Origin of the sequence: Pseudogemmobacter humi, assembly GCF_900609055.1 — a bacterium.
GTDB classification, from domain to species: Bacteria; Pseudomonadota; Alphaproteobacteria; order Rhodobacterales; family Rhodobacteraceae; genus Pseudogemmobacter; species Pseudogemmobacter humi.
The window spans coordinates 1-55,125 of the sequence record NZ_UXAW01000048.1; the positions used below are offsets into that span (position 1 = coordinate 1).

Annotated in this window: 52 protein-coding genes, 2 tRNA genes and 1 riboswitch (1 of these 55 only partly in view); of the genes, 36 read left to right on the plus strand and 18 right to left on the minus strand. The window is 68.0% G+C overall.

All coding sequences use genetic code 11. The features are described from left to right. Window positions 1-169 precede the first annotated feature (169 nt). Both XINFAN_RS04725 and XINFAN_RS04730 read left to right on the plus strand, forming a co-directional pair. Complete coding sequence (locus XINFAN_RS04725; protein WP_124085337.1) at window positions 170-748, plus strand: hypothetical protein; 579 nt, start codon at window positions 170-172, stop codon at window positions 746-748. 32 nt (window positions 749-780) lie between these two features. After that, window positions 781-1,011 (plus strand): hypothetical protein, encoded by a 231-nt coding sequence (locus XINFAN_RS04730; RefSeq protein WP_124085338.1) that lies wholly within the window; start codon window positions 781-783, stop codon window positions 1,009-1,011. A gap of 184 nt (window positions 1,012-1,195) precedes the next feature. Here XINFAN_RS04730 and XINFAN_RS04735 read toward each other — a convergent pair. Together XINFAN_RS04735 and XINFAN_RS04740 are read right to left on the minus strand one after the other, a co-directional pair. Beyond that, window positions 1,196-1,272 (minus strand) — tRNA-Arg (locus XINFAN_RS04735). A 218-nt stretch (window positions 1,273-1,490) separates the two neighbouring features. Then, a complete protein-coding gene (locus XINFAN_RS04740) occupies window positions 1,491-1,856 on the minus strand; it encodes a VanZ family protein (protein ID WP_160144541.1) in 366 nt (121 codons plus the stop codon). Window positions 1,857-2,039: 183 nt separating this feature from the next. Here XINFAN_RS04740 and XINFAN_RS04745 point away from each other — a divergent pair, with 183 nt between their 5' ends. Beyond that, window positions 2,040-3,194 carry an efflux RND transporter periplasmic adaptor subunit gene (locus XINFAN_RS04745; protein ID WP_124085340.1) on the plus strand — a complete coding sequence of 385 codons (1,155 nt, stop codon included), beginning with the start codon at window positions 2,040-2,042 and terminating at the stop codon, window positions 3,192-3,194. Between the two features lie 3 nt (window positions 3,195-3,197). After that, the gene (locus XINFAN_RS04750; RefSeq protein WP_124085341.1) at window positions 3,198-6,326 is read left to right on the plus strand and encodes a multidrug efflux RND transporter permease subunit; all 3,129 of its coding nucleotides are present in this window, start codon (window positions 3,198-3,200) and stop codon (window positions 6,324-6,326) included. Window positions 6,327-6,389: 63 nt separating this feature from the next. On the opposite strand, the gene XINFAN_RS04755 is transcribed toward XINFAN_RS04750, so the two are convergent. The 5 genes from XINFAN_RS04755 to leuC all read right to left on the minus strand — a co-directional run bounded on the left by XINFAN_RS04755 (window position 6,390) and on the right by leuC (window position 11,207). Beyond that, window positions 6,390-7,445, minus strand: a complete 1,056-nt coding sequence (locus tag XINFAN_RS04755) for an endonuclease/exonuclease/phosphatase family protein (protein WP_435530852.1) — start codon at window positions 7,443-7,445, stop codon at window positions 6,390-6,392. An 8-nt stretch (window positions 7,446-7,453) separates the two neighbouring features. After that, entirely contained in the window at window positions 7,454-8,347 is an 894-nt protein-coding gene (locus XINFAN_RS22205; protein ID WP_233352125.1) for a hypothetical protein, read from the minus strand. A gap of 282 nt (window positions 8,348-8,629) precedes the next feature. Then, the gene (gene leuD / locus XINFAN_RS04765) at window positions 8,630-9,235 is read right to left on the minus strand and encodes a 3-isopropylmalate dehydratase small subunit (protein ID WP_124085342.1); all 606 of its coding nucleotides are present in this window, start codon (window positions 9,233-9,235) and stop codon (window positions 8,630-8,632) included. Between the two features lie 9 nt (window positions 9,236-9,244). Next, a complete protein-coding gene (locus XINFAN_RS04770; protein ID WP_124085343.1) occupies window positions 9,245-9,772 on the minus strand; it encodes an HdeD family acid-resistance protein in 528 nt (175 codons plus the stop codon). A 16-nt stretch (window positions 9,773-9,788) separates the two neighbouring features. Next, entirely contained in the window at window positions 9,789-11,207 is a 1,419-nt protein-coding gene (gene leuC, locus XINFAN_RS04775; RefSeq protein WP_124085344.1) for a 3-isopropylmalate dehydratase large subunit, read from the minus strand. Between the two features lie 478 nt (window positions 11,208-11,685). Between leuC and rsfS the strand changes: the two genes are divergently transcribed. Then, a complete protein-coding gene (gene rsfS / locus XINFAN_RS04780) occupies window positions 11,686-12,009 on the plus strand; it encodes a ribosome silencing factor (RefSeq protein WP_124085588.1) in 324 nt (107 codons plus the stop codon). Window position 12,010: 1 nt separating this feature from the next. Next, the gene (rlmH, locus tag XINFAN_RS04785; protein ID WP_124085345.1) at window positions 12,011-12,481 is read left to right on the plus strand and encodes a 23S rRNA (pseudouridine(1915)-N(3))-methyltransferase RlmH; all 471 of its coding nucleotides are present in this window, start codon (window positions 12,011-12,013) and stop codon (window positions 12,479-12,481) included. 42 nt (window positions 12,482-12,523) lie between these two features. Here rlmH and secB read toward each other — a convergent pair whose 3' ends face one another. Beyond that, window positions 12,524-13,045 carry a protein-export chaperone SecB gene (secB, locus tag XINFAN_RS04790; RefSeq protein WP_124085346.1) on the minus strand — a complete coding sequence of 174 codons (522 nt, stop codon included), beginning with the start codon at window positions 13,043-13,045 and terminating at the stop codon, window positions 12,524-12,526. A 112-nt stretch (window positions 13,046-13,157) separates the two neighbouring features. After that, window positions 13,158-13,628, minus strand: a complete 471-nt coding sequence (locus XINFAN_RS04795) for an FxsA family protein (protein WP_124085347.1) — start codon at window positions 13,626-13,628, stop codon at window positions 13,158-13,160. Between the two features lie 152 nt (window positions 13,629-13,780). Between XINFAN_RS04795 and XINFAN_RS04800 the strand changes: the two genes are divergently transcribed. The 3 genes from XINFAN_RS04800 to XINFAN_RS04810 are packed head-to-tail and all read left to right on the plus strand — an operon-like array spanning window position 13,781 to window position 16,136. Continuing rightward, window positions 13,781-14,440 carry a Tim44/TimA family putative adaptor protein gene (locus tag XINFAN_RS04800; RefSeq protein ID WP_124085348.1) on the plus strand — a complete coding sequence of 220 codons (660 nt, stop codon included), beginning with the start codon at window positions 13,781-13,783 and terminating at the stop codon, window positions 14,438-14,440. 1 nt (window position 14,441) lies between these two features. After that, entirely contained in the window at window positions 14,442-15,485 is a 1,044-nt protein-coding gene (mltA, locus tag XINFAN_RS04805; protein ID WP_124085349.1) for a murein transglycosylase A, read from the plus strand. Window positions 15,486-15,488: 3 nt separating this feature from the next. Next, window positions 15,489-16,136 carry a Smr/MutS family protein gene (locus XINFAN_RS04810; RefSeq protein WP_124085350.1) on the plus strand — a complete coding sequence of 216 codons (648 nt, stop codon included), beginning with the start codon at window positions 15,489-15,491 and terminating at the stop codon, window positions 16,134-16,136. A gap of 919 nt (window positions 16,137-17,055) precedes the next feature. Here XINFAN_RS04810 and XINFAN_RS04815 read toward each other — a convergent pair. Together XINFAN_RS04815 and regB are read right to left on the minus strand one after the other, a co-directional pair. Then, on the minus strand, window positions 17,056-18,645 hold the full coding sequence (locus XINFAN_RS04815; RefSeq protein ID WP_124085351.1) for a PAS-domain containing protein: 1,590 nt from the start codon (window positions 18,643-18,645) through the stop codon (window positions 17,056-17,058). Window positions 18,646-18,726: 81 nt separating this feature from the next. Beyond that, window positions 18,727-20,112 (minus strand): sensor histidine kinase RegB, encoded by a 1,386-nt coding sequence (gene regB, locus XINFAN_RS04820; protein WP_124085352.1) that lies wholly within the window; start codon window positions 20,110-20,112, stop codon window positions 18,727-18,729. Between the two features lie 92 nt (window positions 20,113-20,204). Here regB and XINFAN_RS04825 point away from each other — a divergent pair, with 92 nt between their 5' ends. The 3 genes from XINFAN_RS04825 (at window position 20,205) to XINFAN_RS04835 (ending at window position 21,839) form a co-directional block, all read left to right on the plus strand. Next, window positions 20,205-20,828: an SCO family protein gene (locus XINFAN_RS04825; RefSeq protein ID WP_124085353.1), complete on the plus strand. Its 624-nt coding sequence runs from the start codon at window positions 20,205-20,207 to the stop codon at window positions 20,826-20,828. A gap of 72 nt (window positions 20,829-20,900) precedes the next feature. Continuing rightward, on the plus strand, window positions 20,901-21,455 hold the full coding sequence (locus XINFAN_RS04830; RefSeq protein ID WP_124085354.1) for an ActR/PrrA/RegA family redox response regulator transcription factor: 555 nt from the start codon (window positions 20,901-20,903) through the stop codon (window positions 21,453-21,455). 66 nt (window positions 21,456-21,521) lie between these two features. Further along, entirely contained in the window at window positions 21,522-21,839 is a 318-nt protein-coding gene (locus XINFAN_RS04835) for an H-NS histone family protein (RefSeq protein ID WP_124085355.1), read from the plus strand. Between the two features lie 27 nt (window positions 21,840-21,866). On the opposite strand, the gene XINFAN_RS04840 is transcribed toward XINFAN_RS04835, so the two are convergent. After that, complete coding sequence (locus tag XINFAN_RS04840; protein WP_124085356.1) at window positions 21,867-22,745, minus strand: N-formylglutamate amidohydrolase; 879 nt, start codon at window positions 22,743-22,745, stop codon at window positions 21,867-21,869. A 209-nt stretch (window positions 22,746-22,954) separates the two neighbouring features. On the opposite strand from XINFAN_RS04840, the gene XINFAN_RS04845 reads away from it, so the two are divergent. From XINFAN_RS04845 to XINFAN_RS04875, 7 genes are all read left to right on the plus strand, one after another. Beyond that, window positions 22,955-23,029, plus strand: a tRNA-Val gene (locus tag XINFAN_RS04845). Window positions 23,030-23,108: 79 nt separating this feature from the next. Then, a complete protein-coding gene (gene ykgO / locus XINFAN_RS04850) occupies window positions 23,109-23,234 on the plus strand; it encodes a type B 50S ribosomal protein L36 (RefSeq protein ID WP_124085357.1) in 126 nt (41 codons plus the stop codon). A 244-nt stretch (window positions 23,235-23,478) separates the two neighbouring features. After that, entirely contained in the window at window positions 23,479-23,784 is a 306-nt protein-coding gene (locus XINFAN_RS04855) for a hypothetical protein (RefSeq protein ID WP_124085358.1), read from the plus strand. Continuing rightward, on the plus strand, window positions 23,781-24,398 hold the full coding sequence (locus XINFAN_RS04860) for a glutathione S-transferase family protein (protein ID WP_124085359.1): 618 nt from the start codon (window positions 23,781-23,783) through the stop codon (window positions 24,396-24,398). Before XINFAN_RS04855 ends, XINFAN_RS04860 begins: the two co-directional genes overlap by 4 nt. 192 nt (window positions 24,399-24,590) lie before the next feature. Continuing rightward, window positions 24,591-25,157, plus strand: a complete 567-nt coding sequence (gene petA / locus XINFAN_RS04865; RefSeq protein ID WP_124085360.1) for a ubiquinol-cytochrome c reductase iron-sulfur subunit — start codon at window positions 24,591-24,593, stop codon at window positions 25,155-25,157. 11 nt (window positions 25,158-25,168) lie between these two features. After that, the gene (petB, locus tag XINFAN_RS04870) at window positions 25,169-26,482 is read left to right on the plus strand and encodes a cytochrome b (RefSeq protein ID WP_124085361.1); all 1,314 of its coding nucleotides are present in this window, start codon (window positions 25,169-25,171) and stop codon (window positions 26,480-26,482) included. A gap of 19 nt (window positions 26,483-26,501) precedes the next feature. Continuing rightward, window positions 26,502-27,293, plus strand: a complete 792-nt coding sequence (locus XINFAN_RS04875; protein ID WP_124085362.1) for a cytochrome c1 — start codon at window positions 26,502-26,504, stop codon at window positions 27,291-27,293. A gap of 63 nt (window positions 27,294-27,356) precedes the next feature. Here XINFAN_RS04875 and XINFAN_RS04880 read toward each other — a convergent pair whose 3' ends face one another. From XINFAN_RS04880 to XINFAN_RS04895, 4 genes are all read right to left on the minus strand, one after another. Further along, window positions 27,357-28,058: a thiamine ABC transporter ATP-binding protein gene (locus tag XINFAN_RS04880; protein ID WP_124085363.1), complete on the minus strand. Its 702-nt coding sequence runs from the start codon at window positions 28,056-28,058 to the stop codon at window positions 27,357-27,359. Beyond that, entirely contained in the window at window positions 28,042-29,568 is a 1,527-nt protein-coding gene (locus XINFAN_RS04885; RefSeq protein ID WP_124085364.1) for a thiamine/thiamine pyrophosphate ABC transporter permease ThiP, read from the minus strand. Before XINFAN_RS04885 ends, XINFAN_RS04880 begins: the two co-directional genes overlap by 17 nt. Further along, window positions 29,544-30,518: a thiamine ABC transporter substrate binding subunit gene (gene thiB, locus XINFAN_RS04890; RefSeq protein ID WP_124085365.1), complete on the minus strand. Its 975-nt coding sequence runs from the start codon at window positions 30,516-30,518 to the stop codon at window positions 29,544-29,546. The genes XINFAN_RS04885 and thiB overlap by 25 nt, the downstream gene beginning before the upstream one ends. A gap of 41 nt (window positions 30,519-30,559) precedes the next feature. Then, a riboswitch (TPP riboswitch) is annotated at window positions 30,560-30,661 on the minus strand. 110 nt (window positions 30,662-30,771) lie between these two features. After that, window positions 30,772-31,794, minus strand: a complete 1,023-nt coding sequence (locus XINFAN_RS04895; protein ID WP_124085366.1) for a TerC family protein — start codon at window positions 31,792-31,794, stop codon at window positions 30,772-30,774. A gap of 262 nt (window positions 31,795-32,056) precedes the next feature. Here XINFAN_RS04895 and aroC point away from each other — a divergent pair, with 262 nt between their 5' ends. The 11 genes from aroC (at window position 32,057) to XINFAN_RS04950 (ending at window position 46,391) form a co-directional block, all read left to right on the plus strand. Further along, window positions 32,057-33,157: a chorismate synthase gene (aroC, locus tag XINFAN_RS04900; RefSeq protein ID WP_124085367.1), complete on the plus strand. Its 1,101-nt coding sequence runs from the start codon at window positions 32,057-32,059 to the stop codon at window positions 33,155-33,157. A gap of 38 nt (window positions 33,158-33,195) precedes the next feature. Next, the gene (tsaE, locus tag XINFAN_RS04905) at window positions 33,196-33,657 is read left to right on the plus strand and encodes a tRNA (adenosine(37)-N6)-threonylcarbamoyltransferase complex ATPase subunit type 1 TsaE (RefSeq protein WP_124085368.1); all 462 of its coding nucleotides are present in this window, start codon (window positions 33,196-33,198) and stop codon (window positions 33,655-33,657) included. Beyond that, a complete protein-coding gene (locus XINFAN_RS04910) occupies window positions 33,654-34,655 on the plus strand; it encodes an aminoglycoside phosphotransferase family protein (protein WP_124085369.1) in 1,002 nt (333 codons plus the stop codon). The genes tsaE and XINFAN_RS04910 overlap by 4 nt, the downstream gene beginning before the upstream one ends. Beyond that, window positions 34,640-35,317 carry a nucleotidyltransferase family protein gene (locus XINFAN_RS04915; RefSeq protein ID WP_124085370.1) on the plus strand — a complete coding sequence of 226 codons (678 nt, stop codon included), beginning with the start codon at window positions 34,640-34,642 and terminating at the stop codon, window positions 35,315-35,317. The genes XINFAN_RS04910 and XINFAN_RS04915 overlap by 16 nt, the downstream gene beginning before the upstream one ends. After that, window positions 35,314-38,235 (plus strand): double-strand break repair protein AddB, encoded by a 2,922-nt coding sequence (gene addB / locus XINFAN_RS04920; protein WP_124085371.1) that lies wholly within the window; start codon window positions 35,314-35,316, stop codon window positions 38,233-38,235. Before XINFAN_RS04915 ends, addB begins: the two co-directional genes overlap by 4 nt. Further along, window positions 38,232-41,537, plus strand: coding sequence for a double-strand break repair helicase AddA (addA, locus tag XINFAN_RS04925; protein ID WP_124085372.1), 3,306 nt, complete (start codon window positions 38,232-38,234; stop codon window positions 41,535-41,537). Before addB ends, addA begins: the two co-directional genes overlap by 4 nt. A 72-nt stretch (window positions 41,538-41,609) precedes the next feature. Next, window positions 41,610-41,936 carry a thioredoxin gene (gene trxA / locus XINFAN_RS04930; protein ID WP_124085373.1) on the plus strand — a complete coding sequence of 109 codons (327 nt, stop codon included), beginning with the start codon at window positions 41,610-41,612 and terminating at the stop codon, window positions 41,934-41,936. A gap of 78 nt (window positions 41,937-42,014) precedes the next feature. Continuing rightward, entirely contained in the window at window positions 42,015-42,572 is a 558-nt protein-coding gene (hslV, locus tag XINFAN_RS04935) for an ATP-dependent protease subunit HslV (RefSeq protein ID WP_124085589.1), read from the plus strand. Beyond that, on the plus strand, window positions 42,569-43,654 hold the full coding sequence (locus tag XINFAN_RS04940) for a hypothetical protein (RefSeq protein ID WP_124085374.1): 1,086 nt from the start codon (window positions 42,569-42,571) through the stop codon (window positions 43,652-43,654). Before hslV ends, XINFAN_RS04940 begins: the two co-directional genes overlap by 4 nt. Window positions 43,655-43,727: 73 nt before the next feature. Then, entirely contained in the window at window positions 43,728-45,029 is a 1,302-nt protein-coding gene (gene hslU, locus XINFAN_RS04945) for an ATP-dependent protease ATPase subunit HslU (protein WP_124085375.1), read from the plus strand. A 228-nt stretch (window positions 45,030-45,257) separates the two neighbouring features. After that, complete coding sequence (locus tag XINFAN_RS04950; protein WP_160144543.1) at window positions 45,258-46,391, plus strand: alpha/beta hydrolase; 1,134 nt, start codon at window positions 45,258-45,260, stop codon at window positions 46,389-46,391. On the opposite strand, the gene XINFAN_RS04955 is transcribed toward XINFAN_RS04950, so the two are convergent. Beyond that, window positions 46,388-47,407 carry a Hint domain-containing protein gene (locus tag XINFAN_RS04955; RefSeq protein WP_124085377.1) on the minus strand — a complete coding sequence of 340 codons (1,020 nt, stop codon included), beginning with the start codon at window positions 47,405-47,407 and terminating at the stop codon, window positions 46,388-46,390. The genes XINFAN_RS04950 and XINFAN_RS04955 overlap by 4 nt on opposite strands. A gap of 173 nt (window positions 47,408-47,580) precedes the next feature. On the opposite strand from XINFAN_RS04955, the gene dapE reads away from it, so the two are divergent. The 5 genes from dapE to holA are packed head-to-tail and all read left to right on the plus strand — an operon-like array spanning window position 47,581 to window position 53,268. Then, complete coding sequence (dapE, locus tag XINFAN_RS04960; protein WP_124085378.1) at window positions 47,581-48,735, plus strand: succinyl-diaminopimelate desuccinylase; 1,155 nt, start codon at window positions 47,581-47,583, stop codon at window positions 48,733-48,735. Further along, window positions 48,735-49,148 (plus strand): GNAT family N-acetyltransferase, encoded by a 414-nt coding sequence (locus XINFAN_RS04965; RefSeq protein WP_435530854.1) that lies wholly within the window; start codon window positions 48,735-48,737, stop codon window positions 49,146-49,148. Before dapE ends, XINFAN_RS04965 begins: the two co-directional genes overlap by 1 nt. Before the next feature lie 59 nt (window positions 49,149-49,207). After that, the gene (gene leuS / locus XINFAN_RS04970; RefSeq protein ID WP_124085380.1) at window positions 49,208-51,769 is read left to right on the plus strand and encodes a leucine--tRNA ligase; all 2,562 of its coding nucleotides are present in this window, start codon (window positions 49,208-49,210) and stop codon (window positions 51,767-51,769) included. Beyond that, window positions 51,756-52,253, plus strand: coding sequence for an LPS assembly lipoprotein LptE (lptE, locus tag XINFAN_RS04975; protein ID WP_124085381.1), 498 nt, complete (start codon window positions 51,756-51,758; stop codon window positions 52,251-52,253). Before leuS ends, lptE begins: the two co-directional genes overlap by 14 nt. A gap of 1 nt (window position 52,254) precedes the next feature. After that, entirely contained in the window at window positions 52,255-53,268 is a 1,014-nt protein-coding gene (holA, locus tag XINFAN_RS04980) for a DNA polymerase III subunit delta (protein WP_124085382.1), read from the plus strand. Window positions 53,269-53,339: 71 nt separating this feature from the next. Here holA and XINFAN_RS04985 read toward each other — a convergent pair whose 3' ends face one another. Then, entirely contained in the window at window positions 53,340-53,855 is a 516-nt protein-coding gene (locus XINFAN_RS04985; protein WP_124085383.1) for a DUF3576 domain-containing protein, read from the minus strand. Window positions 53,856-54,150: 295 nt separating this feature from the next. On the opposite strand from XINFAN_RS04985, the gene XINFAN_RS04990 reads away from it, so the two are divergent. Beyond that, window positions 54,151-55,125: the 5' portion of a porin gene (locus tag XINFAN_RS04990; protein WP_124085384.1), read on the plus strand. Its footprint extends 18 nt past the window's final position; the window shows 975 of its 993 coding nt (coding positions 1-975); it begins with the start codon at window positions 54,151-54,153; the stop codon falls past the right edge of the window.

Below are 55,125 nucleotides of genomic sequence, written 5' to 3' on the forward strand. Positions count from 1 at the left end.
CTGGGCGTCGGAAAGCCAGTAAAGGTTGCTCATGATTCAGGTCTCCTTGCGGGGCCTGAATCATGCCAAGGTCCTGAAATCAATGGGTCCTGAGCCTAGCGAGCTGGTTAAGGCGCGCAGACTGCACTCGGTTGTTTCTGCCGCCCAGACCTTGGGGAGGACACCCGCGATGATAGACGGGATTCTGACCGCTGCCGGGGTCTTTCCGGCTGACGACCCGCGGGCACACAACCGTAAGGTATTCTCTGCCGAAACTTATGCCGATCTGCTTGCGGAAATCCCGACATGGGTCGGCTCCGGCGAAATGATGACCGCGATCGGAGCCAAGAAAAGTTCCTTCGCCTTCCTGGAGAGCGACGGCGTGCTCACGCCTCGCACCAATGCGCCAAAGGTCATCGCGCGCTGGCGTCTATCAGACGGTCTCGCGTTGCTCGAGCGGCTGTCGGCCGTCGCACAGCCGCTTTCTGCGGAAGCGGGTGGGTGGGAAGGCATCCAGCAAGCCCAGAAGCGCAAAGGCGTCCCGGTCGGGCAGATCATTGATCGCATGTTGTCCGGAAAACTTGCTCTCGGCAAAGACGAGAGCGCCTTCGGCTACAATGGCTTTCGCGTTCGCGTTCGCGGGGTCAACGCATTGGCGCAGAACTCGAGGCCCTCGCTTCGGAAGCGGGGGCTCTCGCCGGCACCATATCGGCGGCGACCTTCGGGCGTAGCGTGGGTATGCGGGATGGCGGTCATTTCCACGCGCTGATCGCGGCTGGCCACAGTCCGGCGCGACAAGTGATGAACCCGAAAACCAACATGCAGCAATTCAGGATGACGCCAGATGACATCACAGCATTACATCGCAAGTTCCTGACCACGACGACGATCGAGGCCGAATTCGGGCTGCATCCCAACAGGATTCGTGCGGTTTTGAGTGCCGCCGGAGCGCTGCCTTTCACCATTGACGGGGCGTCGGTCGGGCCAGTTTGGCTACGTGAGGAATTTGAACGTCACTTCAGAGATAGCTGAGAAGCAGGAGAGATGATTGCGTGCCACTCCTGTCATTGCGGCACGGAAGATCAAATACCTCTATGATAACAGCTTGCTGACATTCTTTCGGCGCGTGCGGCGAAAACTTATCTTGACAGGGGGTGTGCGTGAAAACGCCAAAATGCGCATGCTTATGCCTCGTTGGCATGGTGGCATTATAGTATGGCGATCCCGGGACGACTCGAACGCCCAACCTAGTGATTAGAAGTCACTTGCTCTATCCAGTTGAGCTACGGGACCGTTTCTCTCTGATAGCGGTTCGGAGAACGGTTCGCAACGCCGCCCTCTCCGCCTGGTGTGTGGTTCCGCCACCCGTTTTCCGGCGAGAGCGGGGACCTTGGAGGGCAGCTGCTTTGTCCAGATGGACTACGGGGTAACGCCTGAACCATGCCGGTTCGTCGGGTCAAATAGCGGCAAGGAGGCCGGGTTTCAAAGGTGAATCCTGCTGCGACACCCGGTCAGCGGGTCAAGTCCGGCGCGGGGGTGCGCCGCAACAGGAGGCGCAGCGCCAGCCCTGTCAGCGAGCCGGTGGCGATGCCGGCCAGATTGGCCAACCAGTCCATCAGGTCGCGGCTTCGGCCGACGAAAGGCTGCACCAGCTCGATCAGCCCGCCGTAAAGCGCCAGCGCCAGCGCGGTTTGCAGCATCCAGCGCGGGCGCAGCAGGGCGACCGGCAGCGCGAGCACCGTGAAGGCCAGCATATGATGCAGCTTGTCCGAGCCGCCGACCGCGGGCAGCGCGGCCACGGGAGTCAGCGTCGCCACGCCGGTGGCCAGCGCTGCAAGCAGGGTGGCCAGAATGGCCAGGGCGCTTTGGGTTGACATCCCTTGCTTATCGGGGTCGGCTTCGCGCATGTCCAGAGCGGCAATGCCGGGCTCACGCCGGTTTGACCCCCTCGGGGCGTCTCAAGGAATTGTGAGGCCGGGGGGGAACGGAATGCGGCTTCGCTGTCGTAAGAGTCCCACTGCTAGGGTAACAGCGGCGAAAACCGGGCCGGAGAGGAAACGATGACGCATGTGATCCGACGGTTTGCCGCTGCGATGGCCGTGGCGCTGGCTTTTGCCGGCCCGGCGGCCCGCGCGCAGGAGGCGGCGACGGCGGGCTATGTCGAGCTGAGCCTGACCGAGGTTCCGGTGCGCGTCACCCTGACCGGCCGCGCGGTGGCGCAGAGCGCGACGCAGTTGCGCCCCAGGGTCGGGGGCGAGATCACCGCGATCCTTTACACGCCCGGCAGCCGGGTCGAGGCGGGCACGCCCCTTTTCGCAATCGACCCGCTGGCCTGGCGCGCGGCGCTGGCCTCGGCCGAGGCCAGCCTCGCCCGGGCGGCGGCGGACCTTCAGCAGGCGGAAACCGCCTTCGCCCGCGTCACCGCGCTGCGCGGAACCGCGGCCAGCCAGGCGGCGCTGGACCAGGCCGGGACGGATCTGCTGAAAGCGAAGGCCAGCCATGCCGAGGCCGAGGCGGCGGCCGAACTCGCCCGCGCCGAACTGGACTGGACCACGGTGCGCGCGCCGATCACCGGCATCGTCGGCGTGGCCCAGGTGGCGGTGGGCGATCTGGTGACGCAGAACCAGACCCAGCCCCTGGCCGAGATCGTCCAGGTCGATCCGATCCATATCGACCTGTCGGAACCCTATCCGGTCCGGCTGCGGATCGAGGCCCGCGCGGCGCGCGGCGAGATCGTCATGACCGAGCCGCAGCTTACCCTGGTGCTGGACGGCGGGCGGCGGATCGAGGGGCGATCAAAGCTGATTTCCTCGGGGGCCACGGTTTCGGCCACCACCGGCACCCGTATCCTGCGCTTCGTGACCGACAATCCCGGCGGGCTGATCGCGCCCGGCATGTTTCTGCAAGGCGAGCTGGTGCTGGGCCGCCAGCAGGCGATCCTGGTGCCGCAGCGCGCCACGCAGCGCGAGCGTGACGGCAGGCTCTCGGCCTGGGTGGTCGAGGACGGCAAAGCCGCCAAACGCTGGCTGACCGAGACCGGCACCTGGGGCTCGTCCTGGATCGTCCAGGCGGGGCTGACGCCCGGCGAATGGTTGCTCATGGACGGCACCACCAACCTGCGCGAGGGGGCGGAGATCGCCCCGGTGCCGGTGGTGATCGACGATCAGGGCGTGGTGCGCGACCGCACCGGCGATCTGACCGGCGCGGGCAACTGAGCCATGGCGCAGTTCTTCATCTCGCGTCCGGTTTTCGCCTGGGTTCTGGCGATCATCACCATGCTGTTCGGCGGCTGGTCGCTTTATACCCTGCCGATCGAGCAATATCCCGACATCGCGCCGATCCGCATCACCGTCACCGCGAACTACCCCGGCGCCTCGGCCGAGGCGACCGAGAACTCGGTCACTTCGGTGATCGAGGATGCGATGACCGGGCTCGACGGGCTGCTCTTTATGACCTCCAGCTCTTCGGCCACCGGGCGCAGCCGGGTCGAGCTGACCTTCGATGACAGCATCAGCCCGGAAACCGCGCAGATGCAGGTGCAGAACAAGGTGGCGCTGGCGGAATCCGGCCTGCCGACCATCGTGCGCGAACGCGGCACCAGCGTCGAGCGCGCGGGCGAAAGCTCGCTGATGGTGGGGGCGCTGGTGTCGCGCGACAACCGCTATTCCACGCTGGAACTGGGCGATCTGACCACCCAGATGATCGAGGATGCGGTCTTGCGCGTCGACGGCGTGGGGGCGATCGACAGCTTTTCCTCGGGCTATGCGATGCGGATCTGGCTGGATCCGCTGAAAATGGCCGAATTCCAGGTCACGCCGGGCGATGTGACCGCGGCCATCGCCGACCAGAACTCGACCGTCTCGGTCGGCTCGCTGGGCGCCGATCCGGTGGTGCCGGGCCAGCAACTGACGGTGGCGCTGTCGTCGCAGAGCCAGCTTTCCGGCGTGGATCAGTTCGCCGCCATCCGGCTGCGGGTCGAGGAAGGCGGCGGCGAGGTTCTCCTGGGCGATGTGGCGCGGATCGAGATCGGCCAGACCAGCTATGGCCGCTCGGCCCTGTTCAACGGCGCCAATGCGGCGGGCTTCTCGGTGACGCTCGCCACCGGCGCCAATGCGGTCGAGACCGCCGAACGGGTGCGCCAGGTGCTGACCGCCCTGACCCCCGCGCTGCCCCCCGGGGTCGAGGTCGCCTATCCGTTCGACACCTCGCCCTTCATCGAGGAATCCATCGGCACCGTCTATCAGACCCTGTTCGAGGCGGTCGGCCTCGTGTTCCTCGTGATCCTGATCTTCCTGCAAAGCTGGCGTGCGACGATCATCCCGGTGATCGCGATTCCGGTGGTTCTGCTGGGCGCCTTCGGGGTGCTGGCGGCGCTTGGCTATTCGATCAACACGCTGACCATGTTCGCCATGGTGCTGGCCATTGGCCTCCTGGTCGATGACGCTATCGTCGTGGTGGAAAACGTCGAGCGCGAGATGGAGGAGCACCCCGGCCTCGACGCGGGGACCGCGACGCGGCGGTCGATGGCGCAGATCTCTTCGGCGCTGGTCGGGATCGTGCTGGTGCTGTCGTCGGTGTTCCTGCCGATGGCCTTCATGTCGGGCTCGACCGGGGTGATCTACCGGCAGTTCTCGGTCACGATCATCTCGGCCATGGTGCTGTCCCTGGGCGTCGCGCTGATCCTGTCGCCCGCGATGTGCGCGGCGCTTCTGAAGCCGCGCGGCCATGGCGGCGGCAATATGCTGTCGCGCGGCTTCAACCGCGGCATGGCGGCGGTGACGCGCGGTTACGGCAGCGTGGCGGGGCTGGCGATGCGGGTGCCGCTGCTGGTGCTGCTGGCCCTGGGCGGCATCGCCTGGGGGTCGTATCTGCTGTTTCGCGACCTGCCATCCTCATTCGTGCCGCAAGAGGACCAGGGCGTGATGATGGCGCAGCTTCGCCTCGCCGAGGGTTCGACCACCGCCCAGACCCAGGCCGTGACCGAGGAGGTCAGCGCCTGGCTGATGAGCGAGCAGGGCGAGACGGTGGAAACCGTGATGACCGCGCTCGGCTTCTCCTGGGGCGGCGGCGGGCAGAACACCGCCATGCTTTACGTCAAGCTGCGGCCCTTCACTGAGCGCCCCGGCAAGAGTGCCGCGATGCTGGAGGCGGCGGCGACCGCGCGTTTCCGCGGCCACCGTGCCGGGAACATCACCTTCAGCCAGCCGCCGGCGATCCAGGGCGTGGGCAGTTCCGCCGGCATCGCCTTTTACCTGATTGACCAGGCCGGGCTGGGCCAGGCCGCGCTGGAAGAGGCGGCGGGGCGGCTGGCGGGCCTGGCCGAGGAACGCGGCATCGCCACCGGCTTCCGCGGCCACGAGCCGAGCCGCCGCCCGGCGCTGCGGCTCGACATCGACCAGAGCAAGGCGCGCGCCATGGGGCTGACGGTGTCCGAGGTCAACGCCATGCTCTCGGTGATCTTCTCGGGCCGCCAGGTCAACGATTTCGAGCTGGGGGCCGAACTGCGCCCGGTGATCGTCCAGGGCGTGGCCGACTGGCGGATGCAGCCCGAACATGTCGATATGTGGCATGCCCGCAATCGCGCGGGCGAGATGGTGCCCTTCGCCAGTTTCGTGACCCAGGTCTGGTCCGAGAACTCGCCCACGCTGAACCGCTACGGCGGCACAAGGGCGATCTCGGTCTCGGCCAATCCGGCGGCGGGCGTCTCCACCGGCGAGGCGATGGAACGGCTGGAGGCGCTGCTGGCCGAGATTCCCGGCGGTTACGGCATCGCCTGGACCGGGCTTTCCTATCAGGAGAAGCTGGCGGGGAACCAGGCGCCGCTTCTGTTCGCCATGTCGGCGCTGGTGGTGTTCCTGTCGCTGGCCGCGCTTTACGAAAGCTGGTCGGTGCCGTTCTCGGTGATGCTGGCGGTGCCGGTGGGGATCCTCGGCGCGCTCCTGGCGGCCTGGAGTTTCGGCCAGTCGAACGATGTCTATTTCAAGGTGGGGCTTCTGACGACCATCGGCCTTGCCTCGCGCAATGCGATCCTGATCGTGGAATTCGCCGAGGCGCGGCGCAAACAGGGGATGGAGCTGCTCGCCGCCACCCGCAGCGCCGCCGAGACCCGGCTGCGGCCGATCCTGATGACCTCGTTCGCCTTCGCGCTCGGCGTGCTGCCGCTGGCTCTGGCCTCGGGCGCGGGGGCGGCGGCGCAGCATGCCATCGGCATCGGGGTGCTGGGCGGCATGGTGGCCTCGACGGTGATCGCCTTGTTCATGGTGCCGGCGCTTTATGTGCTGGTGATGCGGGTGACCGGCAAGGCGCGGGCGGCGGATTCCGCTCCGGTGCAGGCGCCGGGGGAATAGGCCACCGGCGGGAGAGGTGCAGGCTCGGCCAGTCCGCCTCTTTCGGCGCGGCGCGGGGGACTGTCAGCGCAGCCGGATCTCGACCCAGACCGGGAAATGGCGCGAGGCGGCGGCGAGCTCTGCCGCCAGAGGATCTTCGCGCGCCGGGCGCAACAGGCCCGCGCCGGTGACATCAAGCCCCGCCGAGGGCAGGATCACGGAAACCCGCAGCCCGCCGGTCCGGGCAAAAACCGCGGTGTCCAGCGCCGGATCGCCCTTTTGGCCGGGGTCGGGAGCGAAATGTTCCGCGCGCGGCCCGGGATCCTGCAACATGGGATTCGCCAGCAGCGCGCGGATCGCATCCGGCCGCCCCTCGCCATCCTCGGGGTCGAGGTTCGGAGTGCCCAGCAGAACGAAGGGACCGGGCGGTGGCGGTTCCGTCAGCCGCCCCTCCAGCAGCGCCAGCCAGAAGGCGGTTTCGTCGTGGTTGCGCCTTCCGTTGCGGTCCTCGGGGCCGTCGAAGACCGGGGCGGTGGCGTGGAAGGCCAGCAGGCTCAGACGAGAGCCGTCGGGCAGGATCAGCGGCACCTCCCAATGGCCGGTGGTCGGCAGCCGTTGGAGCGCCAGCGCTTCGGGTGTCATGTTGTGGGGCGGAATCGCGCCGGGCAGAGCGGTCCAGAGGAAGCCGCTGAAATCGCGCACCGCCGCGGTGTCGAGAGGCAGGCGCGACAGGATCAGCATCCCCGACTGGCCCGAGAACCAGCCCCAGCCCTGGGCGTCGCCCGGACCGCCGGTCCTGCCGTCGCCGTCGAGATCGAGGCCGGTCTGCATGCCGCGGTTCGGCCGCAGGGCGAAGGCATGCGGGTAATCCGGGCCGATCACCGCCAGCCGTTCGGCGAAGCTGCGCGCCGCGACGAGGCCGTGATCGTAGTCGAACCCGGTCAGCAGCAGCACATCGGCATCCAGCGCCGCCAGCACCCGCAGCGCGGCTTCGACCTGCCGGTTCTTGCCGCCGGCGATGTCGCGCAGCAGAAGCCCCGGACCCTTGCGTTCGAGATCGGTGTTCCAGGTTGCGATCCGCAGCGTCTCTGCCGCAACGCCTGGCGTCAGACAGAACGCCGCAAGCAGAAGCGCGATCAGCAGCCCGCTCAGACCGGAGCCAGCGCCTCTCGCCCCGGCCCGCCGCGCGCCGCGCGGTTCCAGCGGATCATGGCGGCGATCCGTCCCATCGCCACGCCACGCATCAGAAGACTTGCCGGCAGGAAGGCCCATGCTGCCATCGTCCAGATCAGAGTTTGCGGCGAGGTGAGGGTCAAAGGCTCGAACCCTGCCGAGGCCAGATTCACCACCGCCGGGATCAGGAATGGCAGCAGAAACCCTAAGGAAAGGTTAATCCGCGCATCGCGCTCCAGCCGGTCGACCACATCGCCGCCCGCCGTGGGCTCGAAAGTGGGCAGGTTGATCCAGACGTTGAAAGCCTGGTGCCGCGCGGGCCAGCCCTTGATCCTGAACACCAGCACGAAGAACGCAAGCGACAGAAGCGACAGGATATAGGCGGTGCCCGCGGCGGTGCGGACGCTGGCGACCTGGGCGGGGCCTGCGCCCTCGGCCATCATCAGCGTGGCGAGGCGCACCGGCGAATAGGGGAAATCCATCGCATGGCCGATCAGCAGCCCCACCGCCTCGAACAGCCGGGTGAAGGGGGTGGGGGCAAGGCTGGCCGCCTGGATGCAGGACAGGACGAAGACGATCAGGAACAGTGTCAGGAAGCGCACGCGGTTGAAGGGCGGCGCGTCGCGGAATTCCACCAGGCTGGGGTAGACGGCGTTGTATTCGGCGAAGGTCAGCGCGCCGCCGAACAGGGCGATCAGCGCAACCATCTGCTGGGTATCAGTGCCCGTCCCCGGCAGAATGACCGAGGGCGTGGCGATCAGGATCATCACCAGAAATGCGCGCACCAGCGCGCCGGTCATCCGCGAGACCACTGCCTTCACATCCTCAACATGGACGGAAGCGATGCGACGCCGCTTCCTTGTTCCCATGAGACCGCCGACATTATGGCGTATTGCCCCAATTTTGCCCAACTTTTGCCTACTTTCGCCAGTTGCCGCAACAATCAGGTGCAGATAACCGCAGTCCTGTGGCCGGAATGGGGCGAGGGTGTTGCAGGATTGAAGCAAGCCCGGGCTGAGAATGCGGCCCGTTGGGGAACATGGCGGCGGCCCTTACAAGATGTTGTGTCCGCCTGAACTCTACCCCACGAAAGTTAACAGGCGCCGAAGACCGGCCGGCCTTCGGCGCCTGTAACGCTCAGACAGATTCGCTCAGGCCCAGGGGCGGGCCATGGCGTTCGCCCTCTCGAAAGCGTCGATCGCGGCGGATTTCTCCATCGTCAGGCCGATATCGTCCAGACCGTTCAGCAGGCAATGCTTCTTGAACGCATCCACCTCGAAGGCAAAGCTGGTGCCATCGGAGGCCGAGACGGTCTGATTCTCCAGATCGACGGTGATCCGGGCATTGGCGCCCTTCTTCGCGTCATCCATCAGGTGATCGACCGCCTCTTGCGGCAGCACCACCGGCAGGATGCCGTTCTTGAAGCAGTTGTTGAAGAAGATGTCGGCGAAGCTGGTCGAGATCACGCAGCGGATGCCGAAATCCAGCAGCGCCCAGGGCGCGTGCTCGCGCGAGGAGCCGCAGCCGAAATTGTCGCCGGCGACGATGATCTGGCTCTCGCGCCAGGCCGGCTGGTTCAGCACGAAATCGGGGATTTCCTTGCCGTCGGGGGTATAGCGCATCTCATCGAACAGGTTCACGCCAAGGCCCGAGCGCTTGATCGTTTTCAGGAACTGCTTCGGGATGATCATATCGGTGTCGATATTGACCAGCGGCATGGGGGCCGCGATGCCGGTGAGGGTGGTGAATTTGTCCATGGGTTCTGCCTATTGGATTTTCTTCAGCGCGAGGCCCAGAGCGATCAGGGCGGCACCGGCCGAGAGGAGCTCGATGGCGATGAGGGTGCCGAGCAGGAAGGGGCTGGCCTGAAGCGGGAAGATCAGCACCCAAAGGCCAAGGGCCGCCGAGATCACGCCGCTGAGCAGGAACAGCCAGAAGCCCTGGCCGCGCCCCGCGAGATTGCCGATGCGGAAGGCCCAGACCACCCGCAGCAGGCCGGTGGCAAGGAACAGCGCCCCCGCCATCACCGTCAGCGAGATCATCCCCGCCAGCGGATTGGCGAGGATCCAGATTCCCAGCACCAGCTGTAACAGCGAGAACAGACCAAGCCAGCCGCGGTCGGGCAGATTGCGGTCCGAGAAGGCCGCGAACAGCCCGAGGGCGCCCGAGACCAGAAAGACGCCGCCGACCAGCCCCGTCACCGCCAGCGAGGCGAAGAGCGGGAAGATCAGCGCCGCAAGCCCGCCGAGAATGGCGAGCCCGCCTGCCAGAAAACTTGCCGTTGAGCCTTTCATGATCGCCTCCTGTGATTCAGACGGCTTCCGCCATGATCTCGCGCACGTCGGTCAGATGGCCGGTGATCGCCGCCGCCGCCGCCATGACGGGCGACATCAGATGCGTACGGCCGCCGCGGCCCATCCGTCCCTCGAAATTGCGGTTCGAGGTGGCGGCGCAGCGCTCGCCCGGGGCCAGCTGGTCGGGGTTCATGCCCAGACACATTGAGCAGCCCGCCAGGCGCCATTCAAACCCGGCGTCCTGGAAGATCTGCGCCAGACCCTCTTCCTCGGCCTGGAGCCGGACGAGACCCGAGCCCGGCACCACCATGCCGCGCACGCCGGGCGCCAGTTTCCTGCCCTTCAGGATCGCGGCCGCGGCGCGCAGATCCTCGATCCTTCCGTTGGTGCACGAGCCGATGAACACCGCATCCACCCTGATGTCGGTCAGCTTCATCCCCGGGGTCAGGCCCATGTAATCAAGGCTGCGCTGTGCCGCCTGGACCTTGCCGCCCTCGAAATCTTCGGCGGCGGGCACGGTTGCGGTGATCGGCAGCACGTCCTCGGGGCTGGTGCCCCAGGTCACGACGGGGGCGATGTCCTCGCCTTTGATCGTCACCACCTTGTCGAAATGCGCGCCCTCATCGGTGAAGAGGGTTTTCCAATAGGCCAGCGCAGCCTCCCATTTCGCGCCCTTGGGCGCATGGGGGCGGCCCATGACATATTGGAAGGTCTTTTCATCGGGCGCGATCAGGCCGGCGCGGGCGCCGCCTTCGATCGCCATGTTGCAGACCGTCATCCGGCCTTCCATCGACAGATCGCGGATCGCCTCGCCGCAATATTCGATGACATAGCCGGTGCCGCCCGCCGTGCCGGTCTTGCCGATCACCGCAAGCGTGATGTCCTTGGCCGTGACGCCCGGGCGCAGTTTCCCGGTGATCTCGACCTTCATGTTCTTCGATTTCTTCTGGATCAGCGTCTGGGTGGCCAGGACGTGTTCCACCTCGGACGTGCCGATCCCATGCGCCAGCGAGCCGAAGGCGCCGTGGGTCGCGGTATGGCTGTCGCCGCAGACCACGGTCATGCCCGGGAGCGTCCAGCCCTGTTCGGGGCCGACGATATGGACGATGCCCTGGCGGATATCGGTCACCGGGTAATAGACCACGCCGAATTCGCGGGCGTTCTTGTCCAGCGCCTCGACCTGGATGCGCGATTCCTCATTGTCGATATGGGTCTCGCGGCCGGCGGTGGTGGGGACGTTGTGGTCCGGCACGGCGATGGTCTTTTCCGGCGCGCGCACCTTGCGGCCGGTCATCCGCAGCCCCTCGAACGCCTGGGGGCTGGTCACTTCATGGACCAGATGGCGGTCGATATACAGAAGGCAGGTGCCGTCTTCGGAGGTATGGACGACGTGGTCGTCCCAGATCTTGTCATAGAGGGTTCTCGGAGCGGTCATGGCTCTCACCTTGGATCTTTGGGATAGCTTTGCGGTAGGGTCGTTCAGGGGCCGGCGGCATCGGGCGCGGGACCGTGCCCGCGGCCAGCCGCGTCAAAGACGCGCGAGAACGCAGCGGGTCGCGCCGAAGAACCGCGCGGGCAGCCGCGCGTGATCGGTGATGTTGAAATAGATGAACCCGTTCATGGCCCGTTATTTAGCCGCGAATCCGCCGCGAGGCAAGAGAAGCGCGTGGCTGCGGGGCGTCTGGCCCCTTGCACTTTGCACGCGAGTGACGATATCCCCCGCAACCTTTGTTGAGATTGCCGGGCCAGGGCGTTACCCTGAGCGCGAAAGGCCCTGCGCCGGGGCTGAATCGGTGCGCCATCAGGAGGACCAGGTCCTGTCTCATACTGACCCAACGACCGGCCTGCCGGTCGCCCCGCGCGCCGGACGTCCGGCGCAGTCGGATCACCGCCCCGAAGAGATCCGCGATGCGGTGCTTGCCTCGCTTGAGGACGACAAGGCCGAGAGCATCGTCGAGATCGACCTGCGCGGCCGCTCGGATGTGGCGGATTTCATGGTGATCTGCTCGGGCCGCTCGTCGCGCCAGGTCGCCGCCATCGCCGAGAAACTGGCCGACCGGCTGAAGCAGGTCTTCGGCATCGGCGTCAAGATGGAAGGCAAGGAAACCGGCGACTGGGTGCTGATCGACAGTGGCGATGTCATCGTCCATGTCTTCCGCCCCGAAGTGCGCGATTTCTACCAGCTGGAAAAGATGTGGCTGCCCGCCGGTCAGGTCGGGGCGGCACGCACCCTCTGAGATGAGGGTGCATCTCTGCGCGGTGGGCCGGCTGCGCGCCGGGCCGGAACGCGCGCTGACCGACGATTATCTCGACCGTTTCGCCCGTCAGGGCCGTGCGCTGGCGCTCGGCCCTGCAAGCGAGCATGAGGTCGAGGATAAAAAGGGCGGCGGGATGGAGGCCGAGGCGGCGCTGCTGACCCGCGCCATCCCCGCGGGCGCGCTGATCTGCACGCTCGACGAGCGCGGCCAGGTCCTGTCCTCGCCCGACTTCGCCGCGATGCTGGCGAAATGGCGCGACGGCGGGCGGCAGGATGCGGCTTTCGTGATCGGCGGCGCCGACGGGATCCACCCGGATCTGCGGGCGCGGGCCGATGCCTCGCTCAGCTTCGGGCGGATGGTCTGGCCGCATATGCTGGTGCGGGTGATGCTGGCCGAACAGCTTTACCGCGCGGCGACGATCCTCGCGGGCGGGCCCTATCACCGGGTCTGAAACGGGGGGCGCGCGGCGGGTCGCCCCGCCGCCGTGCCGTTGTCAGTTCGCGATCTCGGTCGGCGCGGCCGCGGCCTGGGCGGCCTGGCGGCGGGCGATCTCCTGACGGTAGAGCGCGAGGAAATCCACGTTGTCGATGTTGAGGGGCGGGAAACCGCCGTCGCGCGTCACGTCCGAGACGATACGGCGCACGAAGGGGAACAGCAGCCGCGGGCATTCGATCAGCAGGAACGGGTGCAACTGGTCCTCCGGCACGCCCTCGATCAGGAAGGTGCCGCCGTATTCCAGTTCCAGCAGGAACAGCGTCTCGTTGTTGGCCTTGTTGGTCGAGGTGATCTTGAACTTGGTGATCACGTCGAACTGGTTTTCCACGCTGCGCTTGCGCGCGTCGAGGCTGACCGCGACCTGAACGTCGGGCTGAACCTCGCCGCCGGTGTTGCCCTTGCGCACCACCGCATTCTCGAAGCTCATGTCGCGGATATATTGCGCAAGCACCTGCATGCGGAGTTGCGGAGCCGCGGCTCCGTTGCCGGTGGCGCCGGTCGCCGGGGTTTCTTCGGCCATGGAATCCTCCTTGGGCTGGCGCTGCGCCCTCTGGACGGCGCCCGGTAAATGTCCGGCCTTGTCCCTAGCAGAGCGGCGCGGATCGCTCAATGGCCCGGGAGCCGGGGCGGGGTCAGTCCTCTTCGGTCCAGCGCGAGGGCATCTGGCGGCGGCGGTTCGCCTCGGGCGGCACCTCGACCCATTCGCCGTTGATCACCTCGTCGCGGGCGCCTGGCCCCTGGCCCGGCCGGCGCAGGATGGTGATGCGGCTCATCACCGCGCCCGAGACCAGGGTCTGAACCGGCGGCAACAGCAGCAAAAGCCCGAGCGCGTCGGTCAGAAAGCCCGGCAGGATCAGCAGCACCGCCGCCAGCGCGCGCATCAGCCCGGCGACCGGCGCCCCTTCGGGCAGGGCATGGCCCGACAGCCCGCCGCGGATCAGCACCGCGCCGCGCGCGGCCTCGAACTTCAGCAGCGCCACCCCGGCCACCCCGGTCAGCACCACCCAGGCCAGGGTGGCCCAGAGGCCGATCTGCCCGCCGATCACCACGAAAAGGCCGATCTCGATCAGCGGCCAGGCCAGAAAGGCCATAAAGCGCAACATTAAACGGTGCCTCCCGCGCAAAGGTTCATGCCGCAAGGTTTACTTGCGGTCGCTGAAAACCTACATAGTAGGTCAACCGCGCCGCCCCAAGCCCCGCCTGTGTTCCGGGGGCCTGAACAGGCGGCGGATGCGTCTTGATTATGGGATAACCGATGAATTCCTCGTTGATCCAGTTGCTCGTTCTCGCCGGGATCGCCATTTTCCTGATCCTCAAGCTGCGCTCGGTGCTGGGAACGCGCGACGGGTTCGAAAAGCCGCCCGTTCCGCTGGAAGACGTGCGCCCGCAGGTGAAGCGCGAGTTCGAGGTGATCGAGGGCGGCACTGATCGCGACATCACCGATCACGTTCCCGAAGGCTCGGACGCCGCGAAGGCGCTGGCCGAGATGAAACGCGCCGAGCCCGATTTCGCGCTGACCCCGTTCCTGCAAGGCGCGCGCCAGGCCTATGAGATGATCCTGATGGCCTTCGAGCGCGGCGATCTCGACGCGATCCGCGACTTCCTGTCGGATGAGGTCGAGGCCAGTTTCGAAGAGGTGATCCGCGCCCGCGAAGCCCAGGGCCTGACGGTCGAGGCGAATTTCATCGGGCTGAAGGAAATGGCGGTGCAGGAGGCCACTTTCGACAAGGTTTCCGGCTTCGCCGAACTGACCGTGCGGTTCATCGGCGAGCTGACCTCGGTGGTGCGCGACAAGAACGGCAATGCGATCGAGGGCGACAGCAAGTCGATCAAGCGCCAGCGCGATGTCTGGACCTTCGCCCGCAAGATGGGCTCCAGCGATCCGAACTGGCAACTGGTCGCCACCGGCGAATGAGATGCTGCGGCGCCCCGTTCGTGGCTGGTTGTTCTGCGTCTGGTTTCTGCTGGCGGCGCTGATGGGCGCGGGCGGCGCGCGGGCGGAACTGCTGGAGTTCGAGGCGCTGGACGGCTGGCGCGATGGCGGTCAGGCCGAGGCTCTGGCCGCCTTTCTCGTCACCTGCGACCAGCTTGACGCGCCGTCCTGGCGGCCGGTCTGCAAGCTGGCGGCGGATGTGCCGAAGGACGACGCCTCGGCGCGGGCCTTTTTCGAGCTTCTGTTCCGCCCGGTGATCGTCGGCCATCCGCCGGCGCTGTTCACCGGCTATTACGAGCCGGAACTGAACGGCTCGCCGGTGCGGACCTCGCGTTACGCCTGGCCGCTCTACGCCCGCCCGCCCGAGCTGAAGGACGGCGTGGTCTACCACAGCCGCGCCGCGATCGAGGCGGGCGCGCTGCGCGGGCGGGGGCTGGAGATCGCCTGGATCGACGATCCGGTCGAGGTGTTCTTCCTGCATATCCAGGGCTCGGGCCGGATCCGCATGACCGACGGCAGCGTGATCCGCCTGGGCTATGCAGGCCGCAACGGCCATGCCTACCGCTCGGTCGGGCAAGAGATGGTGCGCCGCGGCATGTTCTCGGCGCATGAGGTTTCGGCCCAGACCATCGCCGCCTTCGTGCGGGCCAATCCGGGCATCGGGGCCGAGCTTCTGAACCACAACCCGTCTTACATCTTCTTCCGCCGGATCAGGGGCCTCTCCACCGAAAAGGGGCCGATCGGGGCGATGGGGCGCTCGGTCACGCCGATGCGCTCGCTGGCGGTGGACCCGGCTTTCGTGCCGCTCGGGGCGCCGGTCTGGATCGAGAAAGAAGGCGCGGCGCCTTTGCGCCGGCTGATGGTGGCCCAGGACACCGGCGGCGCGATCAAGGGCGCGCAACGGGCGGATATCTTCTATGGTTTCGGCGACGGGGCGGGCCAGGCGGCGGGCGCGGTGAAGGACAGCGGGCGGATGGTGCTTTTGCTGCCCATCGACCGCGCCTTCGCCATGGCCGACGGGAACTGAACCATGGCCCGCCGCCGTCAGCTTCGCCCCGAAGAGCGCGAATTGTGGCAGGCCGTCGCCCGCACGGCGCGGCCGCTGCGGGGCGAGGCGGCGTCAGAGGATCCCTCGCCTGAGGGGGCAGCACCGGCGGAGGGCGCTGCCGCCCCGTCGCGCTTCGGTCCGGGCGGCAAAACGGCCGCCGATGTTTTCGTAGAACCGGGCGGTGGGACGGTTCCCGATCCGGTCCGGGCGCCGGGTCTGCCACGCTTCCGGCTGGGCGAGCGATCCGTCGCCCCCGCCCGCACTCTGCTGCCGCAGGCGCCGTCCGAGGCGTTGCGGATGGATTCCCGCACCCATCAGCGCATGACCCGCGGCAAGCTGGTGCCCGAGGCGCGGCTGGATCTGCACGGCATGACGCTCTCCGAGGCCCATGCCGAGCTGATCCCCTTCCTGCTGCGTGCCCAGGCTCAGGGGCTGCGGCTGGTGCTGGTCATCACCGGCAAGGGCAAGGCAGTGCATGAGCCGGTGCCGCGCCCGATGGGCGCCCTGCGCCATCAGGTGCCGCAATGGATGCGGCTGCCGCCCCTGTCCTCTGCGGTGCTCCAGGTTTCCGAGGCGCATCTGAAACACGGCGGCGCCGGGGCGTTCTACGTCTATCTGCGCCGCCGCTGATCGTGGCTCCGGCAGGCGGTGCCTCAGGGCAATGCCGGAGAGGATCCTGGCCCGGGCTGGCGCAAAGACGGCGCTTGGCGAGTGCATTGCACCTCTCCTCAGCCCCGAAGCGGGATCCCTGCTAATCCGGGAATGATCTCTTTCGGTGCTGTCCCGGTTTCGCCCGGCGAAGGGCGCGGCGGTCCCGATCCTTTGGAGGCGCGGTTCCGCATCGGTCGCCGGAGGGGCTTCTCCGCGGGCCAGCGGATTCGGGGCAGGGCCGGGCAAGCCCCGGATCGCATCTCGCCACAACCTGCGCCGCTCGCACGACCAGGCCGTCCGCACTTATGTGCTTTCTTCCAATCCGGTGAGCTGCCCCATGCCAGCTCTGCCAGGCCTCGTCACTCGATGCGGCACCAGAGGCCCGCATATGCGGGCAGGCCGGAAGGCGGACCGGAGAGGAGAGGCACGCCGGCATTCCCGGACGAGCGATTGCAATGCCTCGGCCGCCTGCTGTCCTGCGGTTGCATCGGCGCAGGCTGTGGTGATGAGTCCTCGCCACCTTCGTCGCTGGCGCCTGCCGTGCACCGGGACTGGCCGCCGCTATCTGCCCGAGGATGGAGAGAGGCAGTTCCGGGGATCGCCGGTGCAACGGCCGTGTCTCGGGGGCAGAGGCCGCCGGCATGATCAGAGCTGATGCGGGGCGGGCGGTGTCGAATGGGTTCCGCAGCCTGGCAGGGTGGTGAGGGCCAGGGCTGAAGGACTGTCGAGCAGCCGGAGTGCCGTGAGCGGCGCCGGTCTCCCCCGGATCGGTAAAGATGGTGTCGGTCCCCGGGGGGAGGGCGGGCTCAGGCGGATGCCCGCCCGCCTGAGCCGGTGAGAGCAGCGTGCATTCTGATCAGGCGGTGGGTCCGGGTCCCGCCGTCCCTGCAATCCGGCCTCAGGCGATCAGGATCGCCCTTGCCGCCGGATCGTCGCGGCCGGCATTGGCCGGGGGGCTGAGGCGGAAGGTCACAAGCGTGGTGCCATGCGGCATCGGCGCCACGCGGCAGGTCAGCGACCGCCCGTCCGCCATGCGCAATTCGCCGTCCCAGGGATCGCGCGGGCCGAACAGGCCGATGAAATCCTCCAGATCGTTCCAGAGCAGGGTGGGCGCGGTCTGCCTGCGCCAGCGGGCGATCGGCTTCTCGTCCCCCGGCCCGGCGGTGAGGCGCAGCAGGTCTTCCTCCCACAACTCGCGCGCGGCGGCATTGGCCATGGCGACCGAGCCGTCCTGGGCGAAGACCACCACCGCATCCGGCAGCCCGTCGATCACCGCCTGGCCGAGTTCCAGATCGGCGCGGTAGCGGCGGGTGCGCGACATTTCGGTCGAGATGTCCTCGATCATGAAGGCCAGCGCGCCGTTCGGATGCGGCCGCCCGCTGACCCGCCAGGTCTGGCCCGAGGGCAGGGTCCAGGTCTCCTCGAACAGGCCCGAGGCGGCGGCTTCCTCCATCTCGGCCACCTGCCGCCGCCAGGAGCGGTAGTCCTTCGGCTCGGGCAGCATCGAGCGTTCGCGCAAAGCGTCGAGCAGGGCAGGGATCGTCGGCCGGGAGATCAGGAATTCCACCGGCAGGCCGGTCAGATCCATCAGCGCCGGGTTGAACATCTGAAGCACCCGCGAATGGTCGAAGATCGCCAGCCCGATCGGCAGTTGCGCGAAGGTCTTGGCAAGGGTCTGGGTGAATTCGCGCAGGCTGTTCTCGGCCGCGACCAGCCGTCCGGCGGGCAGGGCGTAGCAGAAACGTGCGCCCGGTGGCTGTTCCGGCACCGCGCGGGTGATCACGTCGAACCATTCCATATGATCCCCCTGGCCCAGGGCGCGGCGCAGCGGGCCGGTTTCCCCGCATCCGGCGGGGATCGGTTCGGCAAAGATCGCGGGCAGCGGCCAGGACAGTTCCTTGCCCGGGTCGAGCTGCGCCGCGGCGGCGGCGAGCCAGGGACCGTTGGCCCAGACCACCTCGCCCTCGGCATTCTCGCGCCAGATCGGCAGCGGCGCGCGCGCCAGCATGTCGCGCAGATGGGCAAGCTCGTCGCGCAGCGCAAGCTCGGCCAGCCCGTCGCTGCCGGGCCGGGCCGCCTCGCCGTCGCCTTCGACCAGGCTGAGCCGGGTCAACCCGCCCAGATGTTCGGCGCGCAGGACCAGCGGCGGCGCGATGTCCTCGCGCGAGCAGAGGATGAACCGCCCCTCGCGTTGCAGGCCCTCCAGCCGGGTCAGCAGGCCGGGGAACATCGGCTCCAGCCGGGCCAGCGCGCGGAACCAGGCCCCGCCCGATTCCATGCCGTCGGCGATCATGGCCCGGGCCTGGGGGGTGGCGTCCACCAGCGTTTCGCCATCGAAGATGAGGACCGTTCCGCCGGTCTGGCCTGCGAAGACCGAAACCGGGGCGCTGTCGCGGCGCTGGAGGGCGGTGATCATCAGCAGGCAGGCCATGGCGATCAGCGCCGCCGTGATCACCAGCCCGAAGGCGAGAGTCCAGTCCGTTTCCATTGCCGTCCCATGCCGTCACGCATCCGTGAGCGACCCTAGGACGGCAGGTATTAACACGCAGTTAATCATGGCCCGGGCAGATCAGGGCAGGATCGGCTCGTTGGGGGCGGCGGTCGCGCCGGGGGGCGCGAGGATGTCGTCATTGTCCCAGACCGCCTCGACCAGCGCGCCGCCGCGTTCGGGCCGCTCGGCCGGGGCGAGGAACGGATCCGAGGCATTGGCGAAGGTCAGCTCCGCCCCGGTGCGTTCGAGCAGCGTCTTGGCGATGAACAGGCCGAGGCCCATCCCCTCGTATTCCGGGCGGCGCGAGGGCCGGTCGCCCTTGCGCACCCGCACGAAGGGGTCGCCGATCCGGTTGATGACGTTGGGCGGGTAGCCCTCGCCATCGTCGATGATGCGCAGCGCGAGCGCCGAAGGCGTCCATTCGCATTCGACCCAGACCTTGCTGCTTGCGAAATCCACCGCGTTCTGCACCAGGTTGCGCAGCCCGTGGATGACCTCGGGGCGGCGCTGGACGATGGGCTCGCGCTCATCGGCGCCGGGGCCGGGGATCAGCTCGAAGATCACCTCCTTGCCGCGGTTCATATGCGGCTCGGCCGCCTCGCGCAGCAGCGCCGAGACCGGGGCCTGGCGCAGTTGCAGATCGTCTTTCCCGGCCCGGCCCATGCCGCGCAGGATGCCGGCGCAGCGGTCGGCCTGTTCGCGGATCAGCCTGGCGTCGTCGTAAAGGCCGGGCTGATCCTCCAGCTCGCTCATCAGTTCCGACGACACCAGCTTGATCGTGGCGAGCGGCGTGCCCAGTTCATGCGCCGCCGCCGCCACCACGCCGCCCAGATCGGTCAGCTTCTGCTCGCGCGCCAGCGCCATCTGTGTGGCCAGCAGCGCATCCGCCAGCGCCCGCGCCTCTTTGGCAACCCGGCGGGCATAGACGCCGAGGAACAGCAGCCCCACCACGATCGCCAGCCAGAAGCCGAAGGTGAACAGCCGCGGCGTTTCCAGCGCCGATCCGTCCGGCAGCCGGATCGGAACGGCGACGAAGGCCGAAAGGCTGACGATGATCACCGCCGCGGCCCCGAGGATCAGCGTCGGCCCCAGGCCGAGGATGCTGGCCGAGATCGTCACCGGGGCCAGGATCAGCAGCGCGAAGGGGTTGGTCAGCCCGCCGGTGACGAAGACCAGAAAGCCGAGCTGCCCGAGGTCGAACATCAGCGAGGCCAGCGCCTCTGGCTCGCTGAGACGGCGGTTTCCGGGGAAGACGAAGGTCGCCGCCAGATTGACGATGATCGAGGCGCCCACGGCCAGGTAGCACAGGCCGAGCGGCAGGCCGAGGCCGAACCAGCGGTCCGCCGCGGTGATGGCGGCAAGCTGGCCCGCGATGGCCAGCCAGCGCAGAAGGATCAGCGTCCTGAGCCAGACGCGATCGCCGCCGGTTCCCGCGACGAGGCCGTAACCCGCGATTTGTCGCATTGAAAATGCGCCTTCCCTGTCCAGATTAGCCATTGTGAATTATCATGTGCCGCAGGATATGGGCGGGCGCAGCGGAACGGAAGGGGCGCGGAATGAACAGGTTCTATGCGATCGGGGCGGCCGGAATTGTCGCGGCTTTCCTGGGCGGCACGGCGGGCTGGCTCTGGCTGAGCAATGGCGCCGCGGCCGATCCGCTGGCGAAATGCCGCGAGGGCAATGTCGGTGGCGCCGATATCGGCGGGCCTTTCACATTGCTGGACAAAGACGGGCAGAGCGTGAGCGACAAAGACGTGCTGACCCGTCCGGCCCTGGTCTATTTCGGCTATACTTTCTGCCCCGATGTCTGTCCGGTCGATATGTCGAGGAATGCCGAGGCGCTCGATCTTCTGGAAGAGCAGGGCAGGGAGGTGGATCTGGTTTTCATCACCGTCGATCCCGCGCGGGATACGCCCGAAGTGGTGGGGGAATATGCCTCGGCCATGCACCCGCGCGCCATCGGCCTGACCGGATCCGAAGAACAGATCAAAGCGGCGGCGAATGCCTATAAGGTCTATTATCGGGTCCAGCCGGCCGAGGACGAATATTACCTGGTGGATCATTCGGCCTTCACCTATCTGATGCTGCCGGGGATCGGTTTCGCCGATTTCTACAAGCGCGAGGCCACCCCGGAAGACATGGCGAAAGGCGTTGCCTGCATGCTTGATGCCGCAGGCTGAATTGACCATCGGCTGAAAGCTTTCTAGGGTCCGTCCGAGGGCGCGCGGCGCCGGGACGGATGGAGAAAGCTCATGTCGGACGATCTGAACCCCGAACTGGGAGCCGACAGGACGTTGCTGCTCGTCGATGACGACGAGCCATTCGTGAAGCGCCTGGCCAAAGCGATGGAGAAACGCGGCTTTCAGGTGGAAACCGCCGAAAGCGTGGCGGCGGGCAAGCTGATCGCGCAATCGCGCCCGCCGGCCTATGCGGTGGTGGATCTTCGGCTGGGCGACGGCAACGGTCTTGATGTGGTGGAAACCCTGCGCGAACGCCGCCCCGATTGCCGGATCGTGGTGCTGACCGGATATGGCGCCATTGCGACGGCGGTGGCGGCGGTCAAGATCGGCGCGACGGATTATCTCTCCAAACCCGCCGATGCGAATGACGTGATGAATGCGCTCCTGGCGAATGGCGAGGCAATGCCCGCGCCGCCCGAAAATCCGATGTCGGCCGATCGCGTCCGCTGGGAACATATTCAGCGGGTCTATGAAATGTGCGACCGCAATGTCTCGGAAACCGCCCGCCGGCTGAATATGCATCGCCGGACATTGCAGCGAATTCTGGCAAAACGCAGTCCGCGCTGACAGCGTTAATTGCGGAACCTGGAAAACACCGATATACAGGGCTCACATCATATTCTGGAGTCCAAAATGGAACTGGATGTCAATTCGCTGGATCTGAAGGAACTGAAGTCCCTTCAATCTAGGATTGCACGCGCAATCGCGACTTACGAAGACCGCCGCCGGAAAGAGGCGCTGGTCAGTCTGGAGGAAAAGGTCCGTGAAATGGGCTTCTCCTCTCTCGCGGAACTGACCGGCGGTCAGGTTTCGCGCAAGCGTCCCGCCGGTGGCCCGAAATTCGCCAATCCCGCCAATCCGTCGGATACCTGGTCGGGCCGCGGTCGCAAGCCGCGCTGGTTCAGCGAGGCGCTTGCCGCCGGCAAATCCGAAGCCGATATGGCGATCTGAATCCGGCCGGAACCCGCCGCTGCCGTTTTATTCGGCGGCGAGCGGCGGGTTCTGCCGGTCTTCCCATGGCCGGACCAGTCCGGCGATGACTCCGGTTATCAGGCTGTGGAAGGCGGAAAATCCCTCATGCGGGGCGATCCGCGTCTCGTCCATGTAAAGCGCGCGGTCGATCTCGACCTGGATCACATGCACCCGGCGCGAGGGCCGGCCGTAGGCCTGGGTGATATAGGCCCCGGCGAAGGGCGTGTTGCGGCTGACGCGCAGCCCGGCGCCGGTGAAGGCAGCCTCGACCCGCTCCACCACCTCGCGCCCGGCGGCGGCGCCGAAACGGTCGCCCAGCACGATATCGGGCCTCGGGCCGCCGGGGCGGCCATGGGCCTCGATCGCCTCATGCGGCATGGAATGGCAGTCGATCAGCACCGCCTCGCCAAAGGCGGCGTGGGTTTCCTCGATCAGCCCCTGCAAGGCCTGGTGCCAGGGATGCCACCAGTCGCGGATGCGGCCCGCGGCCTCGTCGCGGCTCAGCTTGCCGCTATAGATCGCCCGCCCGCCCGAGACCACGCGGGGAATCACGCCGAGGCCCGAGGAGATGCGCGGATTGTGCGGCGGCCGGTCGATCCCCTCGATCACCGCCGGGTCCAGCTCGTCCGCGGCCCGGTTCAGGTCGATGAAGGCGCGCGGCGCCCGGGCCGCCAGCAGCGGCGCGCCGTGATCGGGCGCGGCGCCGAACAGGACATCGACGAAAGCGTCTTCCGAGGAGCGGATCGCATGCGAATCCAGCGCGCTGCGGGCAAGGAAATCGGGCGGATAGTGATTGCCGGAATGCGGTGAGGAAAAGATCACCGGGCCGGTCTGGCGCCGGGGCCGGTTCAGAGAATAGGCATCTGAGCGCTCGGTTTCCTTCAAGGCGGCCCCGGTCTGGCTGGCGGTCTGGCTGCGGCGGGAACGGGTCTGCCGTTCTCCTCTGCTTGCTTCGGATATAACGGCATAATTCTCCGATCCGAAACCCCTTGCGGGCGGCGGCGGGGTTGAGTATAGACCCCGGCACGCCGACGCGGTCAGCCCGCGTCCTTTTCGTTTTCGGAAGGGATGCTGACGGACCGCAGGGCCGGAGTGGGCGGTTAGCTCAGCGGTAGAGCACTACGTTGACATCGTAGTGGCCACTGGTTCGATCCCAGTACCGCCCACCATTTCATCGCTTTTGGGGTCATACCCGGGGGCACGGGTCAATCAAGGCGCGTGATGCGCCGCGAAGGATAGGAGACAGCCATGAAGGTTGCCAACTCGCTCCGCTCGCTGAAGACGCGTCACCGCGATTGCCAGGTCGTGCGCCGCAAGGGCCGGATCTATGTGATCAACAAGACGCAGAAGCGCTACAAAGCCCGCCAGGGCTGAGCGCCGTTTCCGGCAAGAATCAAGGGCCGTCCGGGGAAACCCGGGCGGCCTTTGCCTTTGGGCATGGTCTGCCGGAGAGGATCCGGTGATTTCTGCCGCTGCCCGGGCCATGTCCGCGGATCCGGCGTTCCCGGGGGGCGGAACGCCGCCACCCCGGCCGGCGCGCTTCGGCCCCGCCATGAGTTTACAGCGCGACTCGCTGGCCCTACGATCCGTTGCGCCCTGTCTGCGCCGGAGGATCCCGATGCCGCTGCCCATAGCTCCGTTTCTGCCGCTGATGATGCGAATCGGTGCGGTCGCCGTCGCGGGCTATGCCGCGCGGCGCTGGATCCGGAGCCGCGCTTATCCGGGGCGCCTCGATCAGCGCGCCGAAGAGGCGCTGGACGATCTGGACGAAGGGCTGACGCTGCTCCACCCCCGGGGCGAGCCCGATACCCGCCAGACCAACGCCACCCTGCGCTGGCGCCGCACCATCGGCTTTCGCGGCCGGACATGGGAGGTGGACGCCGGTGTCATGGCCCGGTTCAGCCTGCGCGGGCAGCAGTCATGAACGGGCGGCTTACGCTCTTTTCCAGCCTGACCTCGCCCTATGTGCGCAAGGTGCGCGTGCTGATCCGCGAGGCCGGGATCGTCGGGATCGACGAGATCATGGGCGGCGGCACGCCGCTCGATCAGACCGGGGCGCCGGTCGGGCAGAACCCGCTGGGCAAGGTGCCCGCGCTGGTCACGGATACCGGAGAGGCGCTGTTCGACAGCCGGGTGATCTGCCGCTGGCTCGACGATCATGCCGGGGCGGGGCTCTACCCCGGCGGCGAGGCGCTCTGGCGGGTGCTGGTGCTGGAGTCTCTGGCGGACGGCATCCTCGATGCGGCGCTGCTGATGATCTACGAATCGCGGCTCAGGCCCGAGGAGATCCGCTTCGCCCCCTGGGTCGAGAGCCAGTGGCTCAAGGTGGCGCGCAGCCTCGATACGCTGGAAAACGGCTGGGCGGGCGATCTGGAGCAGCCGCTGAACATGGGGCAGATCGCGCTCGGCTGCGCGCTCGGCTATCTGGATTTTCGTCATTCCGCCCGGAACTGGCGCGACGGCCATCCCCGTCTCGCCGCCTGGGAAGAGGCTTTCGCGCGCCGCGCCCCGATGCGTGAAACCCGGCCGGTGGGCTGAAAATGCGCCCTCAGCCTGCGGCATGTTCGCACCAATCAGCTTTTACATCGAAATCAGGGGGGCTTGCGTCCGATTGTCCGCTGGACGATCCGCCGCAGCTTGTCTAAAACCGCGCCCGTCAGGGTAAGCGGTCCTCCGCCTGCCCCCGCAAATTTTGGCCGCGGCCCGCGGCCGTGCCAGGGAGAGGAACTCGTGTCCCAAGCAGACGATCACGCAGGCAGCCGCCGCGACTTCCTGTATTATGCCACCGCAGGCGCCGGAGCCGTTGCCACCGGCGCGGCGGTCTGGCCGCTGGTCAACCAGATGAACCCCTCGGCCGACACCCGCGCGCTGTCCGCGATCTACGTCGATGTCTCGGGCGTCGAGGTCGGCACCCAGCTCACGGTGAAATGGCGCGGCAAGCCGGTGTTCATCCGCCGCCGCTCTGCCGAAGAGATCGAGGCCGCCCGCGCGGTCGATCTGGGCGACTCGACGCTCATCGACAAAGGGTCGGAAAACCACAACAAGCCCGGCACCGATGCCAGCGATGAAAACCGCACGCTCGACGAGGCCGGCGAATGGCTGGTGATGATGGGGGTCTGCACCCATCTGGGCTGCGTTCCGCTGGGCAACGGCGCCGGTGAGTTCGGCGGCTGGTTCTGCCCCTGCCACGGCTCGCACTACGATACCGCGGGCCGGATCCGCAAAGGTCCGGCACCCCGGAACCTTGAGATCCCGGTGGCGCAGTTCACCGACGAAACCACGATCCTGCTGGGCTGAGGTAACGCAACATGGCCGGAATTCCGCACGACCATTACGAACCCGGGACCGCACCCGAAAAGTGGCTGCACAAGCGGCTGCCGATCGTGGGCCTGGTCTACGACACGCTGATGATCCCTACGCCCAAGAACCTGAACTGGATGTGGATCTGGGGCATCGTCCTTGCTTTCTGCCTCGGGCTTCAGATCGTCACGGGGATCATCCTCGCGATGCATTACACGCCGCATGTGGACATGGCCTTCGCCAGCGTCGAGCATATCATGCGCAACGTGAACGGCGGGCATATGATCCGCTATCTGCACGCCAACGGCGCCTCGCTGTTCTTCTTCGCAGTCTATCTGCATATCTTCCGCGGCCTGTACTACGGCAGCTACAAGGCGCCGCGCGAAGTCACCTGGATCGTCGGCATGCTGATCTATCTGATGATGATGGGAACCGCCTTCATGGGCTATGTTCTGCCCTGGGGGCAGATGTCGTTCTGGGGCGCGACCGTGATCACCGGCCTGTTCGGCGCCATCCCCGGCATCGGCGAGCCGATCCAGACCCTGCTTCTGGGCGGCCCGGCGGTGGACAATCCCACGCTGAACCGCTTCTTCTCGCTGCATTATCTGCTGCCCTTCGTGATCGCGGGCCTGGTGATCGTCCATATCTGGGCCTTCCACCACACCGGCAACAACAACCCCACCGGGGTCGAGGTGCGCCGCGACAGCAAGGAAAATGCGCAGAAGGACACCGTGCCGTTCTGGCCCTATTACGTGATCAAGGATCTGTTCGCGCTGGCGGTGATCCTGATCGTGTTCTTCGCCATCGTCGGCTTCATGCCGAACTACCTGGGCCACCCCGACAACTATATCGAGGCCAACCCGCTGGCGACGCCCGCGCATATCGTGCCGGAATGGTATTTCCTGCCGTTCTACGCGATCCTGCGCGCCTTCACCGCCGATGTCTGGGTGGTGATCGCGGTGGAATGGATCACCTTCGGCATCGTCGACGCCAAGTTCTTCGGCGTGCTGGCGATGTTCGGCGCCATCGCCGTGATGGCGCTGGTGCCCTGGCTCGACACCTCGTCGGTGCGCTCGGGCAAATACCGGCCGATGTTCAAATGGTGGTTCGTGCTGCTGTGCATCGACTTCGTGGTGCTGATGTGGGCCGGGGCGATGCCCGCCGAATATCCCTACGACTGGATTTCGCTGATCGCATCGGCCTATTGGTTCGCCTATTTCCTCGTCATTCTGCCGCTGCTCGGGGTGATCGAAAAGCCGCTGGCCCCGCCGGCGACGATCGAGGAAGACTTCAAGGCCCATTACCCCCACGCGGCCGAGTGACGGAAAGGATCTGACGCAAATGTTTGGCAAGATCATTCTCTCTGCCGCCACCTCGCTGGCCCTTGCGGGCGCGGCGCTGGCAGCTGGTGACGCAGGCCATATCGAGGACGTGACCTTCTCTTTCGAGGGTCCGTTCGGAACCTATGACCAGCTTCAGCTTCAGCGCGGGCTTCAGGTCTATACCGAGGTCTGCTCGGCGTGCCACGGCTTGAAATATGTCCCCATCCGCACCCTGGCGGATGAGGGCGGCCCGCATCTGCCCGCGGATCAGGTTCGCGCCTATGCGGCGGGCCTCGACGAGGTGGAAAGCCTCGGCGCCGATGCGCGGCCGCGCGAATGGACCGACAAGTTCCCCGCCCGCTCGGGCGAGGGGACCGGGCCGGATCTCTCGCTGATGGCCAAGGCGCGCGCCGGGTTCCACGGACCCTATGGCACCGGCATCAACCAGATGCTGCGCGGCATCGGCGGGCCGGAATACATCCATGCGATCCTCACCGGCTATACCGGCGAGACCAAGGAAGAAGCCGGCACCACCTTCTACGAGAACCACGCCTTCCCTGGCGGCTGGATCTCGATGGCGCCGCCGCTGTCGGACGATCAGGTCAGCTTCGAGGACGGCAGCCCCACCACGCTGGACGCGATGGCGATGGATATCTCGGCCTTCCTGATGTGGTCGGCCGAGCCGAAGATGATGGACCGCAAACAGGCGGGCTTCGTCGCGGTGATCTTTCTCCTGGTGCTGACGGTTCTGCTCTATCTGACGAACAAGAAGCTCTGGGCCAGGATCAAGGGCAAAGAGTTCACCGGCTGATCAGGACATCATCCGGCGCTTTGATGAAAATCGGAAAACCCCCGCCCCTTGTGGCGGGGTTTTTCATTGCCGGTGGCCGAGATAGTCGCGCAGCACCGCGGGCGGGTCGGCGAACAGCGCGGCGGTGGGCTGCGGCGCGGCCGCGAGGCCCCCTGCCACGATCACCGTCAGCGCGGCGAACTCCAGCGCGTCGCGCGGGTCGTGAGTGACCATCAGGACGGTCGCGCCGGTGTCCCCGGCGACCTCTGCCACCAGCGCCAGCATCTCCTGTTTCAGCGCGGGCCCGAGCGCGGCGAAGGGCTCGTCCAGCAAGAGAAGCGGCCGCGCGCGCAGCAGTACCCGCGCCAGCGCGGCCCGGCTGACCTGGCCGCCGGAAAGCTGCGCCGGGCGGCGTGCGCCCATGCCCGTCAGCCCCACCCGGTCCAGCGCCTCTGTCACCCGGGCGCGCTCGCCGGGCGTCAGCCGCAGGGCGGGCCGCAGCCCGAGGCCGAGGTTTTCGGCCAGGGTCAGATGCGGAAACAGGTTCTGGTCCTGGAACAGGATCGAGAGCGGCCGCTCTCCCGGTGTCAGGGGCGTCAGATCCCGCCCGTCCCACAGCACCCGGCCCGAGGCTGGGGCGTAAAACCCGGCGATGGCGGCGAGCAGAGAGCTTTTCCCCGCGCCCGAAGGCCCGATCAGCGCGATGCGCGCGCCCGGTGGCACCTGCCAGTCGGCCGCCAGCCGGAAGTCGCCTTGCGTCAGCAGCAGTTCATCGAGGCGAAGCACGGCGCCCTCCCGCGTCGAAGATCCAGAACAATGCGAAACTCAGCGACACCAGCACGAGGGCCGCGCCCGCGGCGGCCCCGGTCCGGTAAGAGCCCATAAGCTGCTGCACGAGCAAGGGCAGCGTCACCTCGCGCCCGGTGGCGAACAGGGCGATCACGCCGAGGTCGCCCATCGACAGCGCTGCCGCCAGCCCGGCGCAAAAGCCGAGCGGACGCGCGAGGCGCGGCAGCACCAGAAGCCGCAGCCGGGCGAAGCCGCGCAGGCCGAGCGAGGCCGCCAGTCGGCCATAACCGGCCTCCAGCGCGCGGGCCTCGGGCAGAAGCAGGCGAAAGACGAAGGGCAGCGTCATCAGCGTATTGACCAGCAGCGTCACCGGCAACGCAAGGCGCGGGGGTGGGAGAACCGGCTGGATCAGCAGAAAGAGCCCCGTTCCCAGCACCAGCCCCGAGGCGGCGAGCGGCAGCACCGCCGCCAGCTCCAGCCAGCGCGGCCCGCCGCGCGCCACCGCCAGCGCGAGGCTCAGCCCGGCGGAAACCGCGATCAGCGCCGACAGCAGCGCGACCGTGATCGAACGCAGCGCGGCTTCCGCCACCGACCAGGGCAGATCCGCCAGCCCGGGAAGGCCGCGCGTGACCAGCGCGGCGAGCGGCAGCAGCAGGAACCCGCCCGCCAGCACCAGCACCAGAACGTCGCCCGCGCGCCGCCAGCCGCCGGGCGCTCGCGTGGCCAAAGGACGGTCCATCCCGGCGCCGAAGCCCGATTCGCGCGTCAGATGCCAGGCTGCCAGCGCCGCAGCGGCGCCGAGCCCGGTCTGTATCAGCGCCAGCCCCGCGGCATGCGAGAGGTCGAACTCGAACCGCACCGCCTGATAGATCGCCAGTTCCAGCGTGGTCGCCGCCGGGCCGCCGCCCAGCGTCAGCGCCACCGCGAAAGAGGTCAGGCAGATCGCGAAGACGGTGGCCAGCGCGCCGGGAAGCACCTCGCGCAGCATCGGGCGCTCGATATGGCGGAAGATGTCCGCCGGGCAGAAGCCGAGGCTTTCGGCCAGCCGGAACCGCTCGGACGGCACCGCGAGCCAGCCTTGCAGGATCATCCGCACCGCGAGCGGCAGGTTCAGGAACACATGCGCCAGCAGCACCCCATGCAGCCCGTAGACCGGCACCGGCGGCAGGCCGACGGCCGCCCCGAGGCTGTTGAGCCAGCCCGCCCGACCGAAAACCGTGACCAGCGCCAGCACCGCGACGATCACCGGCAGAAGGAACGGCGCCCCCATCAGCGTGATCAGCAGACCCCGCCCGGGAAACCGCCGCCGCGCCAGCGCCCGCGCCACCGGCACCGCCAGCGTAACCGAGATCAGCGCGGAAAGCGCGGCCTGGGTCAGGGTGAAGCGCAAAGCGGCCAGATCCGGGCCGGAGAGCGAAAGCCCCCCGGCGTGGAACGCCACCGCCCCGAGCGGCAGCAGAACGAGGGCGAGCGCCCCCGCCCCTAGCGCGACAGCGCCGCCTGCCATTCCGCCAGAGCCTCGGCCCGGATCGCCTGCGCGTCTTCGGCGCCGAGCAGCAGGGAGGTTTCGGGCCGATGGGTCTCGAACCCCTCGGGCAGCGGGATCTCGGTCGCGGGATACATCCAGTTGGTCTCGGGGATCACCGACTGGAAGGCCGGCGACTGGGTGAAGGCGAGGAAATCGCGGGCAAGCCCGGGCTGGTCGGACGAGGCGAGCACCGCGCCGAGCTCGATCTGGAGATAATGACCCTCGGCGAAGGGTGCCCAGTCCTTGCTGTCGTCCTCTTCGGCGATGCGGTGATAGGCGGGCGAGGTGGTGTAGGAGAGCACCATATCCGCCTCGCCGTCCACGAACAGGCCGTAAGCCTCGGACCAGCCGGGGGTGACGGTCAGCACATTGTCGGCGAGGCTGGACCAGATCGCGGGGGCCTCGTCGCCGTAAGCCGCCTTCACCCACATCAGCAGGCCGAGGCCGGGGGTGGACGAGCGCGGATCCTGGATCACCACTTTCAGATCCGATTCCGCCAGCGCCCGGAAACTGTCGGGCGGGGTCTCAAGGCGGGTCTTGTTGTAGACGAAGGCGAACCAGCCCCAGTCGTAGGGCAGGAAATGCGCGTCGTCGAAATCGACCGGCAGGCCGGAGGCGGGCTCTTGCCCGTGCGGCGCGAAAAGGCCCGAGGCCAGTCCTTGCGCGGTCAGATTGGTGTCGAGGCCGAGGACCACATCGGCCCCGGTCGCCGTGCCTTCGAGTTGCAGCCGCGCGAGCAGCGCCGCGCCGTCGCCGCCGGTGATGAATTGCAGATCGCAGCCGCAGACTTCCTCGAAAGCCTTTTCCACCGCCGGGCCGGGGCCCCAGTCCGAGGTGAAACTGTCATAGGTCATGACGGTCAGAACGGGCGTCTCAGCCGCCGCGAAAGCGGGCAGGCAGGTCAGGCACGCCGCAAGGAAGGGTCGCATCGTTCGTCCTCCAGTTGCGACGGATGGCCGGGCATGGGGATCTGGATCCGATGCACCTTCCCTCCGCCGGTATGATCCGGTTCAGGTTCAACGGGTCCGCTTGCGCATCTCAGCCCTTTAAGGGGGCACCCCGAGGTGAGGCCGAGCATAGGGGATTGTGGTGCCGCCGCAAGAGGGGGGCCAGCCCCCCGTCGCGTGCCGCGACTCCCCCCGGGATATTTTCAGACAGAAAATGAGGAGGGCGCGGGCGCCCTCAGGGACGGGCCGGATGTTCGTCGCCGGGCTCGCCGGGCAGGGTCTCGTGGACCGGCTGGCCGCGGGTCTTCCACAGGGAAACCGCGACCCCGGCGCCGAGGATGGCGAAGGTGACGCCGAGCGAGATGCTGGCGGGGAATTTCTCAAGCCCCATCAGATCGGCCACGAAAACCTTGGAGCCGATGAAGATCAGCAGAACCGCCAGCGCGTATTTGAGGTAAGCGAAGCGGTGCAGGATCGCCGCCAGCGCGAAATAGAGCGCGCGCAGCCCGAGGATCGCGAAGATGTTCGAGGTGAAGACGATATAGGGGTCGGAGGTGATGGCGAAGACCGCCGGCACCGAATCGACCGCGAAGATGACATCGGCGATTTCCACCATGATCAGCGCCATCAGCAAGGGCGTGGCGAAGCGGCGGATGCGGCCGGTCTTCGGGTCGGGCTGGCGCACGGTGAAGGCATGGCCGTGCAGCTCATCCGTCACCCGCAGATGTCTGCGCAGGAATTTGAGCGCCGGGTTGGCGCCGATATCGACCTCGTGATTGTCGCCGGAGAACAGCATCTTTATCCCGGTGAAGACGAGGAAACCGGCGAAGATGTAAAGCACCCAGTGGTAGTTCTGCACCAGCGCCGCGCCGAAGCCGATCATCAGCCCGCGCAGCACGATCACGCCCAGGATGCCCCAGAACAGGGCCCGGTGCTGGTATTTGCGCGGGATGGCGAAGAAGCCGAAGATCATCGCGATGACGAAGACATTGTCCATCGCCAGCGATTTCTCGACCACGAAGGCGGTGAGGTAGAGGCCCGCCGCCTCGGCCCCGATCTGCCACCAGACGAAGCCCGCGAAGGCGACGCCGAGGGTGATGTAGAAGGCCGAGAGCTTCAGGCTGCGGGCGACGCCGATCTCCTGATCGCCCTTGTTCAGAACGCCGAGGTCCAGCACCAGAAGCACCAGCACCAGCGCGAGGAAGGTCAGCCACAGCCAAAGCGGCTTGCCCAGAAACAATGTCAGCAGGATATCCATCCCCGCGAGCCCTTTATCTTCTGGCGCCAGGGGGATTGCGGGTCAGCACAGGGGAAAAGCCGGGCAATCCATCGGGCGCGTGATCCCGATGCGGTCCGACATCACGCCAGAGAACTGGCGCCAGAGGGGCCCGGCCCGCAGATGCCAGATGGGGGCGGGCGCGGCCATTTCAACCCGCGCCATCAACTTTTTGTGGATTTCGGTTGAAGCGGCGCCGCGCCGGGGGCTATGGCGCAGGGGTATCATTCCCGGAGCCCGCGCCATGAGCCTGAACACCTTCGGCCATCTCTTCCGCGTCACCACCTGGGGCGAAAGCCACGGGCCCGCGCTCGGCTGCACGGTGGACGGCTGCCCGCCGGGGGTGGAACTGTCCGAGGCGCTGATCCAGCCCTGGCTGGACCGCAGGAAGCCCGGCACGTCGAAATTCACCACGCAAAGGCGCGAGGCCGATGAGGTGAAGATCCTGTCGGGGGTGTTTGAGGGCGTGACGACCGGGACGCCGATCCAGCTGATGATCGGGAACACCGACCAGCGCAGCAAGGATTACGGCGATATCGCCCGGGCCTTCCGTCCGGGTCATGCCGATATCGCTTATCATCTGAAATACGGGGTGCGGGATTATCGCGGCGGCGGGCGGTCCTCGGCGCGCGAGACGGCGGCGCGGGTGGCGGCCGGGGGCGTGGCGCGGGCCGCGCTGGCGGCTTTGGTGCCGGGGCTGACGATCACCGGCTATATGATGCAGATGGGGGCCAGGGCCATCGAGCGGGCGCGGTTCGACGCCAGCCAGATTGGCGAGAACCCGTTCTGGTGCCCCGATCCGGTGATGGCCGCGGAATGGGCAGAGTATCTCGATGAGTTGCGGCTGTCGCATAACTCGGTGGGGGCGGTGATCGAGGTCGTGGCCGAGGGTGTGCCGCCGGGTCTTGGCGCGCCGCTTTACGGCAAGCTCGATTCCGACCTGGCGGCGGCGATGATGTCGATCAACGCGGTGAAAGGCGTTGAGATCGGCGAGGGTATGGCCTCGGCGGCGCTGACCGGCGTGGAGAACGCCGACGAGATGCGGATGGGGCCTTCGGGTGTGGAATATCTCTCGAACCATGCCGGGGGGGTGCTGGGCGGGATTTCGACCGGGCAGCCGGTGGTCTGCCGGTTCGCGGTCAAGCCGACATCCTCGATTCTGACGCCGCGGCGGGCGGTGAGCGCCTCGGGCGAAGAGATCGATCTGGTGACCAAAGGCCGCCACGACCCCTGCGTCGGCATCCGCGCGGTGCCGGTGGGCGAGGCGATGATGGCCTGTGTGCTGCTCGACCATCTGCTCATGGATCGCGGCCAGACCGGCGGCGTCCGGGGGCGGATCGGCTGAGGCTTGCGCGCCCGGCGCAGGCGGCTAGGGTCGTGCTGATGAAACCGCTCGCAGAATTCCTGTTGCCCGACGAGGAAGCCGGCCGCCGCTTCGGGGCGCGGCTCGGGCTGTGTCTGCGGCCGGGGATGACGGTTCTGTTGCAGGGGCCGGTGGGGGCGGGGAAATCGCATCTCGCCCGCGCTGCGATCCGCGCGCTGGCGGGCGAAGCGGTGGACGTGCCCTCGCCGACCTTCACGCTGGTGCAGACCTACGAGACGCCGCAGGGCGAGGTCTGGCACGCCGATCTGTATCGGCTGGGGGACGCGGGCGAGGTCGCGGAACTGGGGCTCGCGGATGCGATGGGGCGCGACATTCTGCTGATCGAATGGCCCGACCGGCTGGGGGATTATACGCCCACGGACGCGATCACCGTGACGCTTGCTTATGAAGGCGAGGGGCGGCGGCTGGCGATTTCCGGCGCGGCGGAGGGGCTGCTGGCCTGTCTTGAGGGCAGCGCATGAGGGCGGCGGAGGTTGAGGATTTTCTGGCGGCGGCCGGATGGGCGGCTGCGGAGCGTCGCGCGCTGGCTGGCGACGCCTCGGCGCGCAGCTATCAGAGGCTGCGTATGGGTGGTGCGCGGGCGGTGCTGATGGATGCGCCGCCGGGCTGCGGCGACGATGTGGGGGATTTCCACCGGATCGGCTCGTATCTCGCTGCGCTCGGGCTCTCGCCGCCGAAGACCTTCGCGATGGACGAGGCGCGCGGGCTGATGCTGATCGAGGACCTGGGCGAGGCGCTCTTCGCTGTGCTCATCGCTGAGGAGCCGGCGCGCGAATTGCCGCTGTATCTGGCGGCGGCGGATGCGCTGGCGGTGGTGCAGGCGGCGCCGGCGCCGGCGGGCCTGCCGGATCTGAGCGCGGCGGAATGGGCGGAGTCGACGCTGCTCGCACCGGAGGTTTATGCCCGCGCCGTGACCGGGGCCGCGCCCGATGCGCGCGCCTTCCGGGCCGCGATGGAGGCGGCCTTGCGCGCCCATGCCGACGGGCCGCGGGTGCTGATCCTGCGCGATTTCCATGCCGAGAACCTGCTCTGGCTGCCCGAGCGCGAGGGCGCGGCGCGGGTGGGCTTGCTCGACTTCCAGCTTGGGCAGATGGGGCAGCCGGAATACGATCTGGTCTCGCTCTTGCAGGACGCGCGCCGCGATGTCGCGCCCGCGACCGAGGCCGCGGTTCTGGCGCATTTCGCCGCGGCGCGCGGGATGCGGGCCGGGGATCTGGCCGCGCCCTACGCGGTGCTCGGCGCGCTCAGGGCGCTGCGGATCATCGGCATCTTCGCCCGGCTTTGCGTCACGGTGGGGAAGGACCGCTACCTTGCCTTCCTGCCCCGGGTCTGGGGGCAGTTGATGCGCAACCTCGGAAATCCGGCGCTGGCCGACCTGCGGGCCGGGGTGCTGGAGATCCTGCCCGAGCCCACGCCGGAGGCCATCGAAAGGATCAGGCAGTCATGCCCTTCCCGCTGATGATCTTCGCCGCCGGTTTTGGCACCAGGATGCGCGAGTTGACCGCCACCCGCCCGAAGCCGCTGATCCCGGTGGCGGGGCGGGCGCTGCTCGACCGCGCGCTGGATCTTGCGGAGGACGCGGGGCCGGTGGTGGTGAACACGCATTACCTCGGGCAGCAGATCGCCGCGCATCTGGCGGGCCGTGACGTGGCGGTCAGCCATGAGGAGGAGATCCTGGAGACCGGCGGCGGGCTGAAGCGGGCTTTGCCGCTGCTCGGTGATGGCCCGGTGATGACGCTGAACCCCGATGTGGTCTGGCAGGGTGGCAATCCGCTGGCGGCGCTGGCGGCGCATTGGGACGCCACGCGGATGGATGCGCTGCTTCTCGTGAAAGAGCGCGCGGGCCTGCCGGGGCGCAAGGGCAAGGCCGATTTCCTGCTGGACGATGCGGGCCGCATCACCCGCGCGCCGGGCGAGCGTGGCGTGGTCTACCTTGGTGCGCAGATCATCGCGACCGGCGATCTGAGCGTGATCGCCGGGGAAGCGTTCTCGCTCAACCTGATCTGGGACCGGATGATCGCCCGCGGTCGGGCTTTCGGGCTGGTCTGGTCCGGCGGCTGGTGCGATGTGGGCAGCCCCGAGGGGCTGGCCGAGGCCGAAGCCCTGCTGGCGGCGCCATGATGTTCGACCGGCCCGGCCCGCGCCTTTACGGCCTGCCGCCCGGGGCGGATTTCCCGCGCCGCCTGGTGGCGGGGCTGCTTTCGCGCATGGAAGGGCGCCCGGCGCAGGATCTGGCGCGGGTGACGATCTGGCTCAACAGTCAGCGGATGCGCCGCCGGGTGCGCCAGGCGTTCCTGGAACGTGGGCCGGGCTTTCTGCCGCGCCTTCGGCTGGTGTCAGAGCCCGGCGCCGATCCGCTGCTGACCGGCGGCGTGCAGGCGGTCTCGCCTCTGGGGCGGCGGCTGGAGCTTGCGGTGCTGATCGACCGGCTGCTGACCGCCGAGCCCGATCTGGCGCCGCGTCACGCGCTTTACGATCTCGCGGACAGCCTGGCCGGGCTGATGGACGAGATGCGGGCCGAGGATGTCGCTCCGGACGCGCTCGACCGGATCGACATCGAGGGCCACGCCGCGCATTGGGCGCGCACCCGGCGCTTCGTCGCGCTGATCGGGCAGTTCTTCGGCCCGGACGCCGCGCCCGATACCGAGGGGCGGCTGAGGGCGGCGACGCTGGCGCAGATCGCGCTGTGGCGCGAAAGCCCGCCAGGCGATCCGGTGATCGTCGCGGGCTCGACCGGCTCGCGCGGGACCACGGCGCTGCTGATGCAGGGCGTGGCGGCGCTGCCGCAGGGTGCGGTGGTGGTGCCGGGTTATGATTTCGATCAGCCCGAAGCGGTGTGGGAGGTGCTGGATGACGGCATCGCGCAGGAGGACCATCCGCAATACCGCTACCACCGGCTAATGGAGATGCTGGGCCTCAGGCCTGCCGATGTGCGGAACTGGGACGGCCAGCCGCCGCCCGATCCGGCGCGCGGGCGGCTGGTCTCGCTGGCGTTGCGGCCGGCGCCGGTCACCGATCAGTGGATCGGCGAGGGGCCGTCGCTGGGCGACCTCGGGGCGGCGACCCTGGGCATGACGCTGATCGAGGCGCCGCATCCGCGGGCCGAGGCCCAGGCCATCGCGCTCCGCCTGCGCGAGGCGGTGGATCGCGGCCAGAGCGCCGCGCTGATCTCGCCCGACCGCGATCTGACGCGGCGGGTGACGGCGGCCTTGGACCGCTGGCGGCTGGAGCCCGACGATTCCGCGGGCCAGCCGCTGATCCACAGCCCGCCGGGGCGGTTCCTGCGGCTGGTGGCGCGGGCGATGGGGCGGCGTCTGACGGCGGACGAATGTCTTGCGCTGCTCAAGCATCCGCTGGCGTTTTCCGAGGCGGATCGCGGCCCCCATCTCCGGCTGACCCAGGAGCTGGAACTGTATCTGCGCCGGCATGGCCCGGCCTTCCCCGATGCGGACTTTCTGCGGCACTGGGCGGGGGTGAACCGCGACGCTTTCGCCGCGCCCTGGGCCGAAAGCCTTGGTCAGGTGCTGGAAGGGATCGCCGCCGCCGCGCCCGGCCCGCTGCCCGCGCTGATCGCGCAGCACCGGGCGCTGGCCGAGGCTTTGGCGCGCGGCACCGGGGAAAGCACCGGCCTCATGTGGGCGCGCGAGGCGGGCGAGGCCGCGCTGGCGGTGATCGGGGAACTGGCGGCCGAGGCGCCCCAGGGCTTTCACCTCTCGCTCGCCGATTACGCGGCTTTGGCCGATGGGGTGCTGTCGCGCGGCCAGGTGCGCAGCCAGAAGCCCGCCGACGAGCGGATCGTGATCCTCGGCGCGCAGGAGGCGCGGGTGGCGGGGGCGGATCTGGTGATCCTCGCCGGTCTGACCGAGGGTGTCTGGCCCGCCCAGGCCCCGCCCGACCCCTGGCTGAACCGCAGGATGCGGCTCGACCTCGGCCTGCTGCTGCCCGAGCGGCGGATCGGCCTTGCGGCGCATGACTTCCAGATGGCGGTGGCCGCGCCCGAGGTGGTGCTGTCGCACGCCCGGCGCAATGCCGAGGCCGAGACCGTGCCCTCGCGCTGGCTGAACCGGCTGACCAACCTGCTCGACGGCCTGCCGGGGAACGGCGGGCGCGCGGCTTTGGAGGCGATGCGGGCGCGGGGGGATCGGCTGCTCGACCAGGCGGCGGCGGTCGGTGCGCCTCTGAGCCCGCCTGCGTCGCCGCGCCCCTCGCCGCGCTCGCCGCTGGCGGTGCGGCCCGCGCGGCTGTCGCTGACCGAGATCGAAAAGCTGATCCGCGACCCTTATGCGATCTATGCCCGCCATGTGCTGCGGCTGAACCCGCTGATGCCCGCCCGCCCCACGGCGGACGCGCGGCTGCGCGGCGAGGTGCTGCACAAGGTGCCCGAAGCCTTCCTGAAGGACATGCCGCCCGACCCGGCTGAGGCCGTTGCCGCGCTGATGCGGATCACCGACGAGATCCTTTCCCGCGACGTGGCCTGGCCCGCGATGCGCGCGATCTGGCGCGGGCGGATGCAGGAGCTTGCCGCGCCCTTCGTCGAGGGGCTGCTGGCCGAAGGCGGCCGGACCGTCTCGATGGAGCGGCGCTATGCGGTGGAACTCGCGGACCTCGGCTTCACCCTGGTCGGCAAACCCGACCGGATCGACCTGACCCGCGAGGGGCGGCTGAGGATCGTCGATTACAAGACCGGCCAGCCACCCAGCGAAAAGCAGCAGGAGGCTTTCGCGAAGCAGCTTCATCTGGCGGCGGTGATGGCGAACCTCGGCGCCTTCCCCGAGGTCGGGCCGCATGACGAGGTGGAGATCGCCTATGTCCGCCTCGCGCGCGATCTGAAGACGGTGGCCGCCACGCTTGGCCCGGCGGATCTGGAGAAGGTGCTGAACGATTTCCGCCGCCTGATCACGGCGTATCAGGACCCCGCCCGCGGCTATACCTCGCGCCGGGCGATGGTGGGCACCCGCGAGCGCGGCGATTACGACGATCTGGCGCGCTACGGCGAATGGGAGATCACCGATCCGTCGAAGCCGGAGGATGTGCCATGAGCCCCCATCCCGCCGCCGCGGCGCAGATCGGTGCGTCGGATCCGTCCTCGAACGTCTGGCTGGTCGCCAATGCCGGATCGGGCAAGACCAAGGTGCTGACCGACCGGGTGGCGCGGCTGCTTTTGCGCGGGGTGGACCCGCAGAACATCCTTTGCCTCACCTATACCAAGGCCGCCGCCGCCGAGATGCAGAACCGGCTGTTCCGCCGTCTGGGCGAATGGGCGATGGCCTCGGGGCCGGATCTGCGCAGGAACCTCGCCGATCTGGGCGAGGGCGGCGCGCTGCCCGAACCCGCCTTGCGCCGCGCGCGGCAGCTCTTTGCGCGCGCGATCGAGACGCCGGGCGGCATCCGCATCCAGACCATCCATTCCTTCTGCGCCGGCCTGTTGCGCCGCTTTCCGCTGGAGGCCGGGGTCAGCCCCTCGTTCAGCGAGCTGGACGACCGCTCGGCGGAGCTGTTGCGCAACAGGATCCTTGAGGAGATGGCCGGGGAAGAGCCGGATCTGTTCACCGCGATCCTGCCCGAGATGGGCGAGCGGGTGGATGAGTTCCTTGCCCAGATCACCGGGCGGCGCGGCGATCTGATGCAGGTGCCCGATGACGCGGTTTTGCGCGCGGCTTTCGGCCTTGCCGACGGGCTCGACGAGGCCGCGCTTGAGGCGCAGGTCTTCGGCCCCGGCGACGGGGCGCTGCTGGCCGCGATCATCCCCGCGCTGGCGGCGGGGAAGGCGACCGACCAGAAGGCCTCGCTTGCGCTCGGGGGGGTGCCGCTTCCGCTGACGCTTGACGCTCTGCCGGTGCTTGAGGGGCTGTTCCTGTTCGGGGCCACCGCGAAAACCCCGTTCGGGGCAAAGACCGACAGCTTCCCGACGAAGGACTGCCGCGCTTCGCTTGGCCCGCATCTCGACGGATTGCAGGCGCTGATGCGGCGGGTCGAGGATGCGCGGCCCCTGCGCCTTGGCCTCGCCAGCTTGCGCAAGGCGCTGGCGCTGCACCGTTTCGCCGCCGGTTTCCTGCGCCGCTATGAGGCCGCCAAAGCCGCCCACGGCTGGCTGGATTTCGACGATTTCATCACCCGCGCGAGCCGCCTTCTGACCGATCCGGCGGTGGCGCCCTGGGTGCTTTACCGGCTGGACGGCTCCATCGACCATGTGCTGGTCGATGAGGCCCAGGACACCAGCCCCGGCCAGTGGCGCATCATCGCCGCGCTGACCGGGGAATTCGTCGCGGGCGAGGGCGCGCGCGAGGCGGAACGCTCGTTCTTTGTGGTGGGCGACAAGAAGCAGTCGATCTATTCCTTCCAGGGCGCCGACGTGGCCGGATTCGACGCGGTGAAGGCGCGGTTTGCGGAAGGGTTCGCAGGGGCGGGCGTGCCGATTGCGGAACGGACGCTGGAACACTCCTTCCGCTCGTCGCAGGCGATCCTCGCGCTGGTGGATCTGTGTTTCCAGGGCGGGATGCAGGAGGCGCTCGGCGGCGCGTTCCGGCACCGGCCGTTCCATGAGGCGCTGCCCGGACGGGTGGACATCTGGCCCGTGGTGCCGAAGCCCGAGGCGCCGGAGGAACGCGAATGGTTCGATCCGGTCGATCTGGTGGGCGAGACCGACGCCACCGTGGTGCTGGCCCGTCAGGTCGCCGAAGAGATCGCCGCGATGATCCGCGAGGGGCGGCAGATCCCCGACCACCGCGCGGAGGGTGGGTTCCGCCCGGTGCGGGCGGGGGATGTGCTGATCCTCGTCCAGCGGCGCGGCCCGATCTTCGAGGCGATCATCCGGGCCTGCAAGGCGCTCGGCCTGCCGATCGCGGGGCCGGACCGGCTGACGCTGACCGGGGAACTCGCGGTGCGCGACCTGCTGGCGCTGCTGTCCTTCCTGAACACGCCCGAGGACGATCTGGCTTTGGCCACGGCTTTGCGTTCGCCCCTCTTCGGCTGGTCCGAGGCGCGGCTTTATTGCCTCGCGCATGGGCGGCCGGGCTATCTCTGGCAGGCTTTGCGCCACGCGGGCGAGGAGGAGACCCGCGAGGTGCTGGACGATCTGCGCCGGCTGTCGGAATACCTGCGGCCCTATGAACTCCTGGACCGGATCCTGACCCGCCACCACGGCAGGGCGAAGCTGCTCGGGCGGCTCGGCGAAGAGGCGGCGGATGCGATTGACGAGCTTTCGCAGCAGGCTTTGGCCTATGAGCGCGCCGAGGTGCCCAGCCTGACCGGCTTTCTGGTGTGGATGGAGGCGGGCGAGGTCGAGGTCAAACGCCAGGCCGAGGGCGAGGGCGAGCTGATCCGGGTCATGACGGTGCACGGCTCGAAAGGGCTGGAGGCGCCAGTGGTGATCCTGCCCGACACCGCCGACCGGCGGCTGAGCGACAAGGATCTGATCCTGCCGCTGGCGCCGGGGGTGGTGACCTGGGCCGGGCGCAAGACCGACGATCCGGTCGCTTTGGCCGCGGCCAAGGCCGGGCGGGCGGCGGCGCGCGAGGCCGAGAACCTGCGGCTTCTTTACGTCGCGATCACCCGGGCGAAGCACTGGCTGATCGTGGCGGCCTCGGGCGAGGCGGGGGACGGGTCCTGGTATGGCATCATCCGCAAGGGGGCCGGGAACCTTGCGCTGACCGAAGGTCCGGGCGGCAGGCTGCGCCACGAATACGGCGCCTGGCCACCGGATGCGCCCGCGCCTTATGCGGCCCGCGCGGCTATTCCCGCGCCGGAGTTCGCGCAGCGCAGGGCGCCCGCGCCCGTGGCGCCGCCGAGGGTCTGGTCGCCCTCGGGCCTCGGCGGCGGACCTGCGACGGTGCGGGCCGCCCCCGCCGATTTCGACGAGGACGACCCGCTGGAGCGCGGCACCAAACTGCATCTGCTGCTTCAGCACCTGGCCGGGGTGCCCTCTGACCGCTGGCCCGGCCTTGCCGCCCGGCTGGGGGCCGGTGACGCGCTCATGGCCGAGGCGCGCGACATTCTGACCGACCCGGATCTGGCCTGGATCTTCGGCCCGGACTCGCTGGCCGAGGCCGAACTCGCCGCGCCCTGGAATGGCGGCTGGCTGGTGGGATCGGTCGACCGGCTGGTCGTTGCGCCCGATCTGGTGACGGTGGTCGATTTCAAATCGAACGCCGCGCTGCCCGGCACCGCCGCAGAGGTGCCCGAGACCTATCTGCGCCAGTTGGGCGCCTATGCCCATGCGGTGGCGGCGATTTATCCCGGGCGGCGGGTGGAAACCGCGATCCTCTGGACCCGGGCGCGGCGGCTGATGCGGCTCGGCCCGGCAGAGGTGGAGGCGGCTTTGCGTCGCGCGCAGGACTCGTAGCCGCGGGCGACCTTGATCTTCCCCGGGGGCAAACCTAGTTTCGATTCCGACCATCCATTCAGGAGAACCACTATGGGCGCTGCCACCATCGCCGTTACCGACGCCACTTTTGATCAGGAAGTCCGCCAGTCGGCGATTCCGGTCGTGGTGGATTTCTGGGCCGAATGGTGCGGCCCCTGCCGGATGATCGGCCCGGCGCTGGAAGAACTGGCCGCCGAATACCAGGGCCGGGTCAAGATCGTGAAGGTCAACGTGGACGAGAACCCCGACAGCCCGGCGCAACTGGGCGTGCGCGGGATTCCGGCGCTGTTTCTGTTCCGGGATGGCCAGGTCGTCTCGAACAAGACCGGCGCCGCGCCCAAGGCGGCGCTGGCGAACTGGATCAACTCGGCGATCTGAACCGAAGCGTGAGATGCGCGAACGGGCCCTCCGGGGCCCGTTTTCCTGTCGGGCAGACAGCAACCGGAAGGGCGAATGATGGCGGATGACAAGTTTCCCGGCTGGCACGGCACCACGATTCTCGCGGTGCGCCGCGGCGGCGAGGTGGTGGTGGCCGGAGACGGCCAGGTCAGCCTGGGCCAGACCGTGATCAAGGGCTCGGCCCGCAAGGTGCGCCGGTTGTCGCCCGGGGGCCATCCGGTGGTCTGCGGCTTCGCGGGCTCCACCGCCGATGCCTTCACCCTGCTGGAGCGGCTGGAGAAGAAGCTGGAGGCCGCGCCGGGGCAACTTGCCCGCGCCTGCGTCGATCTGGCGAAAGACTGGCGGATGGACAAATACCTGCGCAACCTTGAGGCGATGCTGATCGTGACCGACGGCGATCAGGTCTTCGTGCTGACCGGCGCGGGCGATGTGCTGGAACCCGAACATGACGTGGCCGCCATCGGCTCGGGCGGCAATTACGCTCTGGCCGCCGCGCGCGGGCTGATGGAGACCGGCCTCTCCGCCGAAGAGGTGGCGCGCAAGGCCATGGCCATCGCGGCCTCGATCTGCGTCTATACGAACGGCAATCTCACCGTCGAGAAGATCGCGAAATGACCCCGGAAGATCTGCGCGCCGGTGTCCAGGCCGGGATCCTGACCGAGGCCCAGGCCGCGGGGCTGAAGGCTTTGGCCGAATCCCGCGCCGGGCGCCGCGCCGCCCTGGCGGGCGAGGACGAACCTTTCGAGTTCTTCCGCGGCTTTTCCGAGATCTTCATCTCGATCGGCCTGATCATCCTGCTTTCCGGCCTGATGGGGCTGATCGCCTGGGTGGGCGGCGCCGCCATCGCGATCTTCCTGCCGCTGATCTGCGCCGCTATCGCCTGGTGGTGGGCGGGTTATTTCACGCTGAAGCGGCGGATGAACCTGCCCTCGATGGTGCTGGCCGTGACCTTCGGCGGCTCGATCCTGGTGGCGGGCGTCACGCTGATGCTGCAAACCATGGCCGACAGCCTCGATTTCAGCCGCTGGCTGGTGGTGCTGCCGCTGATCGTGGCGACGCTGGCGATGGGGCTGTGGTATCGCCGGTTCCGGCTGCCGTTTTCGATGTTCGTGCTGGCGGGTTTCGCGCTGCTGACGCTGTATTCGCTGGTGGCCTCGCCCCAGGTGATCGCCGACGTGCTGATCGGCACCAGTCGCAACGGCCTCGGCCGGTTCTTCGACCTGCGGCAAAGCCCGGTCTTCGCGCTGACCACGCTGGTCTTCGGGCTGGCGGCTTTCGCAGCCGGCATGTGGTTCGACATGAAGGATCCGAACCGGCTGGGGCGCCATTCGGCCACCGCCTTCTGGCTGCATCTCTCGGCCGCGCCCGCGCTGGTGAATACGGTGGCGCTGACGCTGTATAACTCGGGCGGCACCCGGGGGATGCTGCTGCTGATCCTCGCGCTGCTGGTGATCACGGCTCTGGCGCTGGTGATCGACCGGCGCTCGTTCCTGTCGGCGGCCATCGCCTATATCGCGCTGGTGCTGGGCTGGGTCATCGGCGAGGGTGGGGCCTTCGGCGCCTGGGTGCTGCTGCTGCTGATCCTTGGCGCGCTGATCACCGCCATGGGAACCTGGTGGGTGCAGCTGCGCAACGGGCTGATGCGGGCCCTGCCGGACTTTCCCGGCAAAAGCCGCCTGCCGCCCTGGGCGGGCTGAGACGCCCGGCGCTGCGGTTGAAACGCCCGCCCCCGGTCTTTAAGTGATGCGCCATGGATACGAGGAAGCCCCGATGACCGACCTGACCCCGCGCGAGATCGTCTCGGAGCTCGACCGTTTCATCATCGGCCAGCGCGACGCCAAGCGCGCTGTTGCCGTGGCGCTGCGCAACCGCTGGCGCAGGAAGCGCCTGGCGGACGATCTGCGCGATGAGGTCTATCCGAAGAACATCCTGATGATCGGCCCGACCGGGGTCGGCAAGACCGAAATCTCGCGCCGCCTTGCCCGGCTGGCGAAGGCGCCGTTCCTCAAGGTCGAGGCGACCAAGTTCACCGAGGTCGGCTATGTCGGCCGCGACGTGGACAGCATCATCCGCGATCTGATGGATGTGGCGGTGGTCGACACCCGCGCGCTGATGCGCGAGGAGGTGCGCGAAAAGGCCCGCCGCGCCGCCGAGGAACGGGTGATCGACGCCGTTGCCGGCAAGGATTCGCGCGAACAGACCCGCGAGATGTTCCGCAGGAAGCTGCGCGCGGGCGAACTCGATGACACGATGATCGAGATCGAGATCACCGACGCCGGTCCGGCGCTGCCGATGATGATGGGCGGCGGCCAGGGCATGGAGATGCAGCTCCAGGGCTTGCAGGAGATGTTCGGCAAGGCCTTCCAGCGCAGTACGAAAAAGCGCGTCACCGTGGCCGAGAGCTACGATCTGCTGATCGGGCAGGAGGCCGACAAGCTGCTCGACGACGAGGCGGTGAAGCTCGCGGCGCTCGATGCCGTGCAGTCGAACGGCATCGTCTTTCTCGACGAGATCGACAAGATCTGCGCCCGGGCCGAGGCGCGCGGCGCCGATGTCTCGCGCGAGGGCGTACAGCGCGACCTGCTGCCCCTGATCGAGGGCACCACGGTTTCCACCAAATACGGCCCGGTGAAGACCGATCATATCCTGTTCATCGCCTCCGGCGCCTTCCATGTGGCGAAGCCCTCGGATCTGCTTCCGGAACTCCAGGGTCGTTTGCCGATCCGGGTGGAGCTGGGCGCGCTGACCGAGGCGGATTTCGTCCGCATCCTGACCGAGACCGACAATGCGCTGACCCGGCAATATGCCGGGCTGATGGCGACCGAAGAGGTGAAGGTCCGCTTCACAGAGGACGGAATCGCCGCCATCGCCCGGCTGGCGGCCGAGGTGAACCGCAGCGTCGAGAACATCGGCGCGCGGCGGCTGTATACGGTGATGGAGCGGGTGTTCGAGGAACTCTCCTTCACCGCGCCGGACCGTTCCGGCGACGAGGTGGTGGTGAATGAGGATTTCGTCGAGAAGAACGTGGGCGAACTGGCGCGTTCGGCGGATATTTCGCGTTACGTGCTCTGACTGAGGGCGAAAGGGGGCGCCGCCCCCTCGCTGCTTCGCAGCTCACCCCCGGGGTACTTATATCAGGGTGAAAGCATAAGGGGCTTTCATCCTGACCCAAATACCCCCGCCGGAGGCGTCCGGCGCCTGCCACAGGCGCGGCGGGCGGGGACGGAAGGCGCCCACGCACAGAGGCGCGCTCCGGCTATGGGCTTGACCGCGGGCGGGCGCGCGGGCGATGGAAGCTGCATGAGAGTGTTTGTCGCGATTCTCGTCTTTCTGTCCGTGGTCGCCTGCACGCCGCGCGGCCGCATCATCATGCTTGAGGAGCTGCCGCCCGATAAGGTGGCGCTGGCCCAGCAGGTCGCGGTCCGCCAGGCGATCTATGTCGGCACCTCGCGGCTGGAGGAGAACGGCGAATTCGGCTTCGGCCGCTCGGGCGCGGCGAGTTTCCTGCGTTTCGATATCCTGGTGCCGCGCGACCATGCCCCCGGCGAGGTGACCTGGCCGCGCAATGCGCGCTCGGCCGATCCGTCGCGGGATTTCCTGACGCTCGCCGATATCAAATTCGCGGGTGAGGCGGCCTTCCGCACCGATCTGAAGGCGGCGCTCGGGCGGCGCGGGCAGCGCGACGTGGTCGTTTATGTCCATGGGTTCAACAACACCATGGCCGAAAGCGTCTACCGTGTGGCGCAGATGCATTACGATCTGAAGGTGCCGGGCGTGGCGGTGCATTACGCATGGCCCTCGCGCGGATCGGCGCTGGGCTATGTCTACGACCGCGATTCGGCGCTGTTCGGCCGCGACGGGCTTGAGGAGCTGCTGGCCGAGGTGGCCGAGGCCGGGGCGGAGCGGATCGTGATCGTCGCCCATTCGATGGGCGGCGCACTGACGATGGAGACTTTGCGTCAGGCCGCGATCCGGGGCGACCGGCGGGTGATGGACCGGCTGGGCGGGGTGATCCTGATCTCGCCCGATCTCGATGTGGATCTGTTCCGTGCCCAGGCCCATGCGATGGGCGAACTGCCGCAACCCTTCCTGATCTTCGGCAGCCGCCGCGATTCCGTGCTCAATCTGTCGTCGCGGATCGCGGGCATGCCCGACCGGCTGGGCAATCTGCATGATGTGACGCCGCTTGCGGATCTGAACGTGACCTATTTCGACACCGCCGCCTACAACCAGGGCTCGGGGCACAACAATCTGGGCACCTCGCCGGCGCTGTTGCAGCTTCTGGGCGGGATCGCCAATATCGACGCCGCCTTCCGGGCCGAGGCCAGCGCGCGGGTCGGATTGTTGCCGGGCGTGGTGCTGACGGTCAGGAATGCCACCGCCATCGTGCTGTCGCCGGTCGAGGCGGTGGTCGCGGGCGACCGGGGCCCCTAGGGGCGCATCCGCGCCAGTGCCGAAAGGAGCGAAAGCGCCTCGTAATCCTCCAGCACCCGGGCGGGCGCCTCTGCCGGGCCGGTAGCCATCAGGCAGCAGCCGTCGGCCTCGATCAGATGCGGCCCGCCGGTGTCGAGCGCGAGGCAGGGGGTGGTGTCGCGGCGCTGATCGGCGAGCGCGGCCTTGCCATCGATCAGCGATCCGGCGGCCACCACGATTTCCTCGCTGTCGAAGAGATATTCGATCTCGGACCCGCGCAAGGCGATCATCTGGTCGGCCGAGACCAGCAGGTCGGCGCGGCGCGCGAACCAGGGCGCGCGCAGGATCACCGCCGCATGGCTGCCGCGCGAGGGCATCTCGAAATGCCGCACCCCGCGCAGCCGGACCGGCCCGGCGTCGCGGGTGAAGATCCAGTCTCCGGTTTGCAATGCGCCCGCCGCCACCGGCCCCGCGGGCGTGTCGATCGGGGTCGCGCGGCCGATCCAGGGGCTGCGCGCGGGCAGCACCCCGTCCGAGAGCCCGAACCACAGGACCGACAGGTCGCGCCGCCGGATCCCATCGCCCCGGCAGAGCGCCGCCAGCGCCGCTCCGGGCAGGCCCGCCGGAGGCTGCCCGCGCGGCGGGCGGGCGCGGGCGATCTCCCGGCCCGCGGCGTCCTCCAGCCGCAGCGACCAGGCGCCCGCTTCCCAGGACAGATCCAGCCGCGCGGCGCGGGTGGTGCAGGGGAGAGGCGCTGCGAGACGCAGGCGCAGCGCGCACTCGCCTTCGCGCCACAACAGCGCAAGGCCCGTGCGCGGGTGGTGGAACAGCGAGAGCGTCTGCTCACCCGCCTGCCAGTCGAGCAGCACGTCCTGCGGCAGCGGCCAGGACAGCTCGATGCTCAGCCGCCCGCGATCCAGGCGGTCTGGCAGACGCGCGGGCGCGCTCTGGCCCGAGAGCATCAGCCAGCCGGACCCGGCGACGGAGAGGCCCGCGCATTCAGAGAGGCGATCTGGCTTGTCGGGCTGGCGGTTCATCGTTCCCTGTGTGCCCTGCGGGGGAACAGCTAACCGCGCGCCGCCGCCGCTGTCATCCGGCGATTGCGCGCCTCTGCACTTTCCCGGCCTCCGGTTGCCGGTGCGCCACGCCGTCGGCGGTTGCCGAAGGACTGCCGCGCGATTAAGCCTGTGCTGCCAGAATGGAGACCATGATGCCCGCCGTTTCCCCCGTCGATCCTGTGGACCTCACCGCCCGGCTGATCCGCTGCAATTCGGTCACCCCGGCCGAGGGCGGCGCGCTGCTGCTGCTGGAGGACCTGCTGAGCGGCGCGGGCTTCACCTGCACCCGTGTTGATCGCGGCGGCATCGCCAATCTCTTCGCCCGCTGGGGCGCGCGGGGCGCCAATCGCTCGTTCGGCTTCAACGGCCATACCGATGTGGTGCCGGTCGGCGATCTTGCGGCCTGGACGCGCGATCCCTTCGGGGCCGAGGTGGAGGGCGGCTGGATGTATGGCCGCGGCGCCACCGATATGAAATCCGGGGTCGCCGCCTTCGCCGCCGCCGCGGTGGATTTCGTGCGCGAGACGCCGCCTCACGGCGCGGTGATCCTCGCCATCACCGGCGATGAGGAAGACGTGGCGACCGACGGCACCGTGGCTTTGCTGGACTGGATGGCGGTTGAGGGCGAGCGGATGACGCATTGTCTGGTGGGCGAGCCGACCTGCCCTGACCGGATGGGCGAGATGATGAAGATCGGCCGTCGCGGCAGCCTGACCGCGCGCTTCGCGGCGCAGGGTGTGCAGGGCCATTCCGCCTATCCGCACCGGGCGAAGAACCCGCTCACCGCGCTGGTGAAGCTGCTGGCCCGGCTGGAGGCGCAGCCGCTGGATCAGGGCAGCGCGCATTTCGACGCCTCGACGCTGGCGATCACCACCATCGACTGCGGCAATCCGGCGACCAATGTGATCCCGGCGCGCGGCACGGCGGTGGTGAACATCCGCTTCAACGATCTGCACAGCGGCGAGAGCCTGACCGGCTGGCTGCGCGGCCAGGCCGCAGAGGTGCAGGCCGAGACCGGGGTGCAGATCGACACCCGGGTCTCGGTCTCGGGCGAGAGCTTCCTGACGCCCCCGGGCGATTTCTCGGAGCTGATCCGCCGCGCGGTCGAGGCGGAAACCGGGGTCAGCCCGGAGTATTCCACCTCCGGCGGCACTTCGGATGCGCGTTTCGTCAAGGACCATTGCCCGGTGGTGGAATTCGGTCTGGTCGGCAAGACCATGCACCAGGTGGATGAGCGGGTCGAGGTGGCGCAGATCCGCCAGCTCAAGGCGATCTATACCCGTATCCTGCGCGAGTATTTCGCGTGATCGTCGGGCCGACGACCGATCTGGCTGCCTGCCATGCCTTGCGCCGCCGGGTGTTCATCGAGGAACAGCTTGTCTCCGAGGCCGAGGAACTCGACGGGCTGGACGAGGGCGCGCTGCATCTGCTGGCGCAGATCGACGGCCGCCCGGTCGGCACCGCCCGCATCCTGATCAGGGGCGAGACCGGCAAGATCGGCCGGGTCTGCGTGCTGGCAGAGGCCCGCGGCCAGGGCATCGGCGCGGCGCTGATGCGCGCGGCGCTGGCGGAACTGCGCACCCTCCCCGGTATGACCCGGGCGAAGCTGGGCGCGCAGATCCATGCGCTCGGCTTCTACGAGGCGCTCGGCTTCCGCGCCTTCGGCCCGGAATACGACGACGCCGGCATCGCGCATCGCGACATGGAGCTGATGCTGTGATCCTTTACCTCGGGCGCGCGGGGGGGTAATCCCTCCCCGTCCAGTCTGAGAGGCTTGCCATGTCGTCGCGCTACGAACCTTCGGTCATCGAAACCAAATGGCAGTCCGCCTGGGACGAGGCCGGGGTCTTCACCGCCAAAGCCGATCCGGCAAAGCCGAAATATTACGTGCTTGAGATGTTCCCCTATCCGTCGGGGCGCATCCATATGGGCCATGTGCGCAACTACACGATGGGCGATGTGGTGGCGCGCTATAAGGCGTCCTGCGGGTTCTCGGTGCTGCATCCGATGGGCTGGGACGCGTTCGGGATGCCCGCCGAGAATGCCGCGATGGAGCGTGGCGGCCATCCGCGCGACTGGACCTATGGCAATATCGCTGACATGAAGGCACAGATGAAGCCGCTCGGCCTGTCGATCGACTGGAGCCGCGAATTCGCCACCTGCGACCCGGAATATTACGGCCAGCAGCAGGCGATGTTCCTCGACATGCTGGAGAAGGGTCTCGTCTATCGCAAGGCGGCGGTGGTGAACTGGGATCCGGTCGATATGACCGTGCTCGCGAACGAGCAGGTGATCGACGGCAAGGGCTGGCGCTCGGGCGCGGCGGTGGAGCGGCGCGAGCTGACGCAATGGTTCTTCCGCATCTCGGATATGGCCGGGGATCTGCTCGATTCGCTCGACGGGCTGACGCACTGGCCCGAGAAGGTGCGCCTGATGCAGGCCAACTGGATCGGCAAGTCGCGCGGGCTGCAATTCGCCTTTGAAACCGTGGGCGCGCCGGAAGGGTTCGACCGGCTGGAGGTCTATACCACCCGCCCCGATACGCTGATGGGCGCGAGCTTCGCCGGGATCTCGCCCGACCATCCGCTGGCAAAGGCGCTGGAAGCGCAGGATCCGAAGATCGCCGCCTTCGTCGCCGAGGCGCGCCGCGGCGGCACCACCGAAGAGGCGCTGCAAACTGCCGAGAAGCTGGGGATGGACACCGGCATCCGGGTGAAGCACCCGCTCGACCCCGCGCGCGAACTGCCGGTTTATATCGCGAACTTCATCCTGATGGATTACGGCACCGGCGCGATCTTCGGCTGCCCGGCACATGACCAGCGCGATTTCGAGTTCGCCAGCAAATACGGCCTGCCGATCCCGTCGGTCTTCGTGGCCGAGGGCGCGCAGGAGGCTCCGCTGGCCGAGGCCTTCACCCCCGCGAAATCCGAGCCCGTGCAATATATCCGCGGCGTGGTCACGAACCGGGTGATGACCGGCGACGAGGCTTTGGCCGAGGCGATCAAACTGGCCGAGGACAAGGGCTTCGGCCAGGGCGTCACAAAGTTCCGCCTGCGCGACTGGGGCCTGTCGCGCCAGCGCTACTGGGGCTGCCCGATCCCGGTGGTGCACTGCCCGGCCTGCGGCGTGGTGCCCGAGAAGAAGGAAAACCTGCCGGTCGAACTGCCCTATGACGTCAGCTTCGACAAGCCCGGCAATCCTCTGGATCGCCATCCCAGCTGGCGCGACGTGGCCTGCCCGAACTGCGGTGCCGCGGCGAAGCGCGAAACCGACACGATGGACACGTTCGTCGATTCGTCCTGGTATTACGCCCGCTTCACCTCGCCGCGCGCGCAGACGCCGACCGTTGCGGCGGATGCGGATTACTGGATGAACGTCGATCAGTATATCGGCGGCATCGAACACGCGATCCTGCATCTGTTGTATTCGCGTTTCTTTGCCCGGGCGATGAACGAGACCGGCCACCTGCCCGCCAGATCGCGCGAGCCCTTCGAGGCCCTGTTCACCCAGGGCATGGTCACGCATGAGATCTACAAGACCACCGACGACAAGGGCCGCCCGGTCTGGCATCTGCCTGAAGAGGTCATTCGCACCGATGAGGGCGCCACGCTGAAAGACGGCACCCCGGTCGAGATCATCCCCTCGGCCAAGATGTCGAAATCGAAGAAGAACGTCGTCGATCCGATGAACATCATCGCGGCCTACGGCGCCGATACCGCGCGCTGGTTCGTGATGTCGGACTCCCCGCCCGAGCGCGATGTGGAATGGACCGCCGCCGGGGCCGAGGCCACGCATAAACACCTCTCGCGGGTCTGGTCGCTGTGTTCGCGCATCGGCACCATGCCCGCGGATCACACCGGCCCGGGCGACACCGATCTGCGCAAGGCCACCGCCCGCGCCGTGGAGGAGGTGACGCGCTCGATCGAGAGCTTCGCCTTCAACAAGGCGATCGCCGGGCTTTACGCCTTCACAAACACCATCGCGAAGGCCGATGCCTCGACCCCGGTGATGAAGGAAGCCATGCGCACGCTTGGCCAGCTCATGTCGCCGATGACGCCGCATATCGCGGAATCGATCTGGGCCTATCAGGGCGGGCAGGGGCTGTGCGCCCGCGCGCCTTGGCCCAAGGCCGATCCGGCGCTGCTGGTGGACGATACCGTCACCCTGCCGATCCAGATCAACGGCAAGAGGCGGGCGGAAATCAGCGTGGCGAAGGATCTGCCCGCGCCCGAGGTTGAAAAGCTGGCGCTGGCGCATGAGGATGTGGTCAAATTCCTTGCCGGAAACCCGGTGAAGAAGATCATCGTCGTCCCGGGTCGCATCATCAATGTCGTCGCCTAGAAAATCAGGGCCTGACCGCCGCGCCTTCCTGATCATGCCGCTGGCGCTTGCCGCCTGCGGCTTCACCCCGGCCTATCAGAAGGGCGGCCCGGCCGAGGCGCTGCTCGGCACGGTGCGCGCGGCGGATCCCTCGACGAAGGACGCTTTCGCCTTCGTGCAGCGGATCGAGGAACGCCTGGGCCGCCCCGAGCGCCACGCTTACGACCTGACCTATGAGATCGGCACCCGCACCGTGGGCGTCGGCATCACCGCCGACAACCGCACCACGCGCTACAATCTTGAGGGCTGGGTCCGCTACCGGCTGGTGGACGGCGCGGGCACCACGGTCGCCCAGGGCCGGGCGCAGAGCTTCACCGCTTTCGCGGCCACCGGCTCGACCGTGGCGATGCTGGCGGCGGAAGAAGACGCCCAGGTCCGCCTGATGCGGATCCTCGCCGATCAGGTGGTGGCGCAGATGATCGCGCAACTCGCGCGGCGGGGCTGAGATGCTCTTACGCGGGGCCGAGGCCAGCCGCTATCTCGCCAAACCCGATCCTGCGCGGGCGGGGCTTCTGATCTTCGGCGCCGATGCGATGCGGGTCGCGCTGAAACGGCAGGAGGCGATCCTCGCGCTGATCGGCCCCGAGGGCGAGGCCGAGATGCGGCTCTCGCGGATGTCCGGCGCCGATCTGCGCAAGGACGCCGCCGCGCTGAACGACGCGGTGAAGGCGGTCGGCTTCTTCCCCGGCCCGCGCGCGGCCTTCGTCGAGGATGCGACCGACGGGCTGACCGAAACCATCGCCGCCACGCTGAAAGACTGGAGGCCGGGCGATGCGGTGGTGGTGGTGACCGCGGGCGAGCTGAAGGGCAAATCCGCGCTGAAAACCCTGTTCGAGAAACATCCGAACGCGATCTGCATCGGCCTCTACGACGACCCGCCCACCCGCGAGGAGATCGAGGCCGAGTTGAAGAAGGCCGGCCTCTCGCGGATCGAGCCCGAGGCGATGGCCGATCTGAACACGCTGGCCCGCGCGCTCGACCCCGGCGATTTCCGCCAGACGCTGGAGAAGATCGCGCTCTACAAATGGCACGACGATACGGCCCTGACCCCGGCCGAGGTGGCGGCGCTGGCGCCCGCGACCATCGAGACCGAGGTGGACGAGCTGCTCCATGCCGTGGCCGAGGGCGAGGGGCGGCGGGTGGGCCTTCTGATGCAGCGGCTGGCGGGGCAGGGGATGCTGCCGGTCACTTTGTGCATCCAGGCGCTCAGGCATTTCCGCAGCCTGCATATCGCGGCCAGCGATCCGGGCGGGCCGCAGATCGGGCTGCAAAAGGCGCGGGTGTTCGGCCCGCGCCGCGACCGGATGCAGAATCAGCTGCGCGCCTGGGGCCAGCGCACGCTGGAGCCGGTGATCGCCGATCTGGTCGAGGCGGATCTGACTTTGCGCTCCTCGGCCAAGGTTCCGGGCCTGGCGCTGATGGAGCGCACGCTGCTGCGCATCGCCATGACGCGGCGCTAGCGGCAAAGGAAAAGGGCGGGATCTCTCCCGCCCGCCTGTCCGTCGATATCCGTGCGTTTACTTCCGTCGGATCACAGCCTGCTGTCGCGGATGCGCAACTGGCGCGCGCGGGTCAGGATTGCATCCTCGACCGCGCGGACGGTTTCGGGCGCCACCGCCCCGCCGCCCTGGCTTTGCAGCGAGACCCGAAGGCTGCGCGCTTCCAGCGCCGGATCCTGGACATAGATCGTCGCGCGATAGGCCCGCCCGCCGCCGGGGGGGCGGCCATAGCCGGTGACGATCACCCCGGTGAAGGGATCGACCGTCTCGATGGGCAGGAAATTCAGCACCTCAAGGCTGGCCTGCCAGAGATATTTGTTCACCTCGACCGTGACATTGGGGTCTTCAGAGCGGAACATGCCCCAGATGGTGCCGCTTTTCGCGCGCGCCTCGCGCTCGCGCGCGGTTCCCAAGAGCGGTGAGTTCTGGCCGGTGGCGAATGTGCGCTCGCCCGAACCGCCGGTGCCGGTGGAATTCCCGCCACAGGCGGCAAGGATCAGAATCATGCCCCCGCTGAGCGCGAGACGCGCGGCATTTGCCAAGGTCATTGGGATCCTCCGGTCAACACAGATGTTGTCTAGCCTGGGGCCTGGGGCCGAACAAGGGCTTTCGGGCGGCTGTCCGCCCGGCAGGGCAAGGCTTCGCCGCGCCCGGGCGGCGGTGCCGGCCGCGAAAAGCCCGGTGGCGCGACTGTGGCATTGGTGCACCATGGTTGCGGCGTTTCCGGGGCGCCCCCGCCATCATCATTGCAATCAGGGGCGCAGAGGCGGAAATACACTCCATACCCAATTCGGATTCCCCTGAGTTGGGCTGCATCCTTAGAAGTCAATCGAGGGAAAACGAATGAAAAAGCTTCTCATCGCAACCACCGCTCTGGTCGCCACCGGCGGTATGGCTGCCGCTGACGTCACCATCTCGGGTTACGGCCGCTTCGGTCTGGAATATATCGAAGACCGCAACAATGATCCGCTTGCGGAAGACACCGTGATCTCCAGCCGTCTGCGTTTCAACATCGACGCAACCACCGAAACCGATGTCGGCGTGACCTTCGGCGCCCGTCTGCGCGTTCAGTATGACGATGGCGATACCTATGGCGACTTCAACACCGCCCAGTTCTCGGTCGGCTACGAAGGCCTGACCGTCTCGGTCGGCAACGTCGACACCGCTTTCGACTCGGTCGCCCTGACCTACAATTCGGAAATGGGCTACCAGGACTTCTCGTATGGCGACGCTGACGGCGGCAACACTTCGAACTTCTTCGCCTACAACTCGAAGGGTTCGATCAGTTCGGTGACGCCCGGCTATACCGGCGTCGCTGCGACCTACTCGATCTCGGGCGTGAATCTGTACTTCTCGTATGTCGACCCGGATCAGTATGCCAGCTCGCTGCCGGCCACCGTTGGCGAAGAGCTCGGCATCGCCGCCGACTGGACGAACGGCCAGTTCTCGGTCGCCGGTTCGTTCGTGTCGAACGCCGCTGGCGTGGACGGTGCTGACCTTCTGTTCGTCGGTGCTGCCTATAACTTCGGCGCCGGCAATGTCGGCCTGAACTACTACGATCAGGACATCCTGAGCATCGTTCCGGGCGACAGCGGCAGCCAGGTTACCCTGTGGGGCGACTACAACTTCGGCGCGACCACCGTCAAAGCCTACATCTCGGAACTGGACCTCGACAGCGGTCTGAACACCGACACCGCCTACGGCCTCGGCGCTGACTACTCGCTGGGCGAAGGTGCTCGCCTCTCGGGTTCGATCCAGTCGGGCTGGGGTGACGCGGCAAGCGGCTGGACCAACACCTCCACCCGCGCCGACATCGGC

Bases quoted from the DNA above. Each gene is read 5' to 3' on its own strand.
- dapE (WP_124085378.1), top strand. From the start codon at position 47,581: ATGCCCGCCGTTTCCCCCGTCGATCCTGTGGACCTCACCGCCCGGCTG.
- XINFAN_RS04800 (WP_124085348.1), top strand. From the start codon at position 13,781: ATGAATTCCTCGTTGATCCAGTTGCTCGTTCTCGCCGGGATCGCCATT.
- XINFAN_RS04860 (WP_124085359.1), top strand. From the start codon at position 23,781: ATGAACGGGCGGCTTACGCTCTTTTCCAGCCTGACCTCGCCCTATGTG.
- addA (WP_124085372.1), top strand. From the start codon at position 38,232: ATGAGCCCCCATCCCGCCGCCGCGGCGCAGATCGGTGCGTCGGATCCG.
- XINFAN_RS04830 (WP_124085354.1), top strand. From the start codon at position 20,901: ATGTCGGACGATCTGAACCCCGAACTGGGAGCCGACAGGACGTTGCTG.
- trxA (WP_124085373.1), top strand. From the start codon at position 41,610: ATGGGCGCTGCCACCATCGCCGTTACCGACGCCACTTTTGATCAGGAA.
- XINFAN_RS04740 (WP_160144541.1), bottom strand. From the start codon at position 1,856: ATGTCAACCCAAAGCGCCCTGGCCATTCTGGCCACCCTGCTTGCAGCG.
- XINFAN_RS04815 (WP_124085351.1), bottom strand. From the start codon at position 18,645: ATGGAAACGGACTGGACTCTCGCCTTCGGGCTGGTGATCACGGCGGCG.
- XINFAN_RS04750 (WP_124085341.1), top strand. From the start codon at position 3,198: ATGGCGCAGTTCTTCATCTCGCGTCCGGTTTTCGCCTGGGTTCTGGCG.
- XINFAN_RS04955 (WP_124085377.1), bottom strand. From the start codon at position 47,407: ATGAACCGCCAGCCCGACAAGCCAGATCGCCTCTCTGAATGCGCGGGC.
- XINFAN_RS04875 (WP_124085362.1), top strand. From the start codon at position 26,502: ATGTTTGGCAAGATCATTCTCTCTGCCGCCACCTCGCTGGCCCTTGCG.
- XINFAN_RS04795 (WP_124085347.1), bottom strand. From the start codon at position 13,628: ATGTTGCGCTTTATGGCCTTTCTGGCCTGGCCGCTGATCGAGATCGGC.
- lptE (WP_124085381.1), top strand. From the start codon at position 51,756: ATGTCGTCGCCTAGAAAATCAGGGCCTGACCGCCGCGCCTTCCTGATC.
- leuC (WP_124085344.1), bottom strand. From the start codon at position 11,207: ATGACCGCTCCGAGAACCCTCTATGACAAGATCTGGGACGACCACGTC.
- rlmH (WP_124085345.1), top strand. From the start codon at position 12,011: ATGAGGGTGCATCTCTGCGCGGTGGGCCGGCTGCGCGCCGGGCCGGAA.
- XINFAN_RS04885 (WP_124085364.1), bottom strand. From the start codon at position 29,568: ATGGCAGGCGGCGCTGTCGCGCTAGGGGCGGGGGCGCTCGCCCTCGTT.
- holA (WP_124085382.1), top strand. From the start codon at position 52,255: ATGCTCTTACGCGGGGCCGAGGCCAGCCGCTATCTCGCCAAACCCGAT.
- petB (WP_124085361.1), top strand. From the start codon at position 25,169: ATGGCCGGAATTCCGCACGACCATTACGAACCCGGGACCGCACCCGAA.
- XINFAN_RS04825 (WP_124085353.1), top strand. From the start codon at position 20,205: ATGAACAGGTTCTATGCGATCGGGGCGGCCGGAATTGTCGCGGCTTTC.
- XINFAN_RS04910 (WP_124085369.1), top strand. From the start codon at position 33,654: ATGAGGGCGGCGGAGGTTGAGGATTTTCTGGCGGCGGCCGGATGGGCG.
- thiB (WP_124085365.1), bottom strand. From the start codon at position 30,518: ATGCGACCCTTCCTTGCGGCGTGCCTGACCTGCCTGCCCGCTTTCGCG.
- XINFAN_RS04895 (WP_124085366.1), bottom strand. From the start codon at position 31,794: ATGGATATCCTGCTGACATTGTTTCTGGGCAAGCCGCTTTGGCTGTGG.
- addB (WP_124085371.1), top strand. From the start codon at position 35,314: ATGATGTTCGACCGGCCCGGCCCGCGCCTTTACGGCCTGCCGCCCGGG.
- XINFAN_RS04855 (WP_124085358.1), top strand. From the start codon at position 23,479: ATGCCGCTGCCCATAGCTCCGTTTCTGCCGCTGATGATGCGAATCGGT.
- XINFAN_RS04940 (WP_124085374.1), top strand. From the start codon at position 42,569: ATGACCCCGGAAGATCTGCGCGCCGGTGTCCAGGCCGGGATCCTGACC.
- XINFAN_RS22205 (WP_233352125.1), bottom strand. From the start codon at position 8,347: ATGGGAACAAGGAAGCGGCGTCGCATCGCTTCCGTCCATGTTGAGGAT.
- regB (WP_124085352.1), bottom strand. From the start codon at position 20,112: ATGCGACAAATCGCGGGTTACGGCCTCGTCGCGGGAACCGGCGGCGAT.
- XINFAN_RS04950 (WP_160144543.1), top strand. From the start codon at position 45,258: ATGAGAGTGTTTGTCGCGATTCTCGTCTTTCTGTCCGTGGTCGCCTGC.
- XINFAN_RS04745 (WP_124085340.1), top strand. From the start codon at position 2,040: ATGACGCATGTGATCCGACGGTTTGCCGCTGCGATGGCCGTGGCGCTG.
- ykgO (WP_124085357.1), top strand. From the start codon at position 23,109: ATGAAGGTTGCCAACTCGCTCCGCTCGCTGAAGACGCGTCACCGCGAT.
- mltA (WP_124085349.1), top strand. From the start codon at position 14,442: ATGCTGCGGCGCCCCGTTCGTGGCTGGTTGTTCTGCGTCTGGTTTCTG.
- secB (WP_124085346.1), bottom strand. From the start codon at position 13,045: ATGGCCGAAGAAACCCCGGCGACCGGCGCCACCGGCAACGGAGCCGCG.
- XINFAN_RS04985 (WP_124085383.1), bottom strand. From the start codon at position 53,855: ATGACCTTGGCAAATGCCGCGCGTCTCGCGCTCAGCGGGGGCATGATT.
- leuD (WP_124085342.1), bottom strand. From the start codon at position 9,235: ATGGACAAATTCACCACCCTCACCGGCATCGCGGCCCCCATGCCGCTG.
- XINFAN_RS04725 (WP_124085337.1), top strand. From the start codon at position 170: ATGATAGACGGGATTCTGACCGCTGCCGGGGTCTTTCCGGCTGACGAC.
- hslU (WP_124085375.1), top strand. From the start codon at position 43,728: ATGACCGACCTGACCCCGCGCGAGATCGTCTCGGAGCTCGACCGTTTC.
- XINFAN_RS04730 (WP_124085338.1), top strand. From the start codon at position 781: ATGAACCCGAAAACCAACATGCAGCAATTCAGGATGACGCCAGATGAC.
- aroC (WP_124085367.1), top strand. From the start codon at position 32,057: ATGAGCCTGAACACCTTCGGCCATCTCTTCCGCGTCACCACCTGGGGC.
- XINFAN_RS04770 (WP_124085343.1), bottom strand. From the start codon at position 9,772: ATGAAAGGCTCAACGGCAAGTTTTCTGGCAGGCGGGCTCGCCATTCTC.
- leuS (WP_124085380.1), top strand. From the start codon at position 49,208: ATGTCGTCGCGCTACGAACCTTCGGTCATCGAAACCAAATGGCAGTCC.
- tsaE (WP_124085368.1), top strand. From the start codon at position 33,196: ATGAAACCGCTCGCAGAATTCCTGTTGCCCGACGAGGAAGCCGGCCGC.
- XINFAN_RS04810 (WP_124085350.1), top strand. From the start codon at position 15,489: ATGGCCCGCCGCCGTCAGCTTCGCCCCGAAGAGCGCGAATTGTGGCAG.
- hslV (WP_124085589.1), top strand. From the start codon at position 42,015: ATGGCGGATGACAAGTTTCCCGGCTGGCACGGCACCACGATTCTCGCG.
- XINFAN_RS04915 (WP_124085370.1), top strand. From the start codon at position 34,640: ATGCCCTTCCCGCTGATGATCTTCGCCGCCGGTTTTGGCACCAGGATG.
- XINFAN_RS04835 (WP_124085355.1), top strand. From the start codon at position 21,522: ATGGAACTGGATGTCAATTCGCTGGATCTGAAGGAACTGAAGTCCCTT.